The following is a 56737-nucleotide window of genomic DNA, read 5'->3' as shown; positions in this document are numbered from 1 at the left end:
AGCGCGCTCGTGCCGTCGCCGAGGTGTGCGTACGCCTTCGCCTGCATCGCGTACAGGTCGGAGGCGAGGGCGGGGGTGATGTGCTTGCCCGCGGCGCGCAGCGCGGCCTCCGCGAAGGCGACGGCCTGCCGGTGTTCCCGCATGAACAGCGACTGGTTGACCAGGAGCGCGATCACGTACGCGCCGAGTCCGCGGTCCCCGCTGGCCTTTGCCAGCCGGAGCGCCTGGTGGAAGTAGCGCTGGGCGAGTCCGTGCGCGTCGGAGTCGTACGCGCAGATCCCCGCGACCGCCACCAGCCCGCCCGTGGCCCGGTGCAGTTGACGGCCGGTGGAGTCGGTGTAGCTGCCGCGCAGCAGCGGGGCGGCCTCGGTGTTGAGGAAGCCGACGATGCGGGCGCGGGTCGCGACACCGCCGGCCTTGCGGTACATCTGCTCGTAGTGGGAGCGGGCGGAGCGCAGCATCTCCAGGTCGCCCGGCGTGACCCGGTGCCGGCCGCCGCGGGAGACGTCCACGTCCTCGGGCGGGTTCTCCCACTCCCATACGGGCATCACGGCGGGGGTGCCGGTGACCGCGGGCGCGCCCAGCAGGTGCGGGCGCCGCTGCTGGTCGGAGCGCCACAGTGCGGTGGCCCGCTCGACGAAGCCGGAGAGCGAACCGGGGTGCGGGGCGGAGGGTCCGCCGGGGACACCGAGGCCGATGTCGTCGAGGGTGACCTGGCGGTGCAGCCGGAGGGCCAGGACCTCGCAGATCAGGTCGGGCACCTGGCCGCGGGGCCGCTGCCCCTTCAACCAGCGGGCCACGGCGGTGTGTTCGTACCTGAGTGACAGTCCGCGCGCCCGGCCGGCCTGGTTGACGTGCGCGGCCAGGCCGGCGTGCGAGACGCCGGCCTCGTCCAGGACCGCGTCGAGCAGGGTGTTGGGCTGCATGGAGTCCCCCGGAGGATCGGTGCCGACAGGGTAGTGGCCGGGTGTTCACACGGGGTGTGAACGGAGTGCCCGAATCCGTAGCGTGTGCGCGCTGTCGCGGAGAGTTCCCGGACGGTTGACTGAGGTACCTCGAAAGAGGCCGGCCGGGCCGCCGGCTCCCCCTCGTACAGTGCGGCGGCCCGTGTCCGCGCCGTCCGCCCTGCCGCCTGCCCGACACTCCGTGGCGGGGCGGGCGGCCCGCCGGCCGGCCGCGCACGCCGCGGGGGACGCACGGCTATGCGGGGAACTGCTGGGGGCTCGCCGCACGCGGGTCCGTCGTGACCGGCCGCGGGGGTCGTGCAGCGATCGAGGGGGCGCGCGGGGACGGGCGCTCGTTCCTGAGGACCATGAGGGCGATGTCGTCCTGGGGTGAGCCGCCGGTGTGGCGGGTCAGTGCCGTGAGGACCGTGTGCAGGACCGCCTGTGGTGTGCGCGGCGCCTCGCGCGCGGCCGCGGCGAGCACCTCCGGCAGCGGGAAGAAGCGGCCGTCGGCGTCCCGTGCGTCCTCGGCTCCGTCCGTGTGCAGGACGAGCATGTCACCGGGCAGCAGTCGTCCGCAGGGGACGGTGGGGAGCTCGGCGGGCAGCGGGAACGGGCCCAGCGGCGGGTGCGGATCGGCGCGGGCGAGCGGTTCGGCCCGCGTGCCGCTCAGCAGATGGGGCCAGGGGTGGCCGCAGTTGAGCGCCCGGACCTGCCCGTCCGGAAGGATCTCGAGGAGCAGTACGGTGACGAACTCCTCGGCGACCTGGTGGCCGTCGGCGGCGCCGACGGCTGTGGGAAGCCGCTCGGCTCGGGCCCGCTCCCGCAGGTGCCGGTCCATCGCCCGCTCCAGTCGGCGCAGCACTCCGGCCAGGTCGGGTTCGTCGTACGCGGCCGCGCGGAAGCTTCCGAGGACGGCGGTGACGGTGGGGGCGGCGCCGGGCCCGTGTCCGCGGACGTCGCCGATGACCGCGCGCACGCCGTGCTCGGTGGCGAGCACCTCGTACAGATCACCGCCGAGCCGGGCGTCCCGGTCGGCGGAGAGCTGGACGGCGGCGACCGTCAGTCCGTCGACGCGCGGCGGCGGCAGCAGCCTCCGCTGCGCGGTGCGGGCGATCGTGCGGGTCCGCCGCAGCTCCCGCAGCAGGCTCTGCCCGACGTGCAGCGCCAGTCCGGTGCCGATGGTCCCCAGGGCGGTGGGCGGCAGTCCGCGGGCGAGCGCCCGGCGCAGCGGGCAGCGGTCGGGATTCCATGAGGTGGTCCTGGGCCGCCCCGTGCGGGGTGCTCCAGCCTTGAAGCGGATCATGCCGATGGCCCCCCATTTGTGGCCCAGACAGCGCAGACCGGCCTCGGAGAGGCCGGTCTGATTCTTTCGACCACAGGATCCGATCCGGATGTATCGCCCGAAAAGTCACCCGAACGAGTGAGGTAACTGGCGGTAACAGGTGCGTGAGAGGCCCATGTGATCCCAGGGGCGCACGGAGACACGGGCACCCCGCGAGAGCCCGGGGGCCGGCCCCGAAGGACCGGCCCCCGGGAGGAGCCGCTAGCCGCGAAGGACCGCCCCGGTGCGCTCGCCCGCGAGGGCGACCGCCGTCTCCCGGGCCGCGGACGCCTCGTCGACCGTCAGCGTCCGGTCGGGCGCGCGGAACCGCAGCGCGTACGCCAGGGACTTGCGTCCCTCACCCAGCTGCCCGGCGTTCTCGTACACGTCGAACAGGCGGATGGACTCCAGCAGTTCACCGGCGCCCTCGCGCAGTGCCGCCTCGACGTCCGAGGCCGGCACGGACGCGTCGACGACCAGCGCGACGTCCTGCGTGGCGACCGGGAAGGTGGAGATGCCCGGCGCCTGCGGGGTCTCGTCGCCGGCCTGCTCCAGGACGTCCAGGTCGAGCTCCATCGCGCAGCTGCGCGCGGGCAGGCCCAGGGTCTTCAGCACGCCCGGGTGCAGCTCTCCGGCGTGTCCGATCACCCGCTCGGTGCCGTCGACGACGACCGCCAGCTCGGCACAGCGGCCCGGGTGCCACGGGCCGTACTGGCCCTTGCGCACCACGAGTTCGGCGCCCGCCTCGGCGGCGACGGCGCGGGCGGCCTCGATCGCGTCGGCCCAGTCGGCCGGGCGGCCCGCGCCCCACCAGCCGGCCTGCTCGCGGGCACCGGCGAGGACCGCGGCCACGTGCCGCGGCTGGTGCGGCAGCGCCGCGTCGAGGTCGGCGAGCTCCTCGCCGGTGGGCCGCCGGTCCACCGGCAGCCGGACGGCGGTCCGCTGCTCCTCGCGCGGGAAGAAGACCAGACCGGTCTCGAAGAGGGCCAGGTCGTGCGAGCCGCGTCCGTCGTTGCGCCGCAGCGCGCCGAGCAGGCCGGGCAGCAGCGAGGTCCGCAGCGCGGGCTCCTCGTCGCTGAGCGGGTTGGTCAGCCTGACCACCCGGCGGGCCGGGTCGTCGGCGTCCAGGCCGAGCTGGTCGAAGACCTGCTCGCTGACGAACGGGTAGTTCGGCGCCTCGACGTATCCGGCGCCCGCCAGGGCCCGGCCGATCCTGCGGTGCAGCCGCTGCCGGGAGGTCAGCCCGCGGCCGGCGGGCGGCCTGGGCAGCGTGGCGGGCAGGTTCTCGTAGCCCTCGAGCCGGACGACCTCCTCGGCCAGGTCGTTCGGGTCGGTCAGGTCGGGCCGCCAGGACGGCACGGTGACGATCAGCTCGTCCTGGCCGTAGACGTCGCAGCCGACCTGCTGCAGGCGGCGCACGACGGTCTCGCGGCCGTAGGCGACGCCCGCGACCTTGTCCGGGTGGTCGGCCGGGATGGTGATGGTGTGCGGCGCGCTCGGGGCGACGACCTCGGTGACCCCGGCCTCGGCGGTACCGCCGGCGAGCAGCACCAGCAGGTCGACCGTGCGCTGCGCGGCGGCGGCGGTGGCCTGCGGGTCGACTCCCCGCTCGAAGCGCCGGGACGCCTCGGAGGACAGCTTGTGCCGGCGGGCCGTGCGCGCGATCGACACCGCGTCGAAGTGCGCGGCCTCGATCACCACGTCGGTGGTGGCGTTCTCGAGGTCGTGATCTGCGATCTCCGTGTCGGCGCCGCCCATGACGCCGGCGAGCCCGATCGGGCCGCGCTCGTCGGTGATCACCAGGTCCTCGGCGTCGAGGGTGCGCTGTACGCCGTCGAGGGTGGTGAGCTTCTCGCCCGGCTCGGCCCGGCGGACGCCGACGGCGCCCTGGACCAGGGAGCGGTCGTAGGCGTGCAGCGGCTGGCCGAGCTCCAGCATCACGTAGTTGGTGACGTCCACGGCGAGGGAGACCGGGCGCATGCCGGCCTTCTGCAGCCGGCGCCGGAGCCAGATCGGGGAACGCGCGTCGGGGCTCAGGCCGGTCACCGTGCGGGCGGTGAAGCGGTCGCAGCCGACCGGGTCGGAGACCTTCACCGGGTAGCCGAAGGCGTTCGGTCCGGGCACGTCGAGCAGTGCCGGGTCGCGCAGCGGCAGGCCGTAGGCGGTGGCGGTCTCGCGGGCCACGCCGCGCATCGACAGGCAGTAGCCGCGGTCCGGGGTGACGGCGATGTCGAGGACCTCGTCGACCAGCTCCAGCAGCTCGATCGCGTCCTTGCCGACCTCGGTCTCCGGCGGCAGCACGATGATGCCCTTGCTGCCGTCGTCGCCCATGCCCAGCTCGTCGCTGGAGCAGATCATGCCGTGCGAGACCTTGCCGTAGGTCTTGCGGGCGGCGATCGCGAAGCCACCGGGCAGGGTGGCGCCGGGGAGGACCACGACGACCTTGTCGCCGACCGCGAAGTTGCGGGCGCCGCAGACGATCTCCTGGGGCTCACCGGTGCCGTTGGCCCGGCCTACGTCGACGGTGCAGAAGCGGATCGGCTTCTTGAAGCCCTCCAGCTCCTCGATGGTCAGTACCTGGCCGACGACCAGGGGGCCCTTGAGGTCGGCTCCGAGGTGTTCGACCGTCTCGACCTCGAGGCCGGCCGAAATGAGTTTGGCCTGGACGTCGCGACCGGTCTCCGTTGCCGGCAGGTCGACGTACTCCCGCAGCCAAGAAAGCGGGACCCGCATCAGATCTCCATCCCGAACGGCCGGGTGAACCGGACGTCACCCTCGACCATGTCTCGCATGTCCTCGACGTTGTGGCGGAACATCAGCATCCGCTCGATGCCGAACCCGAAGGCGAATCCGCTGTACCTCTCGGGGTCGACGCCGCAGGCGGTGAGCACCCGCGGGTTGACCATGCCGCAGCCGCCGAGTTCGATCCAGCCCTCGGAGGAGCAGGTGCGGCAGGGGCGGTCGGGGTTGCCGACGGACTCGCCCCTGCAGACGTAGCAGAGCATGTCCATCTCGGCGCTCGGCTCGGTGAACGGGAAGAAGTTCGGCCGCAGCCTGGTCTTCATGCTCTCGCCGAACAGCGACTGCACCATGTGGTCCAGGGTGCCCTTGAGGTCCGCCATGGTCAGACCCTCGTCGACGGCGAGGAGCTCCACCTGGTGGAAGACGGGGGTGTGGGTCGCGTCCAGCTCGTCGGTGCGGTAGACGCGGCCGGGGCAGATCACGTAGACCGGCAGCTCGCGGTCGAGCAGGGTGCGGGCCTGCACGGGCGAGGTGTGGGTGCGCAGCACGACGCCGGACTCGGTGCCGCCCTTCGGGCCCTGCACGAAGAAGGTGTCGTGCTCGCCGCGGGCCGGGTGGTCCGGTCCGATGTTCAGGGCGTCGAAGTTGAACCACTCGGCCTCGACCTGCGGGCCCTCGGCGACCTCGTAGCCCATGGCGACGAAGATGTCCTCGATGCGCTCGGAGAGCGTGGTCAGCGGGTGCCGGGCGCCGGCCGGTACGCGGTCGTACGGCAGCGTGACGTCCACCGCCTCCTCGACCAGCACGCGTGCGTCGCGCTCGGCCTCGAGCTCGGCCTGGCGGCCGGCGAGGGCCTTGTTCACGGCACCGCGCGCCTGGCCCACGCGCTTGCCCGCGTCGGCCTTGGCGTGCGGGGGCAGGGCGCCGATCTCGCGGTTGGCGAGAGCCAGCGGGGAGGTGGCGCCGGTGTGGGCGACCTTGGCCTCGTGGAGCGCGTCGAGGGAGTCCGCGGCGGCGAAGGCGGCGAGCGCCTCGTCCCGCATGCGCTCGATCTCTTCCGGTTTCAACGCCTCGACCTCGACTGGGTCGTACGACTTATTGGGTGCCGACATCTCTTCCCGTACTTCCGTTTGTCCCCCAGCTACCGCTGGGAGGTGCCCCAAGGCTGATGGTCCCCGTCACCGGCTCGTGGACGAAGCGTCTTTCGTCTGCGGGACACATTGGTGGCCAGAGGCCGAGTCTAACGGGGTGAGGAAGGGCGAACGCGCCCGTGGGGCCCTGGGTGCGCTCTAGGTGAGATACGCCGGGGCCGCCACGGGCAACGTAAATCGCAGCTCCGCGCCGCCGCCGCGGGCGCGGCCGACGGTGATGGTGCCGCCGTGGGCCTCGACGATGCCCTTGACGATGTACAGCCCGAGGCCGGTGCCGCCGCGCTTGCTGCCCCGCCAGAAGCGGGTGAAGACGCGGTTCATGGACTCCTCCGGGATGCCGGGACCCTCGTCGCTCACGGTGACCGACGTGGCCGCGTGCTCGCCGTTCTCCCGGTCTCGGGGGGACGCCGAGGGCGTGATGTCGATGGTGACGGTTCCCTCGCCGTGGCGCACGGCATTTTCCAGCAGGTTGCTGAGCACCTGGTCGACCTTGTCGGGGTCGGCCCACAGGGCGGGCAGGGGGTGCTGGATCCGCAGCAGGAACCGGTCGGCGGGCTGTCCGGCGGCGACGTACGCCTGGATGTGCCGTCCGACGGCCGTGCCGATGTCGACGGGCTGGCGGCGCACCTCGAGGCGTCCGGAGTCGATGCGGGAGATGTCGAGGAGTTCGGCGATGAGCCGGGTGACGCGGTCGGCGTCGGCGTCGACGGTCTCCAGCATCAGCTGTTTCTGCTCGTCGGTGAAGCGCTCCCACTTCGCGAGCAGGGTGGCGGTGAACCCCTTGACGGAGGTGAGCGGGGAGCGCAGTTCGTGGGCGACGATGGCGATCAGTTCGGCGTGGCTGCGTTCGGTGCGGCGCCGGGCCTCGGTGTCGCGCAGGGAGACCACGACCCGGTGGACCGGGCCGGTGGGGCGGGTGCGGACGTAGCGTGCCGAGACGAGGACTTCCCGGCCGCCGGGCAGCAGCAGATTGCGCTCGGGCTGGCTCACCCGGATGGCGAGGCCGCCGTAGGGGTCGGTGAGCTGCCACCAGCGCCGGCCCTCCAGGTCCTCCAACGGCAGGGCCGCGTCGAGGAGTTGTCCGAGGGCCTGCTCGGCGGGGACGGCGGTGATCCGGGCGGCCGCCGTGTTGAAGCAGATCACCCTGCCGTGCTCGTCGGCGACGACGAGTCCGTCGGGCAGCTGGTCGGGATCGATGCCGAGCTCGGCGGGGCCGGCGGACCGGGGCGCGGGCGGGTGCGCCGCTTCCGGTGCTCCCGGTGCGCTGCTCGTGCCGACGGTCATCCCCGTACCCCACCTCTCAGAACTCCCTCGGGGCGCCCCGCGCCCACGGCGGGTGCCCCAGCCCGGGCGGAGCCGGGGAGCCTGGGGCACGGCCGAAAGCTTGGGGAGGGTCCCCGGGCAGGTCACCCTACTAGCTCTCGGTGACGGAGCGGCACCCTCCGGCGGCGCGCTGTGCACGCGCCGACGCGTAGAGACATACGGCGGCGGCGGTGGCGAGGTTCAGACTCTCGGCCTTTCCGTGGATCGGGACGCGGACGACGGCGTCGGTGAGCGCGCGGGTCTCCTCGGGGAGGCCCCACGCCTCGTTGCCGAAGACCCAGGCGGTCGGCCCGCCCATGGTGCGCCGGTCGAGTTCGTCGTCGAGGTCGCGGTCGCCCGCGCCGTCCGCCGCCAGCACCCGCACTCCGGTGTCCCTGAGGGCGGCCACGGCCCGCTCCACGGGGACGCCCACGGCGACGGGCAGGTGGAACAGCGACCCGACGGAGGCGCGTACGGCCTTGGGGTTGTACAGGTCGACGGAGGCGTCGGTCAGGACGACGGCCTCGGCGCCGGCCGCGTCGGCGCACCGCAGTACGGTGCCCGCGTTGCCGGGGTCGCGTACGTGCGCGAGGACGGCGACGAGCCGGGGCCGGGCGGCGAGGATCTCCTCGAAGGGGGTGTCCAGGAAGTGGCACACCCCGACGAGGCCCTGCGGGGTGACCGTGGTGGAGATGTCGGCGATGACCTGTTCGGCGGCGAGGTGGACGCGGGCGCCGGCGTCCCGCGCGGCGCCGATGATGTCGGCGTACCGCTCGGCGGCCTCCGGCGTGGCGAACAGCTCGACGAGCGTGGCGGCGCCGGCGGGCCGGTGGGCTCCGTCCCGGCCGGTTGCGGCCCGGTGGACGGCTGCCTCTCGTACGGCCTGCGGCCCCTCGGCGAGGAACAGTCGCTCCTTGCCCCGGAAGTTCCGCTTGGCCAGCCGTCGCGCGGCGGACACGCGGGGCGAGCGGGAGGAGATCAACTCGGGCGTGGCGGGGGGCATTCGGTTCACTTTCGCTCGCAACTTCCGCACATACGACGGACCCGCAGGCAGCGCCTACGGGTCCGTTGGATCACGCCGGATCAGAACCGGCGCGGCGTCACGCGGCCTTGGGCGCGTTCACGTCGGACGGCAGCGCCTTCTGCGCGACCTCGACGAGCGCGGCGAAGGCGGTGGCGTCGTTCACGGCCAGCTCGGCCAGGATCTTGCGGTCGACCTCGATGTTCGCGGCCTTCAGACCCTGGATGAAGCGGTTGTACGTGATGCCGTTCGCGCGGGCAGCGGCGTTGATGCGCTGGATCCACAGCTGGCGGAAGTCACCCTTGCGCTTCTTGCGGTCGTTGTAGTTGTAGACCAGCGAGTGGGTGACCTGCTCCTTGGCCTTGCGGTACAGGCGCGAACGCTGACCGCGGTAGCCGGAGGCCTGCTCGAGGATCGCCCGGCGCTTCTTGTGGGCGTTGACTGCCCGCTTGACGCGTGCCACTTGTTTGACTCCTTGTAGCGGGGCCGTGGTTGTTCCTCACACGGCCCGAAATCGATTGGGTCCCGGTCCTGACGTACCTACGGCGCCTGGGCGCCGTGGCGTCACTTGCCGAGAAGCTTCTTGATCTTCTTGGCGTCGCCCGGGGCCATCTCGGCGTTGCCGGTGAGGCGACGCGTCACACGGGACGACTTGTGCTCGAGCAGGTGGCGCTTGCCGGCGCGCTCGCGGAGCACCTTGCCGGAGCCGGTGACCTTGAAGCGCTTGCGGGCACCGCTGTGCGTCTTGTTCTTCGGCATAGCGCCGTTATCTCCTCGTCGGTGGCGCTCCGATGCCCGGTCACGAAAACCGGGCACGGTGGAGCGTCGTACTTGTTTCGGTTATGTCCTGGGGGCGAACCCCCGGGATCACGCCTCGGCGGCGGCCTGGGCCGGAGCTTCGGTCTCCGCGTCGTGGTCGTCGTGGTCGCTCTCCGCGGCGTTCTGCGAGCGGCCGGGGTGGGCCTTCGCGTCGGCCTTGCGAGCTTCCTGCGCCTGGCGGGCCTCGGCCATCGCCTCGGTCTTCTTCTTGTGCGGACCGAGAACCATGATCATGTTCCGGCCGTCCTGCTTCGGGTTCGACTCGATGAACCCGAGGTCCTGGACGTCCTCCGCGAGCCGCTGCAGCAGTCGGTAGCCCAGTTCGGGACGGGACTGCTCGCGACCACGGAACATGATCGTGATCTTGACCTTGTCGCCCTGCTTGAGGAACCGGACGACGTGACCCTTCTTGGTGTCGTAGTCGTGCGGGTCGATCTTCGGCCGGAGCTTCATCTCCTTGATGACCGTGTGCGCCTGGTTCTTGCGCGCCTCACGGGCCTTCATGGCCGACTCGTACTTGAACTTCCCGTAGTCCATGAGCTTGCACACGGGCGGACGGGCGTTCGCCGCGACCTCGACCAGGTCCAGGTCGTACTCCTGCGCAAGCTCCAGTGCCTTGGCCAGCGGGACGATGCCCACCTGCTCGCCACTGGGACCGACAAGTCGCACCTCGGGAACGCGAATCCGGTCGTTGATGCGGGGCTCGGCGCTGATGGATCCTCCTCGATTAGCACCACGCGACGGTCTGGCGGACAGCCGCGTAACGTCTGTTTTCGTTAGACCTAACCGCGCCGAAGCAACAAAAATGCCCCGGACGATCACAGGCGGGCTCCTCGAACTACCGGAACACCGCCGCAGTCACCGCGGGGCGCACTTTCGGGCGGATCGCCGCTGAGCGGCACCGCCTGACCGGTGACCTGTCATCCCCGGGGACGATCAGGTGGGAGTTCGAAAGCCTCCACTTGTGGGCCGGGCTCGCTTGCCGTGGGCAGACGGGTCCGACCGGTCGTTACACAAGGTTAGCAGCTTCCGCGGGGGTGCGCTAACCGTCCGTCCCGTACTTCTCCGCCGCGCCTCCTGCTGTCAAGAGGACACGCACCTGGCCCTATCGTGTGGGGCATGAGTGACACCTCCCCCACGGACACCCCCGAGACCCCCGAGATCACCGACGGCCCCGAGAGCGCCGACAGCCCCGGCTTCGACGCCATGACCCGGGACATCGCCGAGGTCCCGGCGGTCGAGGTGATCGTGACCGTCGCCGTCAACCTGATGAGCGCCGCCGCGGTGAAGCTCGGCCTGACCGAGGAGGGCGACGAGCACAAGGACCTGGACGAGGCGCGCAAACTGGTGCACGCGCTGGCCGGTCTGCTGGACGCGTCCGCGACCGAGATCAGCTCCTTCCACGCGGCGCCGCTGCGCGACGGCCTGAAGTCGCTCCAGCTGGCGTTCCGCGAGGCCTCGCTCGTCCGGGACGAGCCGGGGCAGGGCCCGGGCGAGAAGTACACGGGCCCGCTCTACGTCTGAAGAGGTCCGCGCCCGCGCCCGAGGGGTCCGGCCCCGTCAGGGGCGTACGTAGAAGGGCTCGCCCGGCGGCGTCGCCTCGGCCGGCAGGACTGCCAGGTCGAGGCCGCGCACCAGGCGGGCCCTCAGTGTCTCGTCGGCGGCGAGGCGCTGTGCCACGGACCTGGCCGCCTCGGCCACGGGTGCGGCGGGGTCGAGGACCAGGGCGAGGGTCCCGTCGGCCTGCCCCGGCCCGAGGTGGGCGCGCAGCACGGCGGGCTCCGCGGCGACGACCGCACGCAGGGCCTCGGTGACCGCGGGGTCGGCCAGCGGATCGGTCGTCGTGCGTCCCTCGGCGAGCGCGAGCAGCAGCGGCCCGGTCAGCTCGAAGGGCACGGGCCCCGCCAGGTCGAGTACGACCGTGTCGGCCTTCTCGTGCGCGGCGGCCTGCAGGGCCTGGTGCAGCGGTACGGCGACGGGGCGGGCCTGCGGGTCCCAGCGGGCCAGCGAGTCGGTGGAGGTGAACGCGGGCAGCGCGGTGCGGTGGCCCGCCTTCAGGGTGGGGACGGCCATGTCGCTGGTCTTCTCGCGGCGCAGCCCCCGCTCGTCCTCCTCGACCTCGCCGAGCACGGCCACCACGGGGACCAGCAGCCGGGTGTCCTTGAGCGCTTCGAGTACCGGGGTGACGGCGTTGCCGTCCTCGGCCCACGCGGCGAGCGCCGCGCTCAGCCGGGGGTCGGCGGAGCCGTCGTCGTCGCGGTAGGCCGGGTCGGGAATGTTCTTGTTCGCCACGGTCCTCGAGCCTATCGGCCGTCGGTGGCGGGCTCGGACGGGGGCGGTCGGGAAACGGAAGAGGCAAGGGGGGGGGCAGAAGATGCGGGAGGTGCCGGTGAGGTCCTGCGGGCTGGGGGCACGGCTGGCGGCCGCCATGACGGCGGGGTCGGTGCTCACGGGGGAGGACGGCGCCGAGGTGTCGGTGGGGGTCCTGGATCCGGTGGCCGCGGTCGGCGTCTGCCACGGTGACCGGACGTTCGTCACCGCGAGCATCGTGAAGGTCGACATCCTGGCGGCGCTGCTGCTCGGGGCGCAGGACGCGGGACGGGAGCTCACCGGGGAGGAGCGCGCGGACGCCGCCGCGATGATCGAGCGCAGCGACAACGACTCGGCGTCGGCGCTGTGGCGCTCGATCGGGCGGGCGGACGGGCTCGACGCGGCGAACGCCCGCTTCGGCCTCACCCGGACCACGGGCGGCGACGGCCCCCGGTGGGGGCTGACCCGGACCACCGTCGCCGATCGACTTCTGCTGCTGCGGCAGGTGTTCGGGGCCGGGGCGGATTCGGAGCTGACCGGGGCCTCGCGGGCGTACGTGCGGGGGCTGATGGAGGGGGTGGTCCCGGAGCAGGCGTGGGGGGTGCCGGTCGTGGCGGACGGTGCCCCGGGGGACGGGCCCCCGGTGGACGGCTCGGCGTGGGCGGTGAAGAACGGCTGGGTGCCGCGCGACGCGACCGGGCTGTGGGCCGTGAACAGCGTCGGACGCGTCACGGTCGACGGCCGGGACCTGCTGGTGGCCGTGCTGTCCGACGGCAACGCGACGATGGCTCGGGGCGTCGCGCTGGTGGAGGCGGCGGCGTGGGCGGCGGTGTCGGTGTTCACGGAGGGGGCGGGGGCGCCGCGTCGGCTGACGCCCGGTGACACCGTTCGGTCCTCGCGCGCCTAGACGTCCTCGCGGCCCGTGCGGCGGCCGCGCCACAGGACGACCGCGGCGACCAGCAGGACGCCGCCCGCGCCGCCCGCCAGGGGTGCGGCCCAGTCGGCGGTGTCGCCGTCGGACTCGGCGGTCTTGGGGCCGGGGCCGAAGTGCCGGTCGCCGTGGGCCACCGGCTTCAGGCCCTCGGGCTTCAACCGGGCCGCGGCCTCGATGGCGGCGGCCGGGTCGACGAAGCCGAAGCCGCGGGAGTCGTCGCGGCCGTCGGCGGGGGCGTTGCGGGCGGTGTCCTTCAGGAGGCTCTTGAGCTGGGCCGGGGTCAGGTCCGGGTGGGCCGCCCTGACCAGGGCGACGGCGCCGGAGACGAACGCCGCGGCGGCGCTGGTGCCCCAGCCCTCGTAGTACTTGCGGTCGGGGTCGGCGATGATCACGTCGACGCCCGGGGCGCTGACCGTGGCGTACCAGCGCCGGGTGGAGAACGGGGCGCGGGTGCCGTAGCGGTCGACGGCGGTGGCGGCGATGACGCCGGGGTAGGCGGCCGGGTAGGAGACGCGGTCGCCCTTCTCCCCGCCGTTCCCGGCGGAGGCGACGACGGCCACGCCTTTGCCGAGGGCGTACTGGATGGCCTCGTCCTCGCCGGACTCGGGGTGCGCGGAGGCCGAGTCGTCGCCGAGGGAGAGGTTGATGACGTCGGCGCCGTGGTCGGCGGCCCAGCGGATGCCCTCGGCGAGGGCGTTGCCGCGGGTGCGGCGGGCCTCGGCGCGGGACGGGTCGCCGTCCTCCAGGATCACCCGGACGGGGAGGATCTTCGCTCCGGGCGCGATGCCCAGGACGCCCTCGGCGTTCCCGGGGCCGTGTCCGTGACCGGCGATGATGCCCGCCATGGCGGTGCCGTGCCGGGCCCAGGCGCGGTCGCCGGCTTCGGCGCCGAAGCCGACCAGGTCCTTGCCCTCGAGGACGTTGCGGGCGAGGTCGGGGTGGTCGGCGTCGACCCCGGTGTCCAGGACGGCGACGACGACGCCGTCGCCCCGGGTGGTGCGCCAGGCCTCCTGGGTGTGCAGGGCGTCCAGGCCCCACTGCCGGGCGCGGATGCCGTCGGCGTGCGCGGCGGTCACGGGGAGCAGGGCGAGGGTGGCGGCGAGGAGGGTGCTCAGGGTCGCGGCCCTGGCGGTCGCGGTCCTCATGACGGCTGCTCCGTGGTCGTGTCGACGTTCTTGCGCAGGCCGCGTTCGACGCGGTCGGCGAGGCCCCGTGCCTCGTGGCCGAGGCCCGCCTGGGCCGGCGCGCTGGTGGCACCGGACTCCATGGCGTCCTCGGCGGGCTGCGGGGTCTCGACGGTGCGGCCGTCGGCCCAGCCGGAGACGGCGTAGACGACGACGGGGGCGTCGGTGAGGACGGAGAGCGTCCAGGAGGCACGCTGCGCGGCGCCGAAGTCGGCGGCGGCGGTGCCTTTCGCGGCGTACGGGAGGGGCACCAGGTCGGTGCGGCGGTCCAGGCGTTCCTCGGCGACACGGTCGGCGAGGGCGGCCGTGCCGGCGGCGTCGGCCTCGGTGAACAGCAGGCCCACGGTGGTGACATGGCTCTGGGTGGCGTCGGTGTAGGTGGCGCGCAGCAGGCGTTCGCAGCCGAGGGGGGCGAACAGCTTGCGCAGCAGGGGGTCGAAGGCGTCCTTGCAGCCGCTGTCCGGGGCCACGGCTATCCGGGTCCAGAGCCGGTCGGCGTCGCCGGGACCGGCGCCTTTGCCCTGCACGGTGGGCGGGAACAACTGGTCGACCGGGACGCTGTGCCACAGGCTTCCGGCGGCGCTGAAGCCGCTGCGGGGGCCCGTCTCACCGGAGTCCCCGGCGAGCCAGCTCCCGGCGACGGCGCCGCTCGTCAGTCCCACCCCGAGGACGAGGCAGACCGCGGCGGCCACGATCTGGGCCCGGCCCCGCTGTCCGAGGAGCCGTGACCGGGCGCTCTCGTCGTGTCCCTCGGTCCCCGTCGGCGCGAACGGCACGACGGGCCGGCGGGGGCCGAGGGCGCCGCCGGGTGTCATGGGACCGCTCCAGGAGAGCGCGGGGTCGGGGGAGCCCGGCCACGGGGCCGGGCTCCAGGCGCCGTCCGGTGCCGGGCGGGGTGGCGGCATGGCCGACCAAGGCGGGGTGGCCGTGCGGGGGGCCGGTTCGGCGGGTGCGGAGGCGGTGATCGGGCGCAGGCGGGTGGTCGTCTCCGACGGGGTTTCGGCGGGGGTGTCCCGGTGCCGGACGGCGGGGCGGGGGGCTGCGGGCTGCCGCGGCACGGCGGTCGAACCGCTCGGGGCGCTCGGGGCGGTGCCCGCAGACGGTGTTCCCCGGACGACGGCCGGCGGCGTGTCCGGGAAGCGGGCGGAGGCCTGCGGCGGGGGCGGCGGCGTGCCGTCCGGGCCGGCCGTACCGGCCGTCGGTCCGCCGGTGTCGAAGCGCGGGAACCGGGGCCGGGACGGCGCGGAGCCGGGAGGCGGGAGGTCGGAACGCGAAGGACCGGAGGACGAGGAAGCGGCGGGTGGGGAAGCGGCGGGCGGCGGCGCCGCCGGCCGGCGCATGTCGAACGCGCCCGTTCCGCCCGAGGTCCTGCCCTTGGGCTGGACCGGCGCGGTGCCGTCCGCCTGCCCCCCGGCGGATGCTTCCGGGGGCGTCTTTCCGGCACCGGTCTCCGGCTGCCGCCGGTCCGGCCCCCGGGTGTCGTCCGGCCTGCCCGGCGGGTGGGGCGGACGCGGTGGCGTCGTGGGGCGCGGAGGGTGGGAGGCGCGCTGCGCTTCCGTGCTCATGCACCCCCCGTTTCGTCGCGTCCGGACCGTTTCCTCGCGGCGGGCCGGTGTCCGCCGCCGGACCCGGTACGAGGCCGTCCCGGGCAGAGATACCCGTACGGGTGGAGCGTCATCCCGGCACGAGCCTTCGTCCGGCGTGGTTCTCGCCGGGCGTGCGCGTCACTCTACGGCGTGATCCCGATCGAACGGGAACCAGTCGGCAGGGCCGCGGCATCTGCCCGGAACATCCCCCTACCCTGCGGTAATCCTGTCTGGCAGGCTTCGTTCATGACTGTGCGCGCCTCCGACCGGGCCCGTTACGACCAGGCCACCGCCCATCTCGACGCCCCGCTCGCGATCGTCGATCTGGACGCCTTCGACGCCAACGCGGACGATCTGCTCCGCCGGGCCGGCGGGAAACCGATCCGGGTGGCGAGCAAGTCCGTGCGCTGCCGTGCCCTGCTCGAACGGGTCCTCGCCCGGGAGGGTTTCGCGGGGATCATGTCGTTCACTCTCGCCGAGTCCCTGTGGCTGGCCCGCTCCGGTTTCGACGACGTCCTGCTCGCGTACCCCTCCGCCGACCGCGCGGGCTATGCCGAGTTGACCGCCGATCCCAAAGCCGCCGCCGCCGTCACCGTCATGATCGACGACCCGGCGCAGCTGGACCTGATCGACGCCGCACGCGCGGGCGGCGGTGAAGTGGTGCGGGTCTGCCTGGAGTTGGACACCTCACTGAAGCTGCTCGGCGGCCGGGTGCGGGTGGGGGCGCTGCGTTCCCCGCTGCACTCCCCCGCCCAGGTCGCCGAGACGGCACGCGCGGTGGTCCGGCGCCCCGGGTTCGAACTGGTGGGGATCATGGCGTACGAGGGTCATGTCGCGGGCGTCGGCGACGCGGTGGCCCGGCAGCCGCTGCGCTCCCGGGCCGTGCGGCTGATGCAGGCCGCCGCACGGCGGGAACTGGCCGGGCGGCGTGCGGCGGTGGTGCGGGCGGTGCGGGAGGTCGCCCCCGGGCTGGAGTTCGTCAACGGCGGCGGTACGGGCAGTGTGCAGTTCACCGCCGAGGAGGACGCGGTCACCGAGGTGGCGGCGGGTTCGGGGCTGTACGTGCCGCGGCTGTTCGACAACTACACGTCGTTCACCGGGCGTCCGGCGGCGCTCTTCGCCCTGCCCGTCGTACGGCGGCCGGGCGTGGGCGTGGTGACGGTGCTCGGCGGCGGGTACCCGGCCTCCGGCGCGGCCGGCGCCGACCGGCTGCCGGTGCCCTGGCGGCCCGAGGGGCTGCGCTACGACCCGCAGGAGGGGCCCGGAGAGGTCCAGACGCCGCTGCTGGGCCCGCCGGCCGACGATCTGCTGATCGGCGACAAGGTGTGGTTCCGGCACGCCAAGGCGGGTGAGCTGTGCGAACGGTTCGACGCGCTGCGGCTGATCGAGGGCGGCGAGGTGACGGCGACCGTGCCGACGTACCGCGGCGAGGGCATGACGTTCCTCTGACATGACACCGGGGCCCCGGCCCGGCGCGGGTCACGGGACGTGTCACGGGCGGGGGCCGAGGCTGCTGCCCACGCCGCCGCCCGGGTCCGCGTCGCCGACCGCGCGGATGCCCTGGGTGATGCGGTCCATGTCGGACAGGGGCGGGGCGCCCTCGCCGCTCTCGAAGACGTAGCGGACCACGATCGGCGCCTCGGTGCCGACGCTGGACGGGAAGACCAGGGACTGCACATGGCCGCCGGGCCCCTTGCCGGTCGTGACGCGCCAGCGGACGAGGTATCCGGCGCGGCCCGCCACCGCGACCGGGCCGGACTCGACGACCTCGTGGGACTCGATGCCGCCGTAGGGGCTCTGGTCGAGGGCGTCCTCCTCGAAGGCGTCCTCGGCCGCCTCGGAGATGTCCTCCTTGGCGAGCGCTTCCGGGGACGTCTCGTCGGTCGCGGTCACCGTGCGGGAGATGACCACGCCGGAGCGGCAGACACTGCCCTCGCCGGGGCAGTCGTGGGTGCCGGGAGTGGTCATGACGACGTCGGGCAGGCTGACGTGCTGCGGCCGGACCCAGCCGTCGAGGAGCGGGAAGGTGACGCCGTTGAGCTGGTCCTCGACGACGCCGGGGCCGTCGGCGGACGTGGGGGCGCCGGCGGACGCGGACTCCGGTGCGGAGGGCTCGCCGTCCGGCGTGTGGGCGGACACCGCGCCGGTGGGGCCGGTCCCGGCTTCCGGGTCGCCGCCGCCGTCCCCCAGCAGCACCGCGCCGGTGACGACCGCGGTGACGAGCATGCCCGCCGCCGCGGTGAGGGCGATGGCCCGGACACGGCCGGTGCCGCCGGGAGGCGGAGGGACCGGTCCTCCGGGGCCCTCGGGGGCGCGCCGGTGCTCGGTCCAGGCAGCGCCGTCCCACCAGCGTTCCAGATGCGGGGCGTGCGGGTCGGGATACCAGCCTGGTACGGGCGTCATGCTCATCCGGGCACTGTAGGGGGAAAGCCGCCACAGACCCCAGCTCGACGGGAGGCGCACCGTTCCTGAAGACCGAGCAGGAGTGAGCCCGCCGGCCCCCGGGGCGGCGAGACGCATCTTGTGCGTGCTCCGGGCCCGGGAGGCCCCGTGGCCGGAGGCCGCTATGGACACCGCCTGTGCGACCTGGCCGTTGAGGACGGCCGGAGGTGACGGGAGGTCCTGAACCATCACGCCGGTGAGCGGGGGCCCCGCTCACCGGCGTCGGCGAGGAAGGACGGCATGGCGGCCGGGCCGCTGATCGGCATCAGCGCGTACGCCGGCTGGGTGCCGGGCGTGCAGCGGCACCCGGAGACGGGCGAGGACCCACGCGTCGTACGCCCTCCGGTCCGAGCGGTCACGCCACTTCGACCCACCCGCCGCGCTCCTCGGTCCTCTCCCCCGGTGTGCGGCGGACAGGTGCTCAGCCGCGGGTCAGGGTCAGCAGGTCGCGGGCGGGGCCCGTGGGGCGGTGGCCGGTCGGCCAGACCGCGCGGAGGTCGCGGGCCAGGGCTATGCCGTGCACGGGGATGCGGATCAGACGGCGCATCGCCAGCTCCTCGCCCACGGCCAGTTCGCTGAGGACGGCCGGGCCGGCACCGCTCACCGCGGCGGCCTTCACCGCGGTCGTGGACGACAGTTCGATCAGCGGTCGGGCCAGCCCGCCCAGGGCGGTGTCCAGGACCTGCCGGGTGCCGGAGCCCTTCTCGCGCAGGATCAGCGGGGTGGTCGCCAGTTCCCCGACGGCGAGCGGGCGACGGCGGCGGGCCCAGGCATGCGTCGGTGCCGTCACCACGATCAGCCGGTCGTGGGCGATCACCGCGGAGTCCAGGCCCGACGGCACCGTCACCCCCTCCACGAACCCCACGTCCGCCTCGTCCGACAGCAGCCGCTCCGCGACCGAGGCGGAGTTCCCGGCCAGCAGCGACACCGCCGTGTCCGGCCGCTGCGAACGCAGCGCGAGCAGCCAGCCCGGAAGCAGGTACTCGGCGATCGTCATGCTCGCCGCCACCCGCAGCCGTGAGTCCCGGCGGTCCCGCAGTGCCTGCGCCCCCGCGTCGAAGGCCTCCGCCGCCTCCACGATCCGCCGGGCCCAGTCGGTGACCAGCGCGCCCGCGTCGGTCAGCCGCGACCCCCGCGGTGAGCGGTCCACCAGTGCCATGCCGAGCTGTCGCTCCATGGACCGGACCCGGCTGCTGGCCGCGGGCTGGGTGATGCCCAGTTCGCGTGCCGCTCCGCCCAGGCTCCCGATCCGCGCCACCGCCAGCAGCAGTTCCAGCGCTCCGAGGTCCGGGACCCGGTGGGCCAGGGTCGCGGCGGTCACGGACCTGGGTGCCGCACGGCCGCCGTCCGTCTCACTCATAAGGTCAGCTTATGCCCTGCCGGCGGGGTGTCAGCGGCGCACCGCCCGCAGTTCCCGGGACAGCACCGTCGCGGCCTTCGCCAACGACGGCCCGTACCAGGTGAGATACCGGCCCCCGACCATCGCGCACGGCACCCCCGGGAAGGCGTCCGGGCCGTCGTCGGCGGTGAAGCGGTAGGGCTCGTCGGGCAGCACGACCAGATCGGGGGCCGCCGCGCGCAAGGCGTCCAGGGGGACGCGGGGATAGCGTTCCCGGTGATCCGCGTACAGGTGGTCGACGCCGAGGCGGGACAGCAGGTCACCGGCGAAGGTGTCCCGGCCCAGCACCATCCAGGGCCGCCGCCAGACGGGCACGACCGCGGTCCGGCGCGTCGTCGGGGACGCCACGGCGTCCCAGGCCGCTTCGGCCTCGTCCAGCCACCGGGGGCGCGTGTCCACGCCGCACGCCGTGAGCACCCCGGCCAGCTCGCCGAAGGCCTGGGGCAGCGTCCGCACCTCCGTCACCAGCACCTCGAGGCCGGCCGCGCGCAGGTCGGCGAGGTCGGACGGGCGGTTCTCCTCCTCGTTGGCGATCACCAGGTCGGGGGCGAGGGCGGCGATCCGTTCCACCTTCGGGTTCTTGGTGCCGCCGATCCGCACGACGTCGAGACCGGCGGGGTGGGTGCACCAGTCGGTGGCGCCGGCCAGGGCGCCGGGGGCGGAGAGCGCCACTGCCTCGGTCAGGGACGGGACGAGGGAGACGATCCGCGGGGAACTCATCGGCGCGGCTTGTCCCGGACCGCCTCGATGTGCTCCGCGACGGCGACGACGATCAGCCGGGTCTCCGCGACCGTGGCCCGCCACCGGTGCCGGACGCCCCCGGTGAGGTACAGGGTGTCGCCGCGGCCGAGGCGGTAGGCACGGCCCTCCGCCTCGATCTCCACGGCGCCGTCCGCCACGTACATCAACTGGTCGTTGCGGAACTGGAATTCGCGCCCGGCGTCATGGTCGCCAGTGAATTCAGAGGCGTGCATCTGGTGATGACCGCGCACCAGGGACCGGACGCGCGGTGCGAGCAACGGCTCGGTGTCCTCCGCGCGGACGACGTCGACGCTGCACGCCGGGTCGGCGGCGGCGAGCAGTTCCACCGCGGTGGTGCGCAGGGCGTCGGCGACCTTCTCCAGGGAGCTCTGGCTGGGACGCGCGCGCTCGTTCTCGATCTGGCTCAGGAACGGGACCGACAGACCGCTGCGCTCGGCCACCACGGCAAGGGTGAGGTCCAGCGCCCGGCGTCGCCGCCGCACGGCCGCGCCCACCCGCAGAGGCTGCTCCTTGTGGTCGCCCATCGCCCCGGCTCCCTCCTTCGCCCGTCGTCCCGTACCCGGTGCGTGCGCCGCTGTCCGGCGCACTCCTTCTTTTGAGCTGTCTGCACCCTACGCATGTTCGGCACACCGTTTCAGGCGCCTGTCACGTCGGCGTCCCGGGCGATCGCGCACGACCCCGCGGTTCACGCCGGCCGGGACTCGGCCCCTTCGGTTCGAGGTGCGCGGGGTGCCAGGTGTTTCCACCATTGTCGCCCGAAGTGGGGCGGGAGGTCACGGGGAGGCGCCCGAAGGCCCGTGGGAGGCTCTCGCGACGGGTGATCGTCCGGGTCCTCACCGTGTTCCGGACGCGCCCGAGGGGCGGGCCCGGCCCCGCTGTCAGGTGCGGTGCCGGGCCCGCCCCTCGGGGCGGCCGGTGGCGGCCGGCGCGGTGGTCACCGCGCCGGCGTCGCCGTCACTGCGGGGTCATGCGCCCCGGCACGTCCGGGTGTTCCTCCAGCCAGGCGGCGACGGCTTCCTCCTCCTTGCCCTGGCCGCGGTCCTTGATCTCCTTCTCAAGCGTGCCGAGTTCGTCCTCGCTCATCGTGAATCCCTTGATCCACTTCGTGAGTTCGGGGTACTGCTCGGGGAACTTCTTGCTCGCGATGGTGTGGATGGTGTTGCTCTCGCCCCAGGCGCCCTCGGGGTCCTCCAGCTTGGTCAGCTCGTACTCGCTGTACGACCAGTGCGGCGACCAGAGGGTGACCGCGATGGGCTCCTTCTTGGCGTAGGCCCGCTTGAGCTCGGCCAGCATCGCCGGCGAGGAGCCGTCGACGACCTTGTACTCCTTGTCCAGGCCGTAGGCCGGCAGGACCTTCTTCTTGAGGAGGTCCATCTGGCCGGTGCCCGGCTCGATGCCGACGATCCGCCCCTTGAACAGGTCGGCCTTGCCCTTGAGGTCCTCGAGCGACGTGACGTCCTTGACGTACGAGGGGACGGAGACCTCCAGCGAGACCGGTTCGTACCAGGTGCCGAGGTCGGTGAGCTTGTCCTTGTTCGGCTCGTAGAAGTTCTTCTGCGAGTGCGGCAGCCAGGCGTCGAAGTTGAGGTCGAGATCACCGGTGGAGAGGCCCGTGTAGACCGGCCCGACGTCCATCTGCTTCAGGTTCAGCGTGTAGCCGCGCTTTTCCAGGACATTCTTCCACAGGTAGGTGATCGCGACGTCCTCCTCCCAGGGGAACCAAGCCACGTCCAGCGGACGCTTCGCCTCGGCGGGAGTGTCACCGGAACCGGACGACCGCACGGGCGCGAGCTTGTCGACGACGCCCGGGTTGCCCTTCAGCCAGGCGCGGACGGCGTCCTGCTGCTTGCCCTTGCCGGCCCTGTTGATCTCGGCCTCCAGGCTGGTGAGTTCCTCCTCGGTCATCGAGAAGTCCTTCAGCCACTTGCCGACGGTGGGGTGGTCGGCGGTGAAGTCCTTGCGGGCCAGCGAGTGCACGCCGTCGCCCTCGCCCCAGGAGCCCTTGGGGTCCTTCAGCTTCTTCAGATCGAAGTCGCTGTACGCCCAGTGCGGGGACCAGAGCGTGACGACGATCGGTTCCTTCTTGCTGTAGGCCCGCTTGAGCTCGGCCAGCATCGCCGGCGTGGAGCTGTCGACGACCTTGTACTCCTTGTCCAGGCCGTACTCCTTGACGACCTTGTCCTTCAGCAGGCCCATCATTCCGGCGCTGGACTCGATGCCGGTGATCTTCCCGCCGAAGGTGCCGGCCTCGCCCTTGAGGTCCTCGAGGGAGTCGAAGTCCTCCATGTAGGCGGGTACGGCGAGTTCGAGCGACGTCTCCTCGTACCAGGTGCCGAGGTCCTCGAGCCGGTCGCCGTACTTCTTCCAGTACTCGGCGTGGGTGGTGGGCAGCCAGGAGTCCGTCTGGAAGTCGATGTTGCCCTGCGCGAGCGCGGTGTAGAGCGGGCCGGCGTCGAACTGCGTGGCCTCGACCTCGAAGCCCCGCTGCTCCAGGACCTCCTTCCACAGGAAGGTGGAGGCGACGCCCTCGTCCCAGGGGATGTAACCGATGGAGATCTTCTCGCCCTTGCCGACGTTCTTGCCGTCGGCCGTGGTGTCCGTGCCGCCGGCGGCGCCGCCGAAGATGCTCATGCCGCCGGCCACCAGGGCGAGGACGACGACGCCGATCACGGCGACCTGCGGACGCGGCCGGTAGGACCAGATCGTGAGCCCCTGCGCGGCGCGGGCCTTGGCTGCGGCGCGGCGGCCGAGCGGGGACACCTGGGTGCCCAGGGCACTGGTCATGCGGTCGAGGTAGATCGCCAGGATGACGATGGCGAGGCCGGACTCGGCACCCAGGCCGATGTTGAGCTGGCCGATGGCCTCGATGACCGCGCCGCCCAGACCGCCGGTGCCGACCATGCCGGCGATCGCGGCCATGGACAGCCCGAGCATGATCACCTGGTTGACGCCCGCCATCACGGTGGGCAGCGCCAGCGGCAGCTGGACGCGCAGCAGCGTGTTGCGGGGCGTGGTGCCGAAGGCCTCGGCCGCCTCCACGAGGTCCTTGTCGACCTGGCGGATGCCCAGCTCGGTCATGCGCACGCCCGGGGCGAGCGCGAAGATCAGGGTGGCGACGATGCCGGGGGCGGGGCCGGTCCCGAAGAAGAGGATCGCCGGGATCAGGTAGATCATCGCGGGCAGCGTCTGCATGAAGTCCAGGACCGGCCGCACGGCGGCGCTGACCCGGTCCGAGCGTGCCGCCCAGATACCCACGGGCACCGCGACGACCAGCGCGATGACGGTGGCGACGATGACCAGCGCCAGCGTGACCATCGAGTCCGCCCACAGCTCCATGGAATCGAGGAAGGCGAATCCCAGGAAGGTGAGGACACCGGCGAGGGTGCCGCGCAGCCAGAAGGCGATCAGCGCGAAGATGCCGCAGAGGATCAGCGGTTCGGGCGCCTGCAGGACGGCGTTGACACCGTCGTAGGCGCCGGTGAAGACCGCCTTGAAGAAGTCGAACAGCCAGGTCACGTTGTCGAGCAGCCAGTCGACGCCGCTGTTGACCCAGTCGCCGAGCGGAACCCTAGGCACGGGCCATCACCTTCTCGCCCTTGCCCCGCTGGGAGTCGCAGCTGCCGGGGGCGGCCTCCTCGTCGCCGATGAAGCCCACGAGCCGCTGCCGGGGCACGACCCCGACGACCGCGCCCTCGCCGTCGAGGACCGCCACCGGGTGCGCGGCGCGGGCGCTGATCGCGCACAGCTCGGTGAACGGCGTCCGGGGCGTCGCTGTCTCGCAGTCGCAGTCGGCCTCGTCGCCGCGCACCTCCTGGTCCATCACGGCGCCGGCGGTCAGCACCCGGGAGCGGTCGACGTCCTGGGTGAAGGAGGCGACGTAGTCGTTGGCGGGACGGATCAGGATGTCCTGCGCGGTACCGATCTGCACGATGCGGCCGTCCCGCATCACCGCGATGCGGTCGCCCAGGCGCATGGCCTCGTTGAGGTCGTGGGTGATGAAGACGATCGTCTTCTTCAGCTTCTTCTGCAGCTCCACCAGCTGGTCCTGCATGTCGCGGCGGATCAGCGGGTCGAGCGCGCTGAAGGACTCGTCCATCAGCAGCAGGTCGGCGTCGGTGGCGAGCGCGCGGGCCAGCCCCACCCGCTGCTGCATACCGCCGGACAGCTCGTCGGGCCAGGACTTCTCCCAGCCGGCCAGGCCACACAGGGCGAGCGCCTCGTCGGCGCGGCGTTCGCGCTCGGCGCGGGGCACGCCCTGCACTTCCAGTCCGTAGGCGGCGTTCTCGCGAACGCTGCGGTGCGGGAACAGGGCGAAGTGCTGGAAGACCATGCTTATCTTCTTGGAACGGACGTCGCGCAGTTCCCGGTCGGACAGCGCGGTGAGGTCCTCGCCGTCGAAACGCACCTGCCCTGCGGTCGGCTCCGACAGCCCGTTGAGCATGCGCAGCAGGGTGGACTTGCCGGATCCGGACAGGCCCATGACGACGAAGATCTCGCCCGGTTCGACAGTGAACGAGGCGTCGATGACGGCGGCCGTGGTCCCCTGGCCGCGCAGCTCCTCACGATCGGTCTCGTCGTTGCGCAGTCTCTCGACCGCCTGTCCCGGTCTCCTGCCGAACACTTTGTACAGATGTTCGGCTTCCAGTCTGGTTGACACGCGCACCTCTTGGCTCGACGACAAGGCAGGAGCGACGCTCGGCGGTAGGCTCACGCGGTTCTGAACAGTTGAACCTGCAACCGGCATCGCTCCGTGCCCGCGCCTCCCCGGTTTCGGCCAAGGCAAACGTGTGACCTGCTTCACAGAGGGAGCGCGTGACGCGACGCGTCGCGCATCCCGCCCCCGCCGTCGTGCGGCCGCGGGGGCGCTGTCGGTGGCGTACGGCATGATGCGGAACGTGACCGGACGACTCATGCTCCTCGACACCGCCTCCCTCTACTTCCGCGCCTACTTCGGCGTCCCGGACTCGGTCAGGGCCCCGGACGGCACGCCGGTGAACGCCGTGCGCGGGCTGCTCGACTTCATCGACCGCCTGGTCAGGGACCACCGGCCGACCGATCTGGTGGCGTGCATGGACGCCGACTGGCGTCCGAAGTGGCGGGTGGAGCTGATCCCCTCCTACAAGGCGCACCGCGTCGCCGAGGAGCGCCCGGCGGGCCCCGACCAGGAGGAGGTGCCCGACACCCTGTCCCCGCAGGTGCCGGTCATCGAGGCCGTCCTGGACGCCGTCGGCATCGCGCGCGTGGGGGTCGCCGAGTACGAGGCGGACGACGTCATCGGCACGTTCACCGCGCGGGCGCGCGGTCCGGTCGACATCGTCACCGGCGACCGCGACCTGTACCAGCTGGTGGACGACGCGCGGGGGGTGCGGGTGCTGTATCCGCTGAAGGGCGTCGGCACGCTCCAGGCCACCGACGAGGCCGTACTGCGCGAGAAGTACGGGGTCGGCGGCGCGGGGTACGCGGATCTGGCGCTGCTGCGCGGCGACCCGAGCGACGGACTGCCCGGCGTGCCGGGCGTCGGGGAGAAGACGGCGGCCAAGCTGCTGGCCGAGTTCGGCGACCTGGCCGGGATCCTGGCGGCGGTGGACGATCCGGGGGCCCGGCTCACGCCGACCCAGCGCAAGCGCCTCACCGAGGCGCTGCCCTACCTGGCGGTCGCGCCCAGGGTCGTCCGGGTCGCGGACGACGTACCGCTCCCGGACGTCGACACGGCGCTGCCGCGGGCGCCCCGCGACCCGGACGCCGTGCGGGCGCTGGCGGCCCGCTGGGGCCTGGGAGGGTCCCTGGAGCGACTGCTGACGACCCTCGCGCGGTAGGGACCGGGCCGGGGCGGCACGCGGGCGGGAAGTGTTCCCTGGGCAAAGATGTTAGGTTAGGTAAACCTAACCGAGCAACAGGGAGCCTCCATGGCAGAGCGACCGGGACGCCAGCCGCGCAAGCCGCACTCCGGGCAGGTGATCCGCACCGAGCAGCTGACCCCGCACATGCGGCGCGTGGTGCTGGGCGGTGACGGTCTGGCCGACTTCTCGGCGGACACGGCCACCGACCACTACGTGAAGCTGCTGTTCCCCGCCGAGGGCGTCGTCTACCCGGAACCGTTCGACATGAAGCGGATCCGCGAGGAGTTCCCGCGCGACCAGTGGCCGGTGACCCGGACCTACACGGTGCGCCACTGGGACGCCGAGCAGCGTGAGCTGACCCTGGACTTCGTGATCCACGGGGACGAGGGGCTGGCCGGTCCGTGGGCCCTGCGGGTCCTGCCGGGCGAGACCGTGTTCCTCATCGGGCCCGGCGGCGCCTACGCTCCCGACCCGGCCGCCGACTGGCACCTGCTGGTGGGCGACGAGAGCGCGCTGCCCGCGATCGCCCGGTCGCTCGAGGCGATGCCGAGCGGGGCCAGAGTGCATGCCTTCGTGGAGGTCGACGGCCCCCAGGAGGAGCAGAAGATCGACTCCGAGGCGGCGGTCACCTGGCTGCACCGCGGGGACCGCCCGGTCGGCGAGGCGCTGGTGGAGGCCGTGCGGGGCCTGGAGTTCCCCGAGGGCCGGATGCAGGCCTTCGTCCACGGAGAGGCGCACTTCGTCAAGGAGCTGCGCCGTCTGCTGCGGGTCGAGCGGCAGATCCCGCGCGAGGACCTCTCGATCTCCGGCTACTGGCGGCGCGGTCACAACGAGGACGGCTGGCAGGCCTCGAAGCAGGAGTGGAACACACAGGTCGAGGCGGAGCAGGAGCAGGCGCCGCAGCGGGCGGCCTCCTGACCCTCCGCGCTCGCGCCCCGGACCGGCGGTCTCCGGTCCGCCCGGCCGGAACGGGGCCTTGCGCGGCGACTCCGGTCGGGTGAACCCTGGAGCCCGCGCCGCGGTGGGCGGCGTGGCGAGGCCCGCCGGGCCGGGGGGCTGACCGAGGATCCGGGCGCGTGGCAGACACCTTCGAAGAACTTGTGGCCAAGCAGCGCGCGGCGGACGAGGCCCATGTCCGCGTACGCCATCTGGAGGAGACCTACGGCCCTCCCACCCGGACCAGGTGGAGCGGGCAGCAGACCAGCACCTGGGAGACCGCCTGGCGGGCCTGGCGCGACCTGGCCCGGGACGTCCAGCTGGCGGTGAGCGAGTTCGCGCGGGCCGAGGGAAAGCCGCGCCATGTGGTCGAGGCGGAGGTCAGGCAGGCGGTACGGCACGAGGAGCAGGGCGGGGCCGACACATAGGGCCGTAGCCTTGGCCCTCGTGAGACGCAGACGCCGCACCCTCCCGCCCTCTCCGCTGCCGCAGCGCGACGGTGTGGATCCGGTGCGGCTGCGGCTGCCCGCGGCGGGACCGGGGGCCACCGTGCGGGAGCACCTGGTGGCCCGGCTCCCGGTCGGCGCCGGTGTCGTCGACGGCATGTTCGACGCGGGGCTGATCGTGGGGGCGGACGGACGGCCCGTACCGGCGGACACCCCCTACGCGCCGGGGCTGTACGTGTGGTTCCACCGGGAGCTGCCCGCCGAGGTGCCGGTGCCCTTCCCACTGGAGATCGTGTACCGGGACGAGCACGTCGTCGTCGCCGACAAGCCCCACTTCCTGGCCACCACGCCGCGCGGCAGCCACGTCGCCGAGACCGCGCTGGCGCGGCTGCGCCGCGAGCTCGGCATCCCTCTGCTGAGTGCCGCGCACCGCCTCGACCGGCTCACCGCGGGGCTGGTGCTGTTCACCGTGCGGCCCGAGGAGCGCGGCGCGTACCAGACGCTGTTCCGGGACCGGCGGGTGCGCAAGGAGTACGAGGCCGTCGCCCCGCACGACCCCGCGCTCGCCCTGCCCCGGACCGTGCGCAGCCGGATCGTGAAGGAACGCGGGGTGCTGACCGCCCGCGAGGTCGAGGGGGAGCCGAACGCGCTCAGCCGGGTCGCGCTCCTGGACCACCGGGCGGACGGACTGGCCCAGTACCGGCTGGTGCCCGGGACCGGGCAGACCCATCAGCTGCGGGTGCACATGAGTGCTCTGGGCGTGCCGATCCTCGGCGATCCGCTGTATCCCGAGGTGACCGCGCCCGTCCCGGCCGGTGATTTCCGGCGTCCGCTGCAACTGCTGGCACGGACGCTGGCGTTCACCGATCCGGTGACGGGCGTGGAGCACCGGCTGCACAGTCGCCGGACGCTCGCGGCCTGGACCTCGTACGAGCGGTGGGCCGCCGGTCAGTGACCGCCCCACCACCGCAGGAAGCGAGGCCAGGCGCCGGCCGGGCGGGCGGGTTCGGCGGTCGCCGCAGCTGCCGCGGTCGCCGTCGGTTCCGCCGCCGGCCCGGCGGGCTGTGGTGCGGACGGGGCCGGGGAGCGCGGCGCGGGGACGTCGTGGTGCCCGAACGACTCGGGCCGGTCGGCCGTCCCGGGGCGGGCGGCGGGCGACGGCGCGGCCTGCTGCTCCGGTTCGGGGTCGCCGATGTGCCAGGTGGGCCGCGGGGTCGGCCGGTGGTCGTGGTTCGGCTGCTGGGTCACCTCCTGGGGCGGCCTGGGCATGAACTGGACGGGCAGCTCGATGAGATGCCGTGAGGCGATGGACTCGGCGTGGCGCAGGTCCGCGTCGTCGACGTCGAGCTCGAGGTCGGGCAGCCGCATCAGCAGCGCGTCGACGCCGACCTCGGCGATGGCACGCCCGATGTCCTGTCCGGGACACTCGTGCGGGCCGCCGCCGAAGGCGAGGTGAGAGCGGTTGCCCTGCATGTGGGCGGTGGGGTCCGGGCGTACCCGCGGGTCCACGTTGGCCGGGGCGGGTGCGAACAGCAGACCGTCGCCCTTGCGGATGCGCTGGCCGCCGAGTTCCGTCTCCTGCTTGGCGAAGTAGGCGAAGATGGTACTGAACGGCGGTTCGTCCCACAGCAGTTGCTCGACCGCCTCCGGTACCGTCATCTGCCCGCCGTTGAGCTGGGCCCGGAAACGCGGGTCGACCAGCACCGTGCGCAGCACGTTGGCGAGGAGGTTGGCCGTCGACTCGTAGGCGGCGATGAGCACCACCCGCAGGTGCTCCCTGACCTCGTCGTCGGTCAGCCCGGCCGGGTGGGTGACGAGATGACTGGCGAAGTCCTCCCGCTGCTCCGCCCTGCGGCGCGCGGTGAGCCGGCTCAGGGCGCCCATGACGTACTCGTTGCTGGCGATGGCGGTCTCGGTGCCCCTGAGCATGTCGCGGGCCGCCTCGACCATCCGGTCGTTGTACTCGTCGGGCATGCCCAGGACGTGGCACATCACGGCCATCGGCAGGTGCTCGGCGAACTGGCTGACGACCTCGGCCTTGCCCACTTCGCAGAACCGGTTGACGAGACGCTGGGTGCAGCGGTTGATGTGTCGGCGCAGACTGCGGAAGTCGATGGTCGACACGGCGAAGTCGATCACGCCGCGCAGCCGCTTGTGTTCGTCGCCCTCGGCGTGGGCGCACATCGGCTGCCAGGCGATGTGCGGCATCAGCGGGTGGTCGGGTTTGACCAGGCCGTCCCGGAGCGGGGACCAGATACGGCTGTCCTTGGTGTACTGCGCGGGGGTGCGCACCATGTGCAGGTTCTCGGCGTGGCCGAGGACCACCCACACGGGCACGTCGTCGTGGAGCAGCGCCGGGGCCACGGGGCCGTGCTCGGCGCGGAGTTCCTCGTACAGCTTCTTCAGGTCAGCCGACTCGTGCAGCCGGGGCAGGCCTCCGGGACCCAGGCCGTGCGCGGGGCAGCCGGGGGGTGGGCCGGGCCGGGGGGCGTCCGTTCCGGCCGGGTAGTGGGATTCAGGCGTCACAGTGGTGGCTCCGGAAAAGGAGGGAGAGCAGGGGGCGGGGGGACGAGCCGGCTCGGGGCACACGGCGCGAAGGGGCCGGCCGGAGGGCGGGTGTCAGGCGAGCGACCCCGTCATGGCGAGCGAGTGCAGGAACCGCATCAGGGTCATCAGGACGTCCCGGCTGGAGGCCCGCCGTCGAACATCGCACTCCATGATGGGAATGTCCTCGGACAGATCGAGTGCCGTACGCAGATCCTTCAGCGGGTAACGGGGCGCGTCCGGGAAGGAGTTGACGGCGACGACGAACGGCACCCCACGTTCCTCCAGCCGTCCCATGACGTCGAAGCTGACTTCGAGGCGCCGTGTGTCGACCAGTACCACCGCGCCGAGCGCTCCCTCGAACAGTCCGTTCCACAGGAACCAGAACCGCTCCTGGCCCGGGGTGCCGAAGAGGTAGAGCACCAGCTGGTCGGTGATCTTGATGCGGCCGAAGTCCATGGCCACCGTGGTGGCCGTCTTGGTCGCGGAACCGAAGTTGTCGTCGACTCCGACGCCGGCCTGGGTCATGGTCTCCTCGGTGGTCAGCGGCTTGATCTCGCTGACCGCCCCGACCATGGTCGTCTTGCCGACCCCGAACCCGCCCACGACGACGATCTTCGCCGCGGCCTCGGCCGTGTGCGGCAGCTGATCCTCGGTCCGTGGACCCGGGATGGTCTCAGAGCCTTTGAAGTCCATGCATCACCGCTTCGAGAAGGGAACGGTCGGGGAGCGCCTGACGGACGATCGGGGCGCGCGCCTGCACCAGTTCCGCCGTCAGCATCTCGGTGAGCAGCACGGTCACCACGCTGAACGGCAGGCTGAGATAGGCCGAGAGCTCGGCCACGGACAGGGGGGCGGCACAGAGCCGGAGCAGTGCCGCCTGCTCGGGCGTGGCGGAGGGCGGCGGGTCCTCGACCCGCGCCACGATCAGCGTGACGAGGTCGAGGTTCGCGCGGTTCCCGTCCGCCCCGGCGACGACGTACAGCCTTTCCGGGTTGGGCAGTTCGCCTTCATCGGTCCGGACCGGTTCCGGCGGGGGGCCCTCCCTGGGGGTGCGCCTCTGGCGTTGCGGAGGCGTCATACGGTCTGCCCGTTCCGGCGGGGCGGGCTGGTGAGGTGGGCGCCGATGCGGACGACGAGGTCGCGCATCATGGCCCCCATCCGCCCGGGTTCGCAGGTCATGTCGGAGAGCACCGCGAGGTAGGCGTTGGCGCCGGCGGCCATCAGGTAGAAGTAGCCGCCGTTGATCTCGATGATCACCATCTTCATCTCACCGTCGCTGCGCGGGAGTTCCCCGGCGACGGCGCCGGCGAGGCTCTGCACGCCGGCGCAGGCCGCGGCGACCCGGTCGGCGGCGTCCGGCTCGCCGCCGTAGCGGGCGATGCGCAGGCCGTCCGCCGAGAGGACCACGATCATCTCGACGCCGGGTACGCCGTCGGCGAGCTCCTTGAGCATCCAGTCGAAGTTGGCACGTTGCTGGATCACTTCAGGTCCCCCTCGTCGTCGGCCTCGGTACGGGCCGGTTCGTTGATCAGGTGCAGGTACGCGGTCGGGTTCCGGGTGAAGTCGGTGGGGTGGACGCCGGGTTCGAGGTCCTTCTTCAGGCCGTCCCAGAACGCGTCGACCCACAGACCGGGTTCACGGTCGTCCTTCGGCTTCGCGGGCTCGGGCGTCGCCCAGGGGGACCGGACGGTCTCACCCCGTTCGGCGGCCTCCCGTTCGGCCCGTTCGGCGGCGGCCTGTTCGGCGTACCGCTGGGCCAGCGGGGTCTTCACCCTGCTGCGGCGCTGCGGCAGGCCGCCCGCGGTCCACTCGGTGACCACGGGGACCTCGTCCTCCATGGAGACGGTGGTGGGGATGGTCGGGCTGGTGGGGCGGCGCTTCTTGGGGGCGCGCTTGGGGCCCGGGAGCGCGTCGATCTGCATGGGCACCGCGGTCGCCCCGATGCCGTGGGCGAGGCCGACGCCGGGTTCGGTGGTCATCATGTCGCTCGGCACGACGAGGACGGCGCGGACGCCGCCGTAGGCGGAGGCGCGCAGCGAGACCTGCATGTCGTAGCCGGAGCAGAGCCGGCCGATGACGGCGAGGCCCAGGCGCGGGCTCACCCCGAGGTCCTGGAGGTCGACGCCGGCCTTGGCCTGCTCCAGCTTGGTCTCGATCCGGTTCCGGGCCTGCTCGTCGAGGCTGACCCCGGCGTCCTCGATCTCGATGGCGACGCCGGTCTGCACCTCGATGGCGGTGACGTGGACCTTGGTGTGGGGCGGCGAGTACCGCGTGGCGTTGTCGAGGAGTTCGGCGACGGCGTGGATGACGGGCTCGACGGAGATGCCCTTGATGTTGACCTTGGCGATGGACTTCAGGTCGATGCGGCGGTACTCGAGGATGCGGGACATGGCGCCGCGCAGCACGCTGTAGAGGGCGACCGGCTGGGGCCACTGGCGTCCGGGGCGGCCGCCGCCGAGTACGGAGATGGAGTCGGCAAGGCGGCCGATCATCGCGGTGCCGTGGTCGATGCGGAGCAGGTCGTCGAAGACCTCGGGGTTGCGGCCGTGGTCCTCCTCCATCTCCCTCAGTTCCTTGGCCTGCTGGTGGACGATCGCCTGGACGCGGCGGGCGATGCTGACGAAGGAGCGCTGGGAGGAGTCGCGCAGTGCTTCCTCGTCGTCGATGATCTTCAGCATCGTCTTGAGGAGCTTGATCTGGTACTGGGGCAGATCCCGCCAGGCCGGGTTGACCTCCTTGAGGTGGAGGAGCACTTCCCTGGGGGTGTTTCCGCGGTGCAGGAAGTCCAGGGCCTCGGGTACGACGGCGTCCGTGAAGTGCAGCGTCTCCGTGTCGTGGGCGGCGATCCGCGCCTCCAGATACGCACGGTGACGATCGTGCCCGGCGCGCTCGTCCCGCAGGAGACGGCCGCGGCGTGCCACCTCGGCCGCGGCGGCGGTCACCAGCAGGGTGGCGACGGCACCGCACACGCCGACGGCGGTCCGGGCGGGCTCCGTCACCAGGGCGACGGCGGCTCCGGCTACCGCGGCCATCAGTATGGCGGGGAGCAACAGCACGCGCGCATAGGGAAGTTCACGGCGAACGGGCGGGGATTGGACACTCACCATGTAGGCCTCTGAAACGAATCGGCTGGTGGTCGGGGGACGTACGAGATGTGCTGGATCGGGAAACCACAGAAGACATCAGCACAAGGGGGAACAGGCGCACGAATTCATCCCAACTCGGTGCGCTGCGGGCGAGCCTAGTCCGACCGGATCATCGCCGTGTCATATTCGGCAAGTACCGGAAACGGCCGGTGGGACAGGGGTACTCTCGAACCCATTTACACGCCGTGATTCCGGTCGAACACCCTGCGTCACGACGTACGGGTGTGCGGTGTTCACTCACCGTGAAGGGTGAAGGGCGCCCGCACCGCGCGGTGACGCCAGGAAGGGGCGAGGCGCCCGGAGCGCACCGGACACGGAAGCCCGGTACGCGGTGAAGCCCGGCGCGCACGGAGCGCGCCGGGCTTCACCGGGTACCGGGCGGGCCGGTCCGGGGCCGGGCCGGCGGGGTGGAGCGCCGGGGCGGTCAGCCCACGGACGAGTAGGCCACCACTCCCCTCAGCAGCGCGTCCACCGCCCTGCGGGCGTTCTTCGCGACCGTCGAGCCCTCCACCGCCGGTGCCGCGGCCGAGATCTGGCCCAGTACGTCGATGACCTGCTTGCACCAGCGCACGAAGTCCCCCGCAGGCATCTCCGCCTCACGCAGCACCTCGTCCAGGCCCTTGCCGGACGCCCACATGTAGGCGGCCCAGGCGAAGCCGAGGTCGGGCTCGCGCTGCCCCACGCCCTCGGTCTGGGTGATCCGGAAATCCTCCTCCAGGGCGTCGAGGCGCCCCCAGATGCGGACCATCTCGCCGAGCGCGGCCTTGGCCTTGCCGGTGGGCACCTTGGGCGCCATCGCGTCGTCGCCGACCCGGGCCTCGTACACCAGCGCCGAGACACAGGCGGCCAGTTCGGCCGGGCCCAGCTGCTCCCAGACGCCCTCGCGCAGGCACTCGCTGGCCAGCAGGTCGAGCTCGCCGTACAACCGGGCGAGCCGCTTGCCGTGCTCGGTGACCTCGTCGCCCCGCAGATAGTCCAACTCGGTCAGCAGGCCGACGATGCGGTCGAAGGTGCGGGCGATGGTGTTCGTCCGGCCCTCGATGCGCCGCTCCAGCTGTGCGGTGTCCCGCCGCAGCCGGTGGTAGCGCTCGGCCCAGCGGGCGTGGTCCTCCCGGTCGTCGCAGCCGTGGCACGGATGCGCCCGGATCTCCTTGCGCAGCCGGGCGATCTCCCGGTCGTCGGCCGCCTGGGAACGCCGCTTGCGGTGCCGGTCCGGCTCGATGTGCCCGGCCTTGGTGCGCAGGGCGGACGCCAGGTCCCGACGGGACTGCGGTGAGCGCGCGTTGAACGACTTGGGGATGCGCATCCGCTCCAGCGCCTCGACGGGCACCGGGAAGTCGATCGACGCCAGCCGCTTGACCTGCCGCTCCGCGGTCAGCACCAGGGGGCGCGGGCCGTCGTGGTACTCGATGCCGCGGTGGCCGCCCGCACGGCCCGCGGGCAGCCCCGGGTCGAGGACCAGCGCCAGCCCCGCGTACTTGCCGGTGGGCACGTGGATGACGTCACCGGGCTTGAGCTTCTCCAGCGCGACGGCCGCCTCCGCGCGCCGCTGCGCCACGCCCTGGCGGGCCAGCTCCGTCTCCCGCTCCTTGAGGTCGCGGCGCAGCCGCGCGTACTCCTCGAAGTCACCGAGGTGGCAGGTCATGGAGGCCTGGTAGCCCTCGAGGCCCTCCTCGTTGCGCTGCACCTGCCGCGAGATGCCGACCACCGACTTGTCCGCCTGGAACTGCGCGAACGACGTCTCCAGCAGCTCGCGCGAGCGGTGCCGGCCGAACTGCTCGACCAGGTTGACCGCCATGTTGTACGACGGCCTGAAGCTGGACCGCAGCGGATACGTGCGCGTGCCGGCCAGTCCCGCGAGGTGCTCGGGGTTCATGCCGCGCTGCCACAGCACGACCGCGTGGCCCTCGACGTCGATGCCGCGCCGGCCGGCCCGGCCGGTCAGCTGGGTGTACTCGCCGGGGGTGATGTCGGCGTGCTGCTCGCCGTTCCACTTGACGAGCTTCTCCAGCACCACCGAGCGGGCGGGCATGTTGATGCCGAGGGCGAGGGTCTCGGTCGCGAAGACCGCCTTGACCAGGCCGCGGACGAAGAGTTCCTCGACGACCTCCTTGAACGTCGGCAGCATCCCCGCGTGGTGGGCCGCGATGCCCCGCTCCAGGCCCTCCAGCCACTCGTAGTAGCCGAGGACGTGCAGGTCCTCGGCCGGAATGGAGGCGGTGCGCTCCTCGACGAGGGAACGGACCTGCTCCCGCGCCTGGTCGTCGTTGAGTCTGAGGCCCGCGTACAGGCACTGCTGGACGGCGGCCTCGCAGGCGGCGCGGCTGAAGATGAAGGTGATGGCGGGCAGCAGGCCCTGGGCGTCGAGCCGCTCGATCACCTCGGGGCGGCCCGGTGTCCAGACCCGGGAGCGCTGTCTGCGCTCACGCTCCCGGTCCGCCTCGCGCATGGCGCGGCCGCGGCGCCGGTCGCCCCACGACGGGCGGGTCGCCTCCATCCGGGCCATCCGCACGAGGTCGGGGTTCACGGCCTTCTTCTGCCCCTCGCCCTCCTCGAACAGGTCGTAGATCCGCCGCCCGGCGAGCACGTGCTGGAACAGCGGCACGGGCCGGTGCTCGGAGACGATCACCTCGGTGTCGCCGCGGACGGTGTCCAGCCAGTCGCCGAACTCCTCGGCGTTCGACACCGTCGCCGACAGGGACACCAGGGTCACCGACTCGGGGAGGTGGATGATCACTTCCTCCCAGACGGCGCCCCGGAAGCGGTCGGAGAGGTAGTGCACCTCGTCCATGACCACGTACCCGAGGCCGAGGAGCGTCTGCGAGCCCGCGTACAGCATGTTCCGCAGCACCTCGGTGGTCATCACGACCACGGGGGCTCCGGAGTTGACGCTGTTGTCGCCGGTGAGCAGACCGACCTGGTCGGTCCCGTAACGGCGGCACAGATCGGTGTACTTCTGGTTCGAGAGCGCCTTGATGGGCGTCGTGTAGAAGCACTTCTTGCCCTGCTGGAGGGCGAGGTGGACGGCGAACTCGCCGACGATCGTCTTGCCGGAGCCGGTGGGCGCGGCCACCAGCACGCCCTTCCCCGCTTCGAGCGCCTGGCAGGCCTCGATCTGGAAGGGGTCGAGGCCGAAGTCGTACATCTCGCGGAAGGAGGCGAGTGCGGTGGCCTGCTCCGCAGCGCGCCTGCGTGCTGCCGCGTACCGCTCGGCCGGTGAGAGGTCCTCTGTCATCGTGCTCCCGAGCGTACCGGGCCGCACTGACAACAGGACGATCATTATCCGGATCCGTTCCCGTCGGGCCCGCGGTACGCCCAGCTCAGGGGCTCACGACCGGCTCAGGGCCCCACGACCCGGACCGCGCCCCGGACACAGCGCGCGGTCAGCGGCAGCGGCCCGACCGGCTCGCCGTCCGCGTACCCGGTGACCTCCTCGGCCGCCAGCTCCACCCGCGAGGCCCGGAACACGCTGACCTCTGGAAGGTGGACGTGGGCGCCCCGGTACACCGTCGGGAACACCCGCAGCAGCCTGGCGCGGCCGCAGTCGCCGACCACGGTGACGTCGAACAGCCCGTCCGTGAGGTCGGCGCCGGGACAGATCCGCATGCCGCCGCCGTACGACGCCCCGTTGCCGACGGCGACCAACGTCGCCTCGACCTCGCGGACGGCGCCGTCGTCGAGGGTGATCCGGTACGGGATCGGCCGCAGCGCCGCGAGTTCGGCGAGGACGGCGAGGTCGTACTTGAAGCGCCCCGCCGGCAGCCGCATCCGGTTGCCGCGGTCGTTGACCCGGGAGTCGAACCCGGAGGCGAGGACGGCTCCGAACCAGCGGTCGCCGACCCGTCCCAGGTCGATGTCGCGCACCCGCCCGCACTTGAGGGCGTCGGCGATCATCCGGCCCGCGGCGGCCGGTTCCCGCAGGGGCATGCCCAGGGAGCGGGCGAAGTCGTTGCCGGTGCCGACGGCGACCAGGCCGAGCGGGGTGCCGGTGCCGACGACGGCCTGCAGGGCCAGGTTCACCATGCCGTCACCGCCGACGGCGATCAGGGCGCCGGTACCCTGCTCGACGGCGTCCCGCGCGCGGGCGAGGGCGTCCGCCGCGTCCTCGCCGAGCACGGTCCGCACGGAGAAACCGGCCGCACGCAACGCGGAAGCGGCCGGTCGCGCCGCACGGGCGCCCCGGCCGCGACCCGCGGTGGGGTTGACGAAGAGGGTGATCTCGCTGGTCACGGGAGTGACCTTACGAGGTTCGACCGGCTCCTCAGGTCACGTCGTCATAACCGTTGACCCGGTCCCTGGTCGCCTGCTCGGGCACGGCGGCCACGGGTTCCACCGGGTCGACGGCCGCGGGGGTGAGATCCAGCTCGGATGCCTCGTCGTCGGCCGGGCCCACAGACTCGTTACGGGCGCGTCGTTTGTCGTTGAGCAGCGAGAACGCCACAGCAGCGAAGTAGAGAAGGATGATGGGACCGGAGAGCGCGATCATCCCCACGGGGTCCGTCGTGGGCGTCGCCACCGCACCGAAGACGAAGACACCCATGACGACACCCCGCCACCAGCCGACCATGCGCCGGCCGGAAACGATACCGACCATGTTCAGCATGATGAGCATGAGAGGAAGCTCGAAGGCCAAGCCGAAGATCAGCACCATCCTGATGGTGAAGTCGAGGACCTCGTCGAGCGACAGGATGTTGGCCGATCCCCCGGGCGTGAGGCTGAGAAGCACCTTCACACTGATCGGCAGGATGACGTACGCCAGGTAGGCACCGCCCGCGAACAACGGGACCGCAGCCGAGACGAAGATGTAGGTGTACTTCTTCTCGTGCCTGTGCAGTCCGGGGGCCACGAACGCCCAGAGCTGATAGAGCCACACCGGGCTGGAGACGACGAGGCCGGCCATGAGGCTCACCTTGATCGTCGTGGTGAACGGCGACGTCAGGGTATTGAACGACACGATGGCACAGTTGCCGCCGTCGCTGTTCGCCAGATCCTCGCACTTCGGCACCGGCTCCGCGAGGAACTGCATGAGCTGCTCGCTGTAGAACGCAGCTGCGATCATCACCACGATGATCACGGCAACAGACTTGGCGAGCCGATTGCGCAGCTCACGCAGGTGTTCCACAAGAGGCATCCGCCCCTCGGGATCCTTCTCCTGCTTGCGGGCAGACTTGAGCAACCCACGTTCCCATCTCGTGCGGCGGGCCGGGGATCACCGGCCCTGCGTCAGCGCTTGGTCGTGTCCGTCGGCTCCGCGACCGGGCGGGAGCTGGTCACGTCGCCGGGGGCCGCCTGGATGGTGCGCTGTGCCGGGGGCTGCTCGCCGTCGGCCGGCGGATCGGCCGGGGCGGAGGACTTGTTCTCCTCCTTCATCGCCTTCGCCTCGCTCTTGAGGATGCGGGCCGACTTGCCGAGCGACCGTGCCATGTCCGGGAGCTTCTTCGCGCCGAACAGCAGGATGACGACGACGAGGATGAGAATGATCTCGGTAGGTCCGAGCCGTCCCATAAGTCTTTACCTTCTCACCGAGGCGGGTGGGTGGGTGGCTGTCCGACCGGTCGGACAGGTGCCCGAACGACGGCGCTGTCAGCGATCGTAACGCTCAGAGGTAAACCTCCGGCAATCCCCGTGCGTACTTCCGTCCGCGGTCCGGGCCTCGTTCTCCGGGCCGCCTCAGCAGCGTACCTGCCGGTGCCGTCAACTCGACAGGGCACAGCGGGGAGGCCTGTTCCGGGGCGCTCAGAGCGCTTCGGCGGAGCGGGCCGCCCCGGTCGCCGCCCGCTCCAGGTCCTCCGCGGCCCGGCTGATGCGCCGCGCCGAGTCACTGACCTGTCTGCCGAGCCGCTCCGCCTCGACGAAGACCCGTACGGCGAACACCCCGAGCACCACGAGACCCAGGAACCCCACAGCTACCGCGAACATCGGCCAGAACATGGGGTCGAGCCTAGACCGTCCCGTCGCGGAGGTCCTACGCGGTGGAGTGCAGCCGCAGGGTGCTGACCCCGCCGCCGGTGAGCAGTTCGACGACCCTCTCCCCGGCCGGCTTGCGGACCGCGGTCTCGCACGCGGGGCAGGTGAACGAGTAGAAAGTGGTCCGTCTGCTGGCGCCTATGACCAGACGCAGCGCGCTCGCGGCGAGCTCGAAACGCCCCCTGCAGTCCGGGCAGCCCGCCCGGAACACGACCGGCGCCACGCTTCTCATCCCGGAGAACGCGGACGCCACCGTCATGCCCCGAGCACCAGAGGTCGCCGACTCGCTCACAGTCCCCGCTCCTGCCTGTCGTCCTGCCCGCCCCGGACCACGCGTACGGCGCGCGGTCCGCTCATCCGGCCGTCCCGGCCCCGTCGTACGCCGCCAGCGCCTCGCGGGCCGCCCGCCGGGCGCTCTCGGCGAGATCGTGCGGCGCGACGATCCGGCCGTCCCGCCCGAGCCGCAGCGCCAGCCGTCTCAGCGACGCCGGGTCGGGCGTCCGCAGGGTGATACGCAGCCCGCCGTCGGCCAGCTCATCCGCGCTGTCGTGCGGGTAGTACTCGGCGACCCAGCGCCCGCCCGGCCCCACCTCGACCACGACCTCCGGATCCTCCGCGGCCGGCTGTACCAGCCCCTCCGACAGGTCCCGCAGTTCGACCTCGGGCGGCGCGGACGGTTCGTCGAGGATGCGGATCTCGGCGACCCGGTCGAGCCGGAACGTACGCCGCGCCTCGGAGCGACGGCACCAGGCCTCGACATAGGTGTGCCCGACGCTGACCAGCCGGATGGGATCGATCTCGCGCTCGCTGAGCTCGTCGCGTGCGGGCGAGTAGTAGCGGATCCAGAGTCTGCGGCGCTCGGCGATGGCCCGGTCGACGTCCGCGAACACGCCGCCCTCGGACTCGAAGGTCACCGACAGCCGGGAGCTGGCGCCCGCCGCCTCACCGGCCGCCGCCTCCACCTTGGCGGTGGCCCGCAGCAGCGCCTGCCGGTCGCTCTCCCGCAGTCCGGGCAGCGTGGCCACGGCCCGGGCGGCGACCAGCAGGGCGGTGGCCTCGTCGGCGGCCAGCCGCAGCGGCTCGGCCGCCTCCGCCCCGAGCGCGGCCGGGTTGTGCCACCAGATGCGCTCACCGTCGGTGTCGATGTCCAGCAGATCGCCGCCGCGGAAGCTGGTGCCGCACATGGGCAGCACGTCGAGGTCGGAGACCAGCTCGTCCTCGGTGATGCCGAAGGCGCGCGCCACGTCCTCGATCCGGGCGCCGGGGCGCTCCCGCAGATAGGTCACCAGGGAGAGCATCCGCCGGGTCTGGTCGATGGCGTTGACGGGCCTGACCGGTTTGCCTGCCACGTTCTTGTCCGCTTCCCCTCAGCCCTTGGCCACGGCGCGCAGCCGGTCCACCACGTCGGCCCGCAGCTCGGCGGGTTCCAGGACCACCACGTCCGGCCCGAACTCCACCAGCCAGGCATCCAGGCCGTGCCCGTACGGAATCTCCAACTCTTCCCAGCCGTCGCCGAGTTCCCGCACCGCGGTGGCTTTCGCCCGAAGGGGGTACCCCGCCTCGGAGCGCAGCCGGATGCGCGCGGAGCGGTCGGCGCTCTCCCCCGCCCAGCTCGCCACCGTCTCGCGGACGGTGACGACGTCCGGCACCGGGGTGGTGTAACGAGTGCCGCGGGAGCGCACCCTGCCGGTGATCCGGGACAACCGGAACACCCGCTCGGCGCCTCGGTCGCGGTCCCAGCCCGCCAGATACCAGTGGCCCCGCCAGCATTCCAGCGCCCACGGCTCGACATGGCGGGACTCGGGCTCCACCGCGTTGGCCTTGCGGTAGTCGAAGACGACCGGCCGGCGATCGCGGCAGGCCAGCATCAGCGGTTCGAAGGCGGCCTCGTGCACGGGGATGCGCGGCTCGAGCGCGCCGTGCGCCCCGTAGGGGTCGACGTCCTCGGGTAGCCCCGCCGCCCGCAGCTTCTGCAGGGCGCCGCTGGCCGCGCCGGCCAGTCTGGCCTGCTGCCACACCTTGGCGGCCAGCCCCAGCGCGGCGGCCTCCTCCGCGTCGAGGGTGATGGGCGGCAGGCGGTTGCTGTCCCGCCGGGCCAGGTAGCCGACCTCGCCGTCGAGGTTCTCGACGGTCTCGATGACGAGCCCGAGTTCGCGCAGATCGTCCTTGTCGCGCTCGAACATCCGGTTGAAGGCGTCGTCGGAAGCCGCCTCGAGGTAGGCCTCGACGGACTCGCGCAGCTCACGCTTGCTCAGTGGCCGCCGCGTCCCCAGCAGACACAGCGCCAGGTTCATCAGCCGCTCGGCCTTCGCAATGGCCATCGACGCCCTTCGCCTCCCTATGGTGCTCAGTCCGATGACCGTACCGCCCCGTGGTGGCGCGGCAAAAGCCGAGGGCCCATGCCCGGGCAGGCATGGACCCCAAGTGATCGACTCCGGCCGCAACCCGGCCGACGGTGATCAGGCCGTGATCGAGCGGGCGATCACACGCCGAGCAGGTCGACCACGAAGATCAGGGTCTCACCGGGCTTGATCGCCGGGGTCGGGCTCTGGTCTCCGTAGGCGAGGTGGGCGGGGATGGTCAGCTGGCGACGGCCACCGACCTTCATGCCCTGCACGCCCTGGTCCCAGCCCTGGATGACCCGGCCGCCGCCCAGCGGGAAGCGGAACGGAGTGCCGCGGTTCCAGCTGGCGTCGAACTCCTCACCCGTGCTGAAGGCGACACCGACGTAGTGGACGGTGACGGTCTGACCCGCCTGCGCCACCTCCCCGTCGCCCTCCCAGATGTCCTTGATCTCGAGGTCCGCCGGGGGCTCGCCGCCCGGGAAGTCGATCTCGGGCTTGTCGATGCTCACGTCTAACGCTCCTGCTTGTCTACGGAAAGGCGAACACACACAGTCTTACATCACGCGCGGTCACAACTTCGCGAGGATGTCGACCGAGAAGACCAGTGTGGAGTCCTTCTTGATGTCACTGCCCTGCGGCGGGTTGTCGCCGTAACCCAGCTCCGGCGGAATGACGATGAGGACCCGGCTGCCGACCTTCTTCCCGGTGAGCCCCTGCGCCCAGCCCTTGACGACCTGCTGCAGCGAGAACGAGGTCAGCTGCTTCCGGGAGTACGTCGAGTCGAACTCCTTGCCCCCGTCCCACAGCACGCCCTTGTACTGCACGAGCACGCTGTCCTCGGCACCGACCTTCGGGCCGTCGCCCTCCAGCACGTAGCTCGACACGAGCTTCTTCGGGGCGGCCGCGTCGGGCACCTCGATGTCCGGGGCCTTGCCGTCGGTGTTGGTCCCCACCTTGGGCAGACCGGTGTCGTCCTGGGCGACCTCGGTGCCCTCGGCGGAGCTCTTGGCGTTGAACGCGTCCTGCACGTCCACCACGAAGACCAGCGTGTCGGTGCCCTTGATGCCCGCCTGCTCGTTGCCCTGCGTGCCGTACCCCCAGGTGGGCGGGACCGCCATCTCGATCCGGCTGCCGGTCTTCTTGCCGGCCAGCGCGTACCGCCAGCCGTCGATGATGCTGCCCTGGGCCAGCTGGATCGCCAGCGGGCTCTTGCGGTCGTAGGAGTTGTCGAACACCTTCGCGGTGCTCCACACCTGGCCCAGGTAGTGGGCCACCACGAAGTCGTTCTCGGCGATGGTCCTGCCGCCGCCCGCGATGACCGTCTTCACCGCCAGGTCCTCGGACGGCTCGCCGCTGCCCTTCTCGACCGTGGGCTTCTCACCGAACTTCACGCCCGCGGTGATCGCCGGCAACGGACCGTCGACGATCTTCGGCGACGGCGCGGCCGAGCCGTCCGGAGCCGACGGCGAGGCGCTCTCACCGGCCCTGTTCGAATCGGACTCACCGTCGCCGCACGCGGCAAGAGTGACCAGTCCGGCGGGTACGGCAATGAGGAGTGAGCGTCGGCGCACGGTGGGGGCCTCGTAATCGTTGATCCTGTGGGTGGCGTCCGCGCAACTCTACGGCGTGAGAAGGGCGCCGCACTGAGTAACGTGCGACGCCCGTGTGGTGTTCCGCGGTTCACGGGATCCGCGGCACACCCCCTCTCACATACCGGCGATCAGCTTCTCCACCCGCTCGTCCACCGACCGGAACGGATCCTTGCACAACACCGTCCGCTGCGCCTGGTCGTTGAGCTTGAGATGGACCCAGTCGACGGTGAAGTCCCGCCGCTGCTCCTGCGCCCGGCGGATGAAGTCACCGCGCAACCGCGCCCGGGTGGTCTGCGGCGGAACGGACTTGCCCTCGAAGATCTTCAGATCGTTGCAGATCCGGGCGGCCTGCCCCTTCTTCTCCAGCAGGTAGTAGAGACCACGACGGCGGTGGATGTCGTGGTAGGCGAGGTCTATCTGCGCGACCCGCGGATGCGACATGGTCATGTTGTGCTTGGCCCGGTACCGCTCGATGAGCCTGTACTTCATGACCCAGTCGATCTCGGTGTCGATGCGGTCGAGGTCCTCGGCCTCGATCGCGTCCAGCGTACGGCCCCACAGTTCGAGCACCTGCTCGACGGTGCCGGTGCGGATACCGCGACGCTCGCAGAAGTCCAGCGCCTTCTCGTAGTACTCGCGCTGCACCTCCAGTGCGGAGGCCTCCCGGCCGCTCGCCAGGCGGACCTTGCGGCGGCCGGTGATGTCATGGCTCACCTCACGGATCGCCCGGATCGGGTTCTCCAGGGTGAGGTCGCGCATCACCGTGCCCGCCTCGATCATGCGCAGCACCAGATCGGTGGCCCCGACCTTCAGCAGCATGGTCGTCTCGGACATGTTCGAGTCGCCCACGATGACGTGCAGCCGGCGGTAGCGCTCGGCGTCCGCGTGCGGTTCGTCGCGCGTGTTGATGATCGGCCGGGAGCGGGTCGTCGCCGAGGAGACGCCCTCCCAGATGTGCTCCGCCCGCTGACTGACGCAGTAGACGGCCCCACGCGGCGTCTGCAGCACCTTTCCGGCACCGCACAGCAGCTGGCGGGTCACCAGGAACGGGATGAGGATGTCCGCGAGTCGCGAGAACTCCCCGTGCCGTGCCACCAGATAGTTCTCGTGGCACCCGTACGAGTTGCCCGCCGAGTCGGTGTTGTTCTTGAACAGGTAGACGTCGCCCGCGATTCCCTCCTCGTGCAGGCGTCGTTCGGCGTCCACCAGGAGCCCTTCGAGAATGCGCTCCCCGGCCTTGTCGTGCGTGACCAGCTCGGTCACGTTGTCACATTCGGGTGTGGCGTATTCCGGATGCGACCCCACGTCGAGATAGAGACGGGCGCCGTTGCGCAGAAAGACATTGCTGCTTCGGCCCCATGACACAACACGGCGGAAGAGGTACCGCGCCACCTCGTCAGGAGACAGGCGCCGCTGTCCCCTGAACGTGCACGTGACGCCGTACTCGTTCTCCAGCCCGAAAATGCGGCGGTCCATGACTGAACATTACGCCCGATCCCCTGAACCCAAACGAGGTTCGAGGGCACGGTTCGGATCATTTTCCGAACCGACCGCAACGACCGCCCCCCGAACGGCAACCGCCAATACCCTTCCGGTGGAAATCAAAACCAGCAGAGCCACGGCTCCCGCGGCGGCCGGAACCGCGAATCCCCACTGCGCGCCGCCCGCCTCGACCACCGGGCCCGCCAGGCCCGTTCCCACCGAGGCGCCCACCGTGAACATCGTCACCAGCCACGAGAACGCCTCGGTGACCGTCCCGGCCGGCGCGTGCCGGTCCACCAGCACGAAGGCACAGGCGATCACCGGGGCCAGGAACACGCCCGCGAGCACCGTGAGGAAGGTCATCGCCACCGCGCCCGGCATCAGTGTCAGCGGCAGGTAACACACCGCCAGAAACGCGACCAGCACCTGAAGTCGCCGCGCCGGCTCACCCGCCCACTGCCGCGCCCCGTACGCCGCACCGCCGACGAGCGCGCCGAAACCGAGTCCCGACATCAGCCAGCCGTACACGTGGTCGCCCCCGTGTGCGTCCGCGTACGGCACCGACGCCACCGTGATGGCCCCCATCGCGATGCCGACGAACAGGAAGGCGCCCAGCAGCGCCAGCAGCCCCGGCGAGCGCAGCGCGCCCAGCCAGTGCGCCTCACGCGGCGCCGACCGCCACGCGCGCGAGGGCGCCGACACGACCACGGACAGGGCGCCCAGCACCCCCAGCACGTTCAGCACCAGCAGCGCGGCCTGGGGCGACCACAGCGAGGCGCACACCGTCACGAGCAGCGGCCCGACGGTGAACATGACCTCCTGCGCCACCGCGTCCATCGCGTACGCCCGGTGGATCTGCTCCTCCCGGTGCAGCACCGAGGACCACAGGGCCCGCAGCCCGCCCTCCAGCGGCGGCGTGAACAGCCCCGCGGCGGCCACCGACGCGTAGGCCGCGGCCCGCGGCTCGATCCCCACGAAGGCGAAGACCGCCATCGCCAGCGCCGACAGCACCGCGGCCGGCAGCTGCACCCGCGGCTGTCCCCGCAGGTCCACCAGGCGCCCCAGCACCGGCTGGCCGACCGCGTTGGCGACGCCGTACACCGCCGCCAGGGCGCCGGCCAGACTGTACGAACCGCCCTGCGCGCGGACGAACAGCACGATCGCGATGGCCGCGGTCGCGTTCGGCAGCCGTCCCACCAGGGTGCCCACCAGCAGCCGGGTGGCGTGCCGCGCCCGGAGGATCTCCAGGTATCCCGTGGCCATGCCGCGCCTCCACTCACCACCGGCGTCCACCGGATTCATCGACGTTGTACGTATAACCAAGGCCCTCATACGTACCATGTCGGCTGTTCACCAGTCCAGACGAAGCCCACACGCAGCCCACACGCAGCCCAGACCCAGCCCAGACGAAGGAGCGGCCCCACGGTGGCCCGAGCCCAGACCCGCCCCACGAGCAGGGACGTCGCCCGAGCCGCCGGCGTCTCCCAGGCCGCCGTGTCCCTCGTCATGGGCGACAAATGGCGCGGCCGCGTCTCGGAGGCCACCGCACAACGCGTACGCGACGCCGCGCACCGCCTCGGCTACCGCCCCAACCTCGCCGCCCGCAACCTGCGCCTCGGACACACCCGCACCGTCCTCCTCGTCGTCCCCGCCCTCACCACCGAGTTCTTCGCCGGCGTCTACACCGGGGCCGCCCGCATCGCCGCCCAGCACGGCTTCGGCGTGGTCCTCTACCCCTCGCCCGAGGGCATCGGCCCCGCCCGCAACCCCTTCGCCTCGGCGCAGGCCGCGCTCGACGGCGTCATCGCCTCCTCCATGGCCGCCGACGCCCTGACCGACATCCGCGGCGACCAGCTCCCCCTGGTCATGCTCGACAGCGATCCCGAGAGCAACCCGGGCGCCGCCACGGTCAACCTCGACATCGCCGACGGCATCCGCCAGATCACCCGCCACCTCGTGGCCCTGGGCCACCGCAGCTTCCTGCACCTGGCCGCCGACGTGCCCTCCTGGACCTTCGAGGTACGCGCCCGTGAACTGACCGCCCGACTGGCCGCGACCCCCGGCGCCACGCTCCGCACGGCCCGCTCGCCCATCTCCATCCACGGCGCCGTCACCGCCGCCCGGGCCGCCCTCACCGGGCCCGGCCGCCCCACCGCCGTCATCTGCGACGACGACCAGCTCGCGGCCGGCGCCTACAAGGCGGCCCGCCGCCTGGGCCTGCGCATCCCCGACGACCTCTCCGTCACCGGCTTCGACGACCTGGCCCTGGCCACGGCCCTCGACCCGGAGCTCACCACGGTCCGCCTCGACGCGGAACTCTTCGGCGAACGCGGCATGCAGACCCTCCTCGCGGTCCTGGACCGCCGCGAGCCCGAGGCCGGGGACATCCCCGTCCACCTGGTGCCCCGGGGCTCGACCGGCCCGGCCACCGCACACCCCTGAAACGGAAAGGCGACGGGGCGGGGGCCGCCCCCGCCCCGTCGCCGACAGGCCCGCTCCGAACGCGCCTACTCCTCGCCCCCGGCCCCGGTCTCCGTGTCCCCGTCGGCGTCGGCCTCCGCCTCGGACGCCGTCTCCGCGCCACCGGCCTCCAGCAGCCGCGCCAGCTGCCGCCCCGTGATCCGCCGGAACTTCCGCTGCTGCGGCCGCGTGCGGTCCAGCACCGCCACCTCCAGCCGCTCCGCGGGAATCTCCCGCTCACCGCCGTTGGTGTCCCGCGACAGCGACTGCACCGCCAGCTCCAGCGCCTGGGCCAGCGTCATCCCGTCCCGGTGGCGCTGATCCAGGTACCCGCTGATCTGCTCCGCGTTGCCCCCCACCGCGACCGATCCGTGCTCGTCCACGATGGAACCGTCGTGCGGCAGCCGGTAGATCTGGTCGCCCTCCGGGGTCTCCCCGACCTCGGCCACCACCAGCTCCACCTCGTACGGCTTCTCCGCCGCACTCGAGAAGATCGTCCCCAGCGTCTGCGCGTACACGTTCGCCAGGCCCCGGGCGGTCACGTCGTCACGGTCATAGGTGTAACCCCGCAGATCGGCGTAGCGCACACCGCCGATCCGCAGGTTCTCGTACTCGTTGTACTTGCCGGCGGCCGCGAAGCCGATCCGGTCGTAGATCTCGCTGAACTTGTGCAGCGCCCGGGACGGGTTCTCACCGACGAACACGATGCCGTCGGCGTACTGCAGCACGACCAGGCTGCGACCACGGGCGATCCCCTTGCGGGCGTATTCCGCCCGGTCGGCCATCGCCTGCTGGGGTGAGACATAGAACGGCGTCGACACGGGTCAACCGTCCCTTTCTGTCGAAGTCACTGGATGGGGGTGGAGGTCCCTCGGCATCGAACCGCCCGCCCTACAGCAGCGAGGCCCGCGGGCCGTCCGGCTGCTCCAGCCGCCGCTCCAGCACGGACCGGGCGATCCCGGACGCCTCGTCCTCGGAGAGCCTGCGGTAGCCGTCCTCGGTGATCACCGTGACGATCGGGTAGATCCGCCGGGCGACATCGGGACCGCCGGTCGCCGAGTCGTCGTCCGCCGCGTCGTACAGGGCCTGCACGACCAGTGTGGTCGCCTCGGTCTCGCTCAGGTCGTCCCGGAAGAGCTTCTTCATGGCGCTGCGCGCGAAGACGGATCCGGAGCCGGTGGCGGCGTAGCCCTGCTCCTCCGAGCGCCCGCCCGTGACGTCGTAGGAGAAGATCCGCCCCTTCTCCCGGTCCGTGTCGTACCCCGCGAACAGCGGGACCACGGCCAGGCCCTGCATCGCCATCCCGAGGTTGGAGCGGATCATGGTCGACAGCCGGTTCGCCTTGCCCTCCAGGGACAGCTGCGTCCCCTCGACCTTCTCGAAGTGCTCCAGCTCCAGCTGGAACAGCTTCACCATCTCCACGGCGAGCCCCGCCGTACCGGCGATGCCCACCGCCGAGTACTCGTCCGCCGGGAACACCTTCTCGATGTCCCGCTGGGCGATGACGTTGCCCATGGTGGCCCGGCGGTCACCGGCGAGCACGACACCCCCGGGAAAGCTCACGGCCACGATCGTCGTGCCGTGCGGCGCCTCGACCGCTCCCTGGAGCGGCGGCAGCTTCCGCCGCCCCGGCAGCATCTCGGGCTGGTGATCGGAGAGGAAGTCCATGAAGGAGGAAGACCCTGGCGTCAGGAAGGCGGCCGGCAGCCGCCCGGTGCTAGGAGTGTTGGCTTCCACGAGGTTCCCTCCAGATAGGCGGCAGCCCGACGAATGGCGTCGGGATCGTCTCCCAACTTGCCGATGGCCGAATTGCAGTTGATGCACGGTACGCCACGGACCCTACCCGTCTTGCGGCAGTGATCCACATGTATGGCCGGGGCATTCCGCCACCGGCGAAGGCCGCCCGCGGTGCGGACCGACGCACCGCGGGCAGCGTTTCACCAGCTACTCCCCCGTACCCACGACCCTGAGCCGCGACCTTCGAAACGAAGGTCGATCCGGCCTACTGGCCGCCCTTTTGAACGAAGGACCGTACGAAGTCCTCGGCATTCTCCTCAAGCACGTCGTCGATCTCGTCGAGTACGGAGTCCACGTCGTCGTTCAGTTTCTCCTGGCGCTCCTTGAGGTCCTCGGAGGCCTGCGCGTCCTGCGCCTGCTCCTCGACCTCCTCCGTGGAGCGTGTGGCCTTCTGCTGCCCGCCGCCGGTGTCCTTCGTTGCCATAACCCTCACCCCGCTCAGCTCGCCCGACATGGTCGGCATTGCGCCGATCAGTGTTGATCAGACCCTACAAGCCTGGTCCGACCGTGCCCCCGTACTTGCTCCAACGTACGGGGACCGTCTCGATGATTCCCGGCTCCGGGGTCTTCCACCCCGCCTGGCCGGCCCCTCCCGGGTTCCCGGATCGTGGTTCAGTTCCCGGACAACACCCTGACCAGGTCTTCTGCCGTGCGGCAGCGGTCCAGGAGCTCCTTGACGTGATTACGCGTTCCGCGAAGCGGTTCCAGGGTTGGGACGCGCTGGAGCGAGTCCCGGCCCGGCAGATCGAAGATCACCGAGTCCCAGGAGGCCGCCGCCACATCGTCCGCGTACTGTTCCAGGCAGCGTCCGCGGAAGTAGGCGCGGGTGTCCTCCGGCGGCTTCGTCCGGGCCCGCTCGATCTCCCTCTCGTCCAGCAGCCGCTTCATGCGGCCGCGGGCGACCAGACGGTTGTAGAGCCCCTTGTCGGGGCGTACGTCGGCGTACTGGAGGTCGACGAGGTGCAGACGGGCGGCGTCCCAGTCCAGGTCGTCCCTGCGCCGGTAGCCCTCCATGAGTTCCCGCTTGGCGACCCAGTCCAGCTCGCCGGCCAGGCTCATGGGGTCGTTCTCCAGGCGGTTGAGGGTGTCCTCCCAGCGGGCCAGGACGTCCTTGGTCTGGTCGTCGGCGTCGGCCCCGTACCGTTCCTCGACGTATTTGCGGGAGAGCTCGTAGTACTCCATCTGGAGCTGGACGGCGGTGAGTGTGCGGCCGCTGCGGAGGGTGACGAGCCGTTTCAGGGTCGGGTCGTGCGAGATCTGGTGCAGCGTCCGTACGGGCTGGTCGACCGCGAGGTCCACGGCGATGAAGCCGTCCTCGATCATCGACAGGACGAGCGCGGTCGTGCCGAGCTTCAGGTAGGTGGAGATCTCGGACAGGTTCGCGTCGCCGATGATCACGTGGAGCCGGCGGTGCTTCTCGGCGTCGGCGTGCGGTTCGTCGCGGGTGTTGATGATGGGGCGCTTCAGCGTGGTCTCGAGGCCGACCTCGACCTCGAAGTAGTCCGCGCGCTGGCTGAGCTGGAAGCCGTGCTCGTGCCCGTCCTGGCCGATGCCGACGCGGCCCGCACCGGTGAAGACCTGGCGGGAGACGAAGAACGGGGTGAGGTGGCGGACGATGTCCGAGAACGGGGTCTCCCGCCTCATCAGGTAGTTCTCGTGGGTGCCGTAGGAGGCGCCCTTGTTGTCGGTGTTGTTCTTGTACAGGTGGATGGGCTGGGCCCCGGGGAGCGCCGCCGCCCGCTCCGCGGCCTCGGCCATGATGCGTTCGCCGGCCTTGTCCCAGAGGACGGCGTCGCGGGGGTTGGTGACCTCCGGGGCGCTGTATTCAGGGTGCGCGTGGTCGACGTAGAGTCGCGCGCCGTTGGTGAGGATGACGTTGGCCAGGCCGATGTCCTCGTCGGTGAGCTGGCTGGCGTCGGCGGCCTCGCGTGCGAGGTCGAAGCCTCGTGCGTCGCGCAGCGGGTTCTCCTCCTCGAAGTCCCAGCGGGCCCGGCGGGCCCGGTGCATCGCCGCCGCGTAGGCGTTCACGATCTGGGACGAGGTGAGCATGGCATTGGCGTTGGGGTGGCCGGGGACGGAGATCCCGTACTCCGTCTCGATGCCCATTACTCGCCGTACAGTCATGCGGCCCTCCTTGCCCGGCGGCGTCCCCGGTCGGGGGCGCTGCTCAAGTACCGCTGGCGCTCCGTGCGTGTGCGGTGCCCGTCCCCGCACTGCGCGACTCGGCGGTACCGAAGAGCCTAGAACGCCTTTGCGCTGGTGGGGAGATCATTTGCCTCTTTGCCGTGTTCCCGGTCGTCTCCCGGAAAGCAGTCGGCTGCGGGTACCCGTCGAGGGCACCCGCAGCCGCCCTGCTTTTTACAGGTATTGACCGGTGTTTGCCACCGTGTCGATGGAGCGTCCCGTGTCCGCGCCCTGCTTTCCGGTGATGAGGGTGCGGATGTAAACAATCCGCTCACCCTTCTTACCGGAGATTCGGGCCCAGTCGTCGGGGTTGGTGGTGTTGGGCAGGTCCTCGTTCTCCTTGAACTCGTCCACACATGCCTGGAGCAGGTGGGAGACGCGGAGACCCTTCTGGCTCTTCTCGAGGAAGTCCTTGATCGCCATCTTCTTGGCGCGGCCGACGATGTTCTCGATCATGGCGCCGGAGTTGAAGTCCTTGAAGTAGAGGACTTCCTTGTCTCCGTTGGCGTACGTGACTTCCAGGAAGCGGTTCTCCTCGCTCTCGGCGTACATCTGTTCCACCGCGGTCTGGATCATGCTCTGGACCGTCATGCCCCTGTCGCCGCCGTGCTCGGCGACGTCGTCGCCGTGCAGCGGGAGGCGCTGGGTGAGGTACTTGCCGAAGATGTCCTTGGCCGCCTCGGCGTCCGGACGTTCGATCTTGATCTTCACATCGAGCCGGCCGGGCCGCAGGATGGCGGGGTCGATCATGTCCTCGCGGTTGGAGGCGCCGATCACGACCACGTTCTGCAGGCCCTCCACGCCGTCGATCTCGGCGAGGAGCTGCGGGACGATGGTGTTCTCCACGTCGGAGCTGACGCCGGAGCCGCGGGTGCGGAAGAGGGATTCCATCTCGTCGAAGAAGACGATGACGGGGGTGCCCTCGCTGGCCTTCTCACGGGCCCGCTGGAAGACCAGGCGGATCTGCCGCTCGGTCTCGCCGACGTACTTGTTCAGCAGCTCGGGGCCCTTGATGTTGAGGAAGAAGCTCTTGCCGGCGGCCTGGCCGGTGACCTCGGCGACCTTCTTGGCCAGCGAGTTGGCGACGGCCTTGGCGATGAGCGTCTTGCCGCATCCGGGGGGCCCGTAGAGCAGTACGCCCTTGGGCGGGCGCAGTTCGTGCTCCCTGAACAGGTCCGGGTAGAGGTAGGGCAGCTCGACGGCGTCGCGGATGGCTTCGATCTGGTTGCCGAGGCCGCCGATCTGCTCGTAGCCGATGTCGGGGACTTCCTCGAGGACGAGCTCCTCGACCTCGCTCTTCGGGACGATCTCGTAGACGTACCCGGAGCGGGGTTCGAGCAGGAGGGCGTCACCGGGGCGGATGGTGATGCCCAGCAGGGGTTCGGCGAGCCGGACCACCCGCTCCTCGTCGGTGTGGCCGAGGACGAGGGCGCGTTCCCCGTCCTCGAGGATCTCCTTGAGGGTGACGATGTCACCGACGCGCTCGAACTCCATGGCCTCGACCACGTTGAGCGCTTCGTTGAGCATCACTTCCTGGCCACGCCGGAGCTCGTCGAGGTCGACGCTCGGGCTGACGTTCACCCGGAGCTTTCTACCGCCGGTGAAGATGTCGGCGGTGCCGTCCTCGTTCGCCAGGAGGAAAACCCCGAAGCCGGCCGGCGGCTGGGCCAGCCGGTCCACTTCCTCCTTGAGGGCCACGATCTGGTCGCGGGCCTCGCGGAGCGTGCCGGCGAGTCGTTCGTTCTGGGCGGACACGCCGGCCAGGTTGGTCTGCAGCTCGACGATCCGCTCTTCGAGAATCCTCGTGTGTCGCGGAGAGTCGGCGAGCTTGCGGCGCAGGACGGCGATCTCCTGCTCGAGATAGGCGATCTGCCCGGCCGGGTCGTCGGACCCGCGTCCCGGGCGGATGCCGCGGTTCATGTCGTCGTCGTGGGCTGCCACGGTCCTCACCTCCTCCAAGGGGAGCTGGACGCTTCCAGACCCTACCTGGGCGGGTGTCGATTGAAACCCCTAGATCACAAAGACGGTCGGGGTGTGTCCGATCTTCACCCTTGCGCTCTCCCTCACGCCAGGGGAATACCCACCGAGGGTGACGGGAACCCCGGCGGAGGTAGGGTCGATATGTTCAACACCCGTCGGAGCTGGCCGGATTCCCGTTCGGCCCGACGCGAAAGACGGCAGGGGAGATGAGCGTGCAGCAGGAGGCCGGGGTCGACGCCGAGGCCCTGGAGGTCTGGATCGACCAGGACCTGTGTACCGGTGACGGCATCTGCGCGCAGTACGCGCCCGAGGTGTTCGAGCTGGACATCGACGGCCTGGCTTATGTGAAGGGCCCGGACGACGAGTTGTTGCAGGCCGAGGGGGCGACGGCGCGGGTGCCGCTGCCGGTTCTCGCGGATGTGGTCGACTCGGCGAAGGAGTGTCCGGGCGAGTGCATCCACGTGCGGCGCGTGGCCGACGGCGTGGAGGTGTACGGCCCGGACGCCGGGTGACCGCTTCGACGCCTTCCGTCACCACTGTCCGGCCTCCCGGAATTCTCCGGCTTCTCGGGTGGTCGCCCTCACCGCCCGGAGCGTGTGGTTCACACGCTCCGGGCGTCGGAGGGCGCGGAGCGGACGAACGCACCGTCGTCCCAGTGCCACTTCAGGCTCTTGCGCACGTCGGGGCAGCAACTGGGTACGTCGGAGGACGAGTAGCCGAGGAGCGCCGCGGTGATCTCGCCGTCACGCACGGCGAAGTCGTCCACGTTGGTGCGGTCCTTGGGGTCGACGAGGGTGGCCACCACACGTGGTGCGCCGCCTCCGGCGGCCTCGGTCAGGACGTACATGCCGTCGGGCGGGGTGCCCATGGGTGCGTCGCAGTGGACGACCGCCACGGTCTCGGGCCGTCCGTCGCCGTCGAGGTCGCCGGCCGCCTCCTTCTTGACCACGGCCCGCACCGGACCGCACTCGATCGGGAACTCGACGTCCGCGGGGTCCGGCGGGGCGATCTGCACCGGGGCGCTTTTGGTCCGCGGGGTCTGCGGATCGGGTGTCTGGGCCGCGGTCGCGGCTCCGGGCTGCAGCAGGCCGGAGAGCGCCACGACTCCGGCGACGGCCGTGGCGGTGGCCACCCAGTGGATCGGGCGGGTGTGCGTGTGGGCGAGTTCCGGAACGGCGGATGACTGCACGAGGAGTGTCTCCTGTGAGGGCTGTGCCGGTGGGGGTGGCCAGCATCGTGCCACACGTCACAGTGCAGGGGAACGCCGGGGTGCGCGGTTGCGGTGCGGGGCCCCGGAGGACACCGGCCGCCGTCGCGTCAACATGAGGGCGCCGTGGCGCAGTTCCCGGTGCGGTCCGGGAACTGCGCCACGGCGCCGGTGCGTTGTCGTGGGACGGTTCGTGGCGGAACGGGTCAGCGGGCGGTGCCCGCCTCGGCGTTGGGTCCCGAGTAGTCCTCGCCGTAGGCGCCCTTGGCGGGGCGGCGTCGGCGCATGGGGGGCTCGACCCCGTCGGCGAGGCGGCGGGCGGTGAGCAGGAAGCCGGTGTGGCCGATCATCCGGTGGTCCGGGCGGACGGCCAGTCCCTCGATGTGCCAGTTGCGGATCATGGATTCCCAGGCGGTCGGCTCGTTGAAGGAGCCGATCTCGCGGATGGACTCGACGGTCCGGGCGAGCTGGGTCGTGGTCGCGACGTAGCAGCAGAGGATGCCGCCGGGGACGAGTGCCTTGGAGACGGCCTCCAGGCATTCCCAGGGGGCCAGCATGTCGAGGACGACGCGGTCGACGTCGGTGTCGGACAGGTTGTCCTGGAGGTCGCCGACGGTGAGCTGCCAGGCGGGGTGCGGGCCGCCGAAGTAGCGCTCCACGTTGGCCTGGGCGATCTCGGCGAAATCCTCGCGGCGTTCGTAGCTGTGCAGCATGCCCTGGTCGCCGATGGCGCGCAGCAGGAAGCTGCTGAGCGAGCCGGAGCCCACGCCTGCCTCCACGACGCGGGCGCCGGGGAAGATGTCGGCGAAGGCGAGGATCTGCCCCGCGTCCTTGGGGTAGACGACGGCTGCCCCGCGGGGCATGGACAGGACGTAGTCGGGGAGCAGGGGACGCAGCGCGAGGTAGGCGACGTTCCCGGTGGTGCGGACAACGCTGCCCTCGGGTGCGCCGATCAGTTCGTCGTGGGGGAAGGAACCCTTGTGGGTGTGGAAGTTCTTCCCGCCCTCGAGCGTGAACGTGTAGTGACGGCCCTTGGGGTCGGTCAGCTGTACCTGGTCCCCGACCTTGAAGGGCCCACGGCGGCGGGCGGCACCGGTCGGTTCGGACATGTGACCAGCCTACCGGTCCCGCCGTGGGCCCCTGACCACCCGAGGGCGGGGCGGCCGTCAGGCGGGGCGGGCCATGGCCTTGACGAAGGCCCGCTCGACGTCGGCCGCGGACAGGACGCCGTAGATCTCGCCGGTGGCCTCGACGACCAGGTACTCGGTGGCGGGAGCGGCGCGCAGGGCCTCGAGGAGGTCCTCCCCCGCGAGCTCGGCCGAGACGCGCATGCCGTCGGTGAGGTCCTGGGCGAGTCCGCTGACCGGGACCCAGGGGCGGCGGTGTTCGGGTACCCCGACGATGGCGGCCTCGCGCACCAGGGAGAGCGGGGCGCCGTCGGGTCCGACGACGACCAGGGCCCGGGCCCCGGCGGCGTTGGCACGGCGCAGGGCCTCGGAGAGCGGGGTGTCCGTCTCGACGGGCACCGCGCGGCGGGTGAGGGCGCGGGCGCGCAGTTCGGGAAGGTGTTCGCGCAGGCGGGCCATGCGCAGGCTGTTGCCGGCGCCGGTCCAGATGATCGCGGCGAGGATGGCGGCGAGCAGCGCGTCGAGGACGGTGTCCATGCCGACGCTGTCCTCGGCGGCGGAGCCCAGGGCTCCGGACTGGGTCAGCAGGGGAAGGCCGATCAGGACGGAGACGGCGAGGACGCGGCCCACCCAGGCGGCGGCGACGGTACCGCTCATCGGCTTGCCGGTGAGTTTCCAGACGACCGCGCGGAGCATGCGTCCGCCGTCGAGAGGGAGGCCGGGCAGGAGGTTGAAGACGGCCACGATGAGGTTGGAGATCATCAGGCCGGCCAGCAGGACGCCGGGGACGGAGCTGGGTTCGACGGCGAGCAGGGCGACGTAGAACAGGCCGGACAGGACGAGGGAGAGCAGGGGGCCGACGAAGGCGAGCACGAACTCCCGCCCGGGGGTCTCCGCCTCCTTCTCGATCTCGGAGACGCCGCCGAAGAACTGGAGCTGGATGCGGCGCACCGGCAGCTTGAAGCGGAGGGCGGCGAGGGTGTGGGCCAGTTCGTGGACGAGTACGGAGGCGTAGAAGGCGACGGCGAAGAACAGTGAGACCAGATAGCTGGCGGCGCCGAGTTCGGGCAGCACGCGGTCGATCTGGCCGCCGAACACCCAGGTGATCAGGATGGCGACGAGGAACCAGCTGGGGGCGACGTAGACGGGCACGCCGAAGGGGCGTCCCATCAGCAGTCCACCGCGCTGCTGCTCCGGGGGACGCGGTGCGGTCCCCTGGCCGGATCCGGAGTGGGCGAGGGTGCGCTCGGTGCCGTGGGGCTCGGCGGGCCGACTCGACTCGCCGGGCTCCCCCGGACGGTCCGGGCCGGGAGGCTCCGCGGGTTCCCCGTTGCGGGGCGCGGTCCCGGTGTCCGTCGGAGTGCCGCCGGTCCGTGACGGGGCGTCGCCGGAGGCCGACGGATCACGGTCGGCGGTGTGCTCGTCGGGGGTGCTCGGGGTGGTTTCGGGCGGGTCGAAGCGGCCCCCGTCCGTGGGGGGTGCGCCCGCCGGGGCCCCCCCGGGGCGCTCGGCCGACTCGTCGTTGCCGGATCGCGGCTGCCCGCGTCCGCCGCTTGCGTCCACCGGTGTCCCCTCGTCGCTGCGTTTCCCGTGCCTGCCGGACGGGAGGGTCTGGTATCGATGGTATGCGGCCGTCGCCACACGTCTCGCCTCGGCACCCCTGTCCCCCCCCATTACCTTTTTCGTGGCCCCGCAATGGGGCTCCCGGCCTCTGGAGCCGGCATGACTGGTCCCCCCTGTCGAACGCATGGCCCGGGGGGT

General features: G+C 71.8%; 53 protein-coding genes and 1 pseudogene (1 of these 54 cut by a window edge). 9 read left to right on the top strand and 45 right to left on the bottom strand.

Annotated features, from left to right (window positions below; translation table 11 throughout):
- From ACWEQO_RS28545 to infC, 9 genes are all read right to left on the bottom strand, one after another.
- A protein-coding gene (locus ACWEQO_RS28545; protein WP_361459330.1) for a transcriptional regulator crosses the window boundary here: on the bottom strand, positions 1–926 show its 5' portion. Its footprint begins 415 nt before the window's first position; the window shows 926 of its 1341 coding nt (coding positions 1–926); it begins with the start codon at positions 924–926; its stop codon lies off the left edge, out of view.
- 274 nt (positions 927–1200) lie between these two features.
- The gene (locus tag ACWEQO_RS28540; protein WP_361459328.1) at positions 1201–2250 is read right to left on the bottom strand and encodes a PP2C family protein-serine/threonine phosphatase; all 1050 of its coding nucleotides are present in this window, start codon (positions 2248–2250) and stop codon (positions 1201–1203) included.
- A gap of 240 nt (positions 2251–2490) precedes the next feature.
- Positions 2491–5001, bottom strand: coding sequence for a phenylalanine--tRNA ligase subunit beta (gene pheT / locus ACWEQO_RS28535; RefSeq protein WP_361459326.1), 2511 nt, complete (start codon positions 4999–5001; stop codon positions 2491–2493).
- Positions 5001–6122: a phenylalanine--tRNA ligase subunit alpha gene (pheS, locus tag ACWEQO_RS28530; RefSeq protein ID WP_452985738.1), complete on the bottom strand. Its 1122-nt coding sequence runs from the start codon at positions 6120–6122 to the stop codon at positions 5001–5003. Before pheS ends, pheT begins: the two co-directional genes overlap by 1 nt.
- 177 nt (positions 6123–6299) lie before the next feature.
- Complete coding sequence (locus ACWEQO_RS28525; RefSeq protein WP_361459322.1) at positions 6300–7445, bottom strand: sensor histidine kinase; 1146 nt, start codon at positions 7443–7445, stop codon at positions 6300–6302.
- A gap of 130 nt (positions 7446–7575) precedes the next feature.
- Entirely contained in the window at positions 7576–8466 is an 891-nt protein-coding gene (locus tag ACWEQO_RS28520) for a TrmH family RNA methyltransferase (protein ID WP_361459320.1), read from the bottom strand.
- Positions 8467–8563: 97 nt separating this feature from the next.
- Positions 8564–8947 carry a 50S ribosomal protein L20 gene (gene rplT / locus ACWEQO_RS28515; RefSeq protein ID WP_055470307.1) on the bottom strand — a complete coding sequence of 128 codons (384 nt, stop codon included), beginning with the start codon at positions 8945–8947 and terminating at the stop codon, positions 8564–8566.
- 101 nt (positions 8948–9048) lie between these two features.
- Positions 9049–9243 carry a 50S ribosomal protein L35 gene (gene rpmI, locus ACWEQO_RS28510; RefSeq protein ID WP_109380440.1) on the bottom strand — a complete coding sequence of 65 codons (195 nt, stop codon included), beginning with the start codon at positions 9241–9243 and terminating at the stop codon, positions 9049–9051.
- A 108-nt stretch (positions 9244–9351) separates the two neighbouring features.
- Positions 9352–10017: a translation initiation factor IF-3 gene (gene infC, locus ACWEQO_RS28505; RefSeq protein ID WP_361459422.1), complete on the bottom strand. Its 666-nt coding sequence runs from the start codon at positions 10015–10017 to the stop codon at positions 9352–9354.
- A gap of 405 nt (positions 10018–10422) precedes the next feature.
- On the opposite strand from infC, the gene ACWEQO_RS28500 reads away from it, so the two are divergent.
- A complete protein-coding gene (locus tag ACWEQO_RS28500; protein ID WP_361459317.1) occupies positions 10423–10827 on the top strand; it encodes a DUF1844 domain-containing protein in 405 nt (134 codons plus the stop codon).
- Positions 10828–10863: 36 nt separating this feature from the next.
- Here the strand turns inward: ACWEQO_RS28500 and ACWEQO_RS28495 are convergent, their stop codons facing one another.
- Entirely contained in the window at positions 10864–11595 is a 732-nt protein-coding gene (locus ACWEQO_RS28495) for an SseB family protein (protein ID WP_361459315.1), read from the bottom strand.
- An 82-nt stretch (positions 11596–11677) separates the two neighbouring features.
- Here ACWEQO_RS28495 and ACWEQO_RS28490 point away from each other — a divergent pair, with 82 nt between their 5' ends.
- Positions 11678–12520: a serine hydrolase gene (locus ACWEQO_RS28490; protein ID WP_361459313.1), complete on the top strand. Its 843-nt coding sequence runs from the start codon at positions 11678–11680 to the stop codon at positions 12518–12520.
- Here the strand turns inward: ACWEQO_RS28490 and mycP are convergent.
- A complete protein-coding gene (gene mycP / locus ACWEQO_RS28485) occupies positions 12517–13692 on the bottom strand; it encodes a type VII secretion-associated serine protease mycosin (RefSeq protein ID WP_361459311.1) in 1176 nt (391 codons plus the stop codon). The two genes, ACWEQO_RS28490 and mycP, sit on opposite strands and share 4 nt — an antisense overlap.
- A complete protein-coding gene (locus tag ACWEQO_RS28480) occupies positions 13689–15296 on the bottom strand; it encodes a hypothetical protein (RefSeq protein ID WP_452985737.1) in 1608 nt (535 codons plus the stop codon). The genes mycP and ACWEQO_RS28480 overlap by 4 nt, the downstream gene beginning before the upstream one ends.
- 267 nt (positions 15297–15563) lie before the next feature.
- On the opposite strand from ACWEQO_RS28480, the gene ACWEQO_RS28475 reads away from it, so the two are divergent.
- Entirely contained in the window at positions 15564–16766 is a 1203-nt protein-coding gene (locus ACWEQO_RS28475; RefSeq protein ID WP_452985736.1) for an amino acid deaminase/aldolase, read from the top strand.
- 42 nt (positions 16767–16808) lie between these two features.
- Here ACWEQO_RS28475 and ACWEQO_RS28470 read toward each other — a convergent pair whose 3' ends face one another.
- The 7 genes from ACWEQO_RS28470 to ACWEQO_RS28440 form a co-directional block, all read right to left on the bottom strand.
- Entirely contained in the window at positions 16809–17720 is a 912-nt protein-coding gene (locus ACWEQO_RS28470; RefSeq protein WP_452985743.1) for a DUF2510 domain-containing protein, read from the bottom strand.
- Between the two features lie 227 nt (positions 17721–17947).
- On the bottom strand, positions 17948–18118 hold the full coding sequence (locus tag ACWEQO_RS28465; RefSeq protein ID WP_452985735.1) for a hypothetical protein: 171 nt from the start codon (positions 18116–18118) through the stop codon (positions 17948–17950).
- A 62-nt stretch (positions 18119–18180) separates the two neighbouring features.
- Positions 18181–19119, bottom strand: a complete 939-nt coding sequence (locus tag ACWEQO_RS28460) for a LysR family transcriptional regulator (protein ID WP_452985734.1) — start codon at positions 19117–19119, stop codon at positions 18181–18183.
- 30 nt (positions 19120–19149) lie between these two features.
- Entirely contained in the window at positions 19150–19878 is a 729-nt protein-coding gene (locus ACWEQO_RS28455) for a helical backbone metal receptor (protein WP_452985733.1), read from the bottom strand.
- On the bottom strand, positions 19875–20444 hold the full coding sequence (locus ACWEQO_RS28450; protein ID WP_361459301.1) for a helix-turn-helix domain-containing protein: 570 nt from the start codon (positions 20442–20444) through the stop codon (positions 19875–19877). Before ACWEQO_RS28450 ends, ACWEQO_RS28455 begins: the two co-directional genes overlap by 4 nt.
- Positions 20445–20874: 430 nt before the next feature.
- Complete coding sequence (locus tag ACWEQO_RS28445; protein WP_452985732.1) at positions 20875–23496, bottom strand: ABC transporter permease/substrate binding protein; 2622 nt, start codon at positions 23494–23496, stop codon at positions 20875–20877.
- Positions 23489–24577, bottom strand: coding sequence for a quaternary amine ABC transporter ATP-binding protein (locus tag ACWEQO_RS28440; RefSeq protein WP_361459297.1), 1089 nt, complete (start codon positions 24575–24577; stop codon positions 23489–23491). The genes ACWEQO_RS28445 and ACWEQO_RS28440 overlap by 8 nt, the downstream gene beginning before the upstream one ends.
- A gap of 229 nt (positions 24578–24806) precedes the next feature.
- Here ACWEQO_RS28440 and ACWEQO_RS28435 point away from each other — a divergent pair, with 229 nt between their 5' ends.
- The 4 genes from ACWEQO_RS28435 to ACWEQO_RS28420 all read left to right on the top strand — a co-directional run bounded on the left by ACWEQO_RS28435 (position 24807) and on the right by ACWEQO_RS28420 (position 28097).
- A complete protein-coding gene (locus tag ACWEQO_RS28435) occupies positions 24807–25736 on the top strand; it encodes a 5'-3' exonuclease (RefSeq protein WP_361459418.1) in 930 nt (309 codons plus the stop codon).
- 90 nt (positions 25737–25826) lie between these two features.
- Entirely contained in the window at positions 25827–26678 is an 852-nt protein-coding gene (locus tag ACWEQO_RS28430; protein ID WP_452985731.1) for a siderophore-interacting protein, read from the top strand.
- Between the two features lie 158 nt (positions 26679–26836).
- Positions 26837–27124, top strand: coding sequence for a hypothetical protein (locus ACWEQO_RS28425; protein WP_361459293.1), 288 nt, complete (start codon positions 26837–26839; stop codon positions 27122–27124).
- 19 nt (positions 27125–27143) lie between these two features.
- Complete coding sequence (locus ACWEQO_RS28420; RefSeq protein ID WP_452985730.1) at positions 27144–28097, top strand: RluA family pseudouridine synthase; 954 nt, start codon at positions 27144–27146, stop codon at positions 28095–28097.
- Here ACWEQO_RS28420 and ACWEQO_RS28415 read toward each other — a convergent pair.
- The 17 genes from ACWEQO_RS28415 to ACWEQO_RS28335 all read right to left on the bottom strand — a co-directional run bounded on the left by ACWEQO_RS28415 (position 28091) and on the right by ACWEQO_RS28335 (position 45484).
- Positions 28091–29668 (bottom strand): cytochrome P450, encoded by a 1578-nt coding sequence (locus tag ACWEQO_RS28415; protein ID WP_452985729.1) that lies wholly within the window; start codon positions 29666–29668, stop codon positions 28091–28093. The genes ACWEQO_RS28420 and ACWEQO_RS28415 overlap by 7 nt on opposite strands.
- A gap of 93 nt (positions 29669–29761) precedes the next feature.
- Positions 29762–30382 (bottom strand): GTP-binding protein, encoded by a 621-nt coding sequence (locus ACWEQO_RS28410; protein WP_361459287.1) that lies wholly within the window; start codon positions 30380–30382, stop codon positions 29762–29764.
- Complete coding sequence (locus ACWEQO_RS28405) at positions 30363–30767, bottom strand: DUF742 domain-containing protein (protein WP_452985728.1); 405 nt, start codon at positions 30765–30767, stop codon at positions 30363–30365. Before ACWEQO_RS28405 ends, ACWEQO_RS28410 begins: the two co-directional genes overlap by 20 nt.
- Complete coding sequence (locus ACWEQO_RS28400) at positions 30764–31171, bottom strand: roadblock/LC7 domain-containing protein (RefSeq protein WP_202279050.1); 408 nt, start codon at positions 31169–31171, stop codon at positions 30764–30766. The genes ACWEQO_RS28405 and ACWEQO_RS28400 overlap by 4 nt, the downstream gene beginning before the upstream one ends.
- The gene (locus ACWEQO_RS28395; RefSeq protein ID WP_452985727.1) at positions 31168–32796 is read right to left on the bottom strand and encodes a sensor histidine kinase; all 1629 of its coding nucleotides are present in this window, start codon (positions 32794–32796) and stop codon (positions 31168–31170) included. The genes ACWEQO_RS28400 and ACWEQO_RS28395 overlap by 4 nt, the downstream gene beginning before the upstream one ends.
- Positions 32797–33259: 463 nt before the next feature.
- The gene (locus ACWEQO_RS28390) at positions 33260–36115 is read right to left on the bottom strand and encodes a DEAD/DEAH box helicase (RefSeq protein ID WP_361462830.1); all 2856 of its coding nucleotides are present in this window, start codon (positions 36113–36115) and stop codon (positions 33260–33262) included.
- A gap of 59 nt (positions 36116–36174) precedes the next feature.
- The gene (locus ACWEQO_RS28385) at positions 36175–37065 is read right to left on the bottom strand and encodes a diacylglycerol kinase (protein WP_361462832.1); all 891 of its coding nucleotides are present in this window, start codon (positions 37063–37065) and stop codon (positions 36175–36177) included.
- Between the two features lie 31 nt (positions 37066–37096).
- Positions 37097–37966 (bottom strand): twin-arginine translocase subunit TatC, encoded by an 870-nt coding sequence (gene tatC / locus ACWEQO_RS28380; protein ID WP_361462856.1) that lies wholly within the window; start codon positions 37964–37966, stop codon positions 37097–37099.
- A 92-nt stretch (positions 37967–38058) separates the two neighbouring features.
- On the bottom strand, positions 38059–38340 hold the full coding sequence (tatA, locus tag ACWEQO_RS28375) for a Sec-independent protein translocase subunit TatA (RefSeq protein WP_361462834.1): 282 nt from the start codon (positions 38338–38340) through the stop codon (positions 38059–38061).
- A gap of 231 nt (positions 38341–38571) precedes the next feature.
- Positions 38572–38766 (bottom strand): hypothetical protein, encoded by a 195-nt coding sequence (locus ACWEQO_RS28370; protein ID WP_361462836.1) that lies wholly within the window; start codon positions 38764–38766, stop codon positions 38572–38574.
- 34 nt (positions 38767–38800) lie between these two features.
- A complete protein-coding gene (locus tag ACWEQO_RS28365; protein WP_361462839.1) occupies positions 38801–39094 on the bottom strand; it encodes a hypothetical protein in 294 nt (97 codons plus the stop codon).
- A 61-nt stretch (positions 39095–39155) separates the two neighbouring features.
- Positions 39156–40151 (bottom strand): helix-turn-helix transcriptional regulator, encoded by a 996-nt coding sequence (locus tag ACWEQO_RS28360; protein ID WP_452985726.1) that lies wholly within the window; start codon positions 40149–40151, stop codon positions 39156–39158.
- Between the two features lie 18 nt (positions 40152–40169).
- Positions 40170–41123, bottom strand: coding sequence for a helix-turn-helix transcriptional regulator (locus ACWEQO_RS28355; RefSeq protein ID WP_361462842.1), 954 nt, complete (start codon positions 41121–41123; stop codon positions 40170–40172).
- 161 nt (positions 41124–41284) lie between these two features.
- Positions 41285–41656 (bottom strand): FKBP-type peptidyl-prolyl cis-trans isomerase, encoded by a 372-nt coding sequence (locus ACWEQO_RS28350; protein ID WP_361462845.1) that lies wholly within the window; start codon positions 41654–41656, stop codon positions 41285–41287.
- A 60-nt stretch (positions 41657–41716) separates the two neighbouring features.
- A complete protein-coding gene (locus ACWEQO_RS28345) occupies positions 41717–42718 on the bottom strand; it encodes an FKBP-type peptidyl-prolyl cis-trans isomerase (RefSeq protein ID WP_361462848.1) in 1002 nt (333 codons plus the stop codon).
- 135 nt (positions 42719–42853) lie between these two features.
- Positions 42854–44215, bottom strand: coding sequence for a Pup--protein ligase (gene pafA, locus ACWEQO_RS28340; protein ID WP_361462850.1), 1362 nt, complete (start codon positions 44213–44215; stop codon positions 42854–42856).
- 9 nt (positions 44216–44224) lie between these two features.
- Positions 44225–45484: an MFS transporter gene (locus ACWEQO_RS28335; RefSeq protein ID WP_452985725.1), complete on the bottom strand. Its 1260-nt coding sequence runs from the start codon at positions 45482–45484 to the stop codon at positions 44225–44227.
- Between the two features lie 162 nt (positions 45485–45646).
- On the opposite strand from ACWEQO_RS28335, the gene ACWEQO_RS28330 reads away from it, so the two are divergent.
- Positions 45647–46663: a LacI family DNA-binding transcriptional regulator gene (locus tag ACWEQO_RS28330; RefSeq protein ID WP_361462855.1), complete on the top strand. Its 1017-nt coding sequence runs from the start codon at positions 45647–45649 to the stop codon at positions 46661–46663.
- Positions 46664–46728: 65 nt separating this feature from the next.
- On the opposite strand, the gene prcA is transcribed toward ACWEQO_RS28330, so the two are convergent.
- The 6 genes and pseudogenes from prcA to arc form a co-directional block, all read right to left on the bottom strand.
- Entirely contained in the window at positions 46729–47502 is a 774-nt protein-coding gene (prcA, locus tag ACWEQO_RS28325; RefSeq protein ID WP_361462909.1) for a proteasome subunit alpha, read from the bottom strand.
- 70 nt (positions 47503–47572) lie between these two features.
- Positions 47573–48418 (bottom strand): proteasome subunit beta, encoded by an 846-nt coding sequence (gene prcB, locus ACWEQO_RS28320; protein WP_361462912.1) that lies wholly within the window; start codon positions 48416–48418, stop codon positions 47573–47575.
- A pseudogene (locus ACWEQO_RS28315) lies at positions 48370–48561 on the bottom strand (endonuclease domain-containing protein); the annotation flags it as partial. The pseudogene ACWEQO_RS28315 and the gene prcB, both read right to left, overlap by 49 nt.
- 122 nt (positions 48562–48683) lie before the next feature.
- Positions 48684–48902 carry a ubiquitin-like protein Pup gene (locus ACWEQO_RS28310; protein ID WP_053128307.1) on the bottom strand — a complete coding sequence of 73 codons (219 nt, stop codon included), beginning with the start codon at positions 48900–48902 and terminating at the stop codon, positions 48684–48686.
- A gap of 188 nt (positions 48903–49090) precedes the next feature.
- The gene (gene dop / locus ACWEQO_RS28305; protein WP_361462916.1) at positions 49091–50602 is read right to left on the bottom strand and encodes a depupylase/deamidase Dop; all 1512 of its coding nucleotides are present in this window, start codon (positions 50600–50602) and stop codon (positions 49091–49093) included.
- Positions 50603–50836: 234 nt separating this feature from the next.
- Positions 50837–52603: a proteasome ATPase gene (arc, locus tag ACWEQO_RS28300; RefSeq protein ID WP_361462919.1), complete on the bottom strand. Its 1767-nt coding sequence runs from the start codon at positions 52601–52603 to the stop codon at positions 50837–50839.
- Positions 52604–52848: 245 nt separating this feature from the next.
- Between arc and ACWEQO_RS28295 the strand changes: the two genes are divergently transcribed.
- Positions 52849–53154 carry a ferredoxin gene (locus ACWEQO_RS28295; RefSeq protein ID WP_361462921.1) on the top strand — a complete coding sequence of 102 codons (306 nt, stop codon included), beginning with the start codon at positions 52849–52851 and terminating at the stop codon, positions 53152–53154.
- An 89-nt stretch (positions 53155–53243) separates the two neighbouring features.
- Here the strand turns inward: ACWEQO_RS28295 and ACWEQO_RS28290 are convergent, their stop codons facing one another.
- The 3 genes from ACWEQO_RS28290 to ACWEQO_RS28280 all read right to left on the bottom strand — a co-directional run bounded on the left by ACWEQO_RS28290 (position 53244) and on the right by ACWEQO_RS28280 (position 56539).
- Positions 53244–53831, bottom strand: a complete 588-nt coding sequence (locus ACWEQO_RS28290) for a hypothetical protein (protein WP_452985724.1) — start codon at positions 53829–53831, stop codon at positions 53244–53246.
- Between the two features lie 224 nt (positions 53832–54055).
- Complete coding sequence (locus ACWEQO_RS28285; protein WP_361462926.1) at positions 54056–54958, bottom strand: tRNA (adenine-N1)-methyltransferase; 903 nt, start codon at positions 54956–54958, stop codon at positions 54056–54058.
- Positions 54959–55015: 57 nt separating this feature from the next.
- Entirely contained in the window at positions 55016–56539 is a 1524-nt protein-coding gene (locus tag ACWEQO_RS28280) for a site-2 protease family protein (RefSeq protein ID WP_452985723.1), read from the bottom strand.
- Positions 56540–56737: the final 198 nt, after the last annotated feature.

The organism is Streptomyces sp. NPDC004051, from assembly GCF_053604275.1.
The sequence above is the reverse complement of the archived record's forward strand: the minus strand, read 5'-3'. Positions and strand labels throughout refer to the sequence as shown.

Bases quoted from the DNA above. Each gene is read 5' to 3' on its own strand.
- tatA (WP_361462834.1), bottom strand. From the start codon at position 38,340: ATGGGACGGCTCGGACCTACCGAGATCATTCTCATCCTCGTCGTCGTC.
- ACWEQO_RS28435 (WP_361459418.1), top strand. From the start codon at position 24,807: ATGCGGAACGTGACCGGACGACTCATGCTCCTCGACACCGCCTCCCTC.
- ACWEQO_RS28470 (WP_452985743.1), bottom strand. From the start codon at position 17,720: ATGACGCCCGTACCAGGCTGGTATCCCGACCCGCACGCCCCGCATCTG.
- pafA (WP_361462850.1), bottom strand. From the start codon at position 44,215: ATGGACCGCCGCATTTTCGGGCTGGAGAACGAGTACGGCGTCACGTGC.
- ACWEQO_RS28410 (WP_361459287.1), bottom strand. From the start codon at position 30,382: ATGGACTTCAAAGGCTCTGAGACCATCCCGGGTCCACGGACCGAGGAT.
- ACWEQO_RS28520 (WP_361459320.1), bottom strand. From the start codon at position 8,466: ATGCCCCCCGCCACGCCCGAGTTGATCTCCTCCCGCTCGCCCCGCGTG.
- ACWEQO_RS28450 (WP_361459301.1), bottom strand. From the start codon at position 20,444: ATGGGCGACCACAAGGAGCAGCCTCTGCGGGTGGGCGCGGCCGTGCGG.
- ACWEQO_RS28475 (WP_452985736.1), top strand. From the start codon at position 15,564: ATGACTGTGCGCGCCTCCGACCGGGCCCGTTACGACCAGGCCACCGCC.
- ACWEQO_RS28460 (WP_452985734.1), bottom strand. From the start codon at position 19,119: ATGAGTGAGACGGACGGCGGCCGTGCGGCACCCAGGTCCGTGACCGCC.
- ACWEQO_RS28455 (WP_452985733.1), bottom strand. From the start codon at position 19,878: ATGAGTTCCCCGCGGATCGTCTCCCTCGTCCCGTCCCTGACCGAGGCA.
- dop (WP_361462916.1), bottom strand. From the start codon at position 50,602: ATGACTGTACGGCGAGTAATGGGCATCGAGACGGAGTACGGGATCTCC.
- ACWEQO_RS28480 (WP_452985737.1), bottom strand. From the start codon at position 15,296: ATGAGCACGGAAGCGCAGCGCGCCTCCCACCCTCCGCGCCCCACGACG.
- ACWEQO_RS28390 (WP_361462830.1), bottom strand. From the start codon at position 36,115: ATGATCGTCCTGTTGTCAGTGCGGCCCGGTACGCTCGGGAGCACGATG.
- ACWEQO_RS28490 (WP_361459313.1), top strand. From the start codon at position 11,678: ATGCGGGAGGTGCCGGTGAGGTCCTGCGGGCTGGGGGCACGGCTGGCG.
- ACWEQO_RS28285 (WP_361462926.1), bottom strand. From the start codon at position 54,958: ATGTCCGAACCGACCGGTGCCGCCCGCCGCCGTGGGCCCTTCAAGGTC.
- ACWEQO_RS28310 (WP_053128307.1), bottom strand. From the start codon at position 48,902: ATGGCAACGAAGGACACCGGCGGCGGGCAGCAGAAGGCCACACGCTCC.
- ACWEQO_RS28525 (WP_361459322.1), bottom strand. From the start codon at position 7,445: ATGACCGTCGGCACGAGCAGCGCACCGGGAGCACCGGAAGCGGCGCAC.
- ACWEQO_RS28370 (WP_361462836.1), bottom strand. From the start codon at position 38,766: ATGTTCTGGCCGATGTTCGCGGTAGCTGTGGGGTTCCTGGGTCTCGTG.
- ACWEQO_RS28430 (WP_452985731.1), top strand. From the start codon at position 25,827: ATGGCAGAGCGACCGGGACGCCAGCCGCGCAAGCCGCACTCCGGGCAG.
- pheS (WP_452985738.1), bottom strand. From the start codon at position 6,122: ATGTCGGCACCCAATAAGTCGTACGACCCAGTCGAGGTCGAGGCGTTG.
- ACWEQO_RS28500 (WP_361459317.1), top strand. From the start codon at position 10,423: ATGAGTGACACCTCCCCCACGGACACCCCCGAGACCCCCGAGATCACC.
- ACWEQO_RS28395 (WP_452985727.1), bottom strand. From the start codon at position 32,796: ATGGTGAGTGTCCAATCCCCGCCCGTTCGCCGTGAACTTCCCTATGCG.
- ACWEQO_RS28405 (WP_452985728.1), bottom strand. From the start codon at position 30,767: ATGACGCCTCCGCAACGCCAGAGGCGCACCCCCAGGGAGGGCCCCCCG.
- ACWEQO_RS28355 (WP_361462842.1), bottom strand. From the start codon at position 41,123: ATGGCCATTGCGAAGGCCGAGCGGCTGATGAACCTGGCGCTGTGTCTG.
- pheT (WP_361459326.1), bottom strand. From the start codon at position 5,001: ATGCGGGTCCCGCTTTCTTGGCTGCGGGAGTACGTCGACCTGCCGGCA.
- ACWEQO_RS28335 (WP_452985725.1), bottom strand. From the start codon at position 45,484: ATGGCCACGGGATACCTGGAGATCCTCCGGGCGCGGCACGCCACCCGG.
- ACWEQO_RS28295 (WP_361462921.1), top strand. From the start codon at position 52,849: ATGAGCGTGCAGCAGGAGGCCGGGGTCGACGCCGAGGCCCTGGAGGTC.
- rpmI (WP_109380440.1), bottom strand. From the start codon at position 9,243: ATGCCGAAGAACAAGACGCACAGCGGTGCCCGCAAGCGCTTCAAGGTC.
- mycP (WP_361459311.1), bottom strand. From the start codon at position 13,692: ATGAGGACCGCGACCGCCAGGGCCGCGACCCTGAGCACCCTCCTCGCC.
- ACWEQO_RS28540 (WP_361459328.1), bottom strand. From the start codon at position 2,250: ATGATCCGCTTCAAGGCTGGAGCACCCCGCACGGGGCGGCCCAGGACC.
- tatC (WP_361462856.1), bottom strand. From the start codon at position 37,966: ATGCCTCTTGTGGAACACCTGCGTGAGCTGCGCAATCGGCTCGCCAAG.